At 43.6% G+C, this 57671-nt stretch carries 45 protein-coding genes and 2 pseudogenes (2 of these 47 only partly in view); 29 read left to right on the forward strand and 18 right to left on the reverse strand.

Features of this window, described 5'->3' with window-relative positions:
- The 7 genes from AC6H3C_RS11055 to AC6H3C_RS11085 all read right to left on the reverse strand — a co-directional run.
- Window positions 1–536, reverse strand: partial view of a RagB/SusD family nutrient uptake outer membrane protein gene (locus AC6H3C_RS11055; RefSeq protein WP_497520826.1) — the 5' portion only. 1147 nt of this gene lie to the left of the window's left edge; the window shows 536 of its 1683 coding nt (coding positions 1–536); it begins with the start codon at window positions 534–536; its stop codon lies off the left edge, out of view.
- An 18-nt stretch (window positions 537–554) separates the two neighbouring features.
- Window positions 555–3563: a SusC/RagA family TonB-linked outer membrane protein gene (locus tag AC6H3C_RS11060; RefSeq protein ID WP_497520827.1), complete on the reverse strand. Its 3009-nt coding sequence runs from the start codon at window positions 3561–3563 to the stop codon at window positions 555–557.
- Window positions 3564–3601: 38 nt separating this feature from the next.
- Complete coding sequence (locus AC6H3C_RS11065; RefSeq protein ID WP_497520828.1) at window positions 3602–5374, reverse strand: RagB/SusD family nutrient uptake outer membrane protein; 1773 nt, start codon at window positions 5372–5374, stop codon at window positions 3602–3604.
- Window positions 5375–5394: 20 nt separating this feature from the next.
- The gene (locus tag AC6H3C_RS11070; protein ID WP_497520829.1) at window positions 5395–8835 is read right to left on the reverse strand and encodes a TonB-dependent receptor; all 3441 of its coding nucleotides are present in this window, start codon (window positions 8833–8835) and stop codon (window positions 5395–5397) included.
- 140 nt (window positions 8836–8975) lie between these two features.
- Window positions 8976–10166, reverse strand: coding sequence for a FecR family protein (locus AC6H3C_RS11075; protein WP_497520830.1), 1191 nt, complete (start codon window positions 10164–10166; stop codon window positions 8976–8978).
- 182 nt (window positions 10167–10348) lie between these two features.
- Window positions 10349–10978 (reverse strand): RNA polymerase sigma factor, encoded by a 630-nt coding sequence (locus AC6H3C_RS11080; protein WP_497520831.1) that lies wholly within the window; start codon window positions 10976–10978, stop codon window positions 10349–10351.
- 258 nt (window positions 10979–11236) lie between these two features.
- A complete protein-coding gene (locus AC6H3C_RS11085) occupies window positions 11237–12106 on the reverse strand; it encodes an AraC family transcriptional regulator (RefSeq protein WP_497520832.1) in 870 nt (289 codons plus the stop codon).
- A gap of 135 nt (window positions 12107–12241) precedes the next feature.
- Between AC6H3C_RS11085 and AC6H3C_RS11090 the strand changes: the two genes are divergently transcribed.
- From AC6H3C_RS11090 to AC6H3C_RS11115, 6 genes are all read left to right on the forward strand, one after another.
- The gene (locus AC6H3C_RS11090; protein ID WP_497520833.1) at window positions 12242–12910 is read left to right on the forward strand and encodes a cobalamin B12-binding domain-containing protein; all 669 of its coding nucleotides are present in this window, start codon (window positions 12242–12244) and stop codon (window positions 12908–12910) included.
- A gap of 153 nt (window positions 12911–13063) precedes the next feature.
- Window positions 13064–14086 (forward strand): uroporphyrinogen decarboxylase family protein, encoded by a 1023-nt coding sequence (locus tag AC6H3C_RS11095; RefSeq protein WP_497520834.1) that lies wholly within the window; start codon window positions 13064–13066, stop codon window positions 14084–14086.
- Between the two features lie 140 nt (window positions 14087–14226).
- On the forward strand, window positions 14227–15603 hold the full coding sequence (locus AC6H3C_RS11100) for a methyltransferase MtaB domain-containing protein (protein WP_497520835.1): 1377 nt from the start codon (window positions 14227–14229) through the stop codon (window positions 15601–15603).
- Between the two features lie 93 nt (window positions 15604–15696).
- Window positions 15697–16635 carry a CobW family GTP-binding protein gene (locus AC6H3C_RS11105; protein ID WP_497520836.1) on the forward strand — a complete coding sequence of 313 codons (939 nt, stop codon included), beginning with the start codon at window positions 15697–15699 and terminating at the stop codon, window positions 16633–16635.
- Between the two features lie 40 nt (window positions 16636–16675).
- Window positions 16676–18160 carry an ASKHA domain-containing protein gene (locus tag AC6H3C_RS11110; protein ID WP_497520837.1) on the forward strand — a complete coding sequence of 495 codons (1485 nt, stop codon included), beginning with the start codon at window positions 16676–16678 and terminating at the stop codon, window positions 18158–18160.
- A 99-nt stretch (window positions 18161–18259) separates the two neighbouring features.
- Window positions 18260–18970 (forward strand): vitamin B12 dependent-methionine synthase activation domain-containing protein, encoded by a 711-nt coding sequence (locus AC6H3C_RS11115; RefSeq protein ID WP_497520838.1) that lies wholly within the window; start codon window positions 18260–18262, stop codon window positions 18968–18970.
- A gap of 318 nt (window positions 18971–19288) precedes the next feature.
- Here AC6H3C_RS11115 and AC6H3C_RS11120 read toward each other — a convergent pair whose 3' ends face one another.
- Window positions 19289–20203, reverse strand: coding sequence for an IS1595 family transposase (locus AC6H3C_RS11120; protein ID WP_497520839.1), 915 nt, complete (start codon window positions 20201–20203; stop codon window positions 19289–19291).
- A 624-nt stretch (window positions 20204–20827) separates the two neighbouring features.
- Between AC6H3C_RS11120 and AC6H3C_RS11125 the strand changes: the two genes are divergently transcribed.
- The 12 genes and pseudogenes from AC6H3C_RS11125 to AC6H3C_RS11180 all read left to right on the forward strand — a co-directional run bounded on the left by AC6H3C_RS11125 (window position 20828) and on the right by AC6H3C_RS11180 (window position 37332).
- Window positions 20828–21409 carry an RNA polymerase sigma-70 factor gene (locus tag AC6H3C_RS11125; RefSeq protein ID WP_497520840.1) on the forward strand — a complete coding sequence of 194 codons (582 nt, stop codon included), beginning with the start codon at window positions 20828–20830 and terminating at the stop codon, window positions 21407–21409.
- A gap of 93 nt (window positions 21410–21502) precedes the next feature.
- Window positions 21503–22543 (forward strand): FecR family protein, encoded by a 1041-nt coding sequence (locus tag AC6H3C_RS11130; protein WP_497520841.1) that lies wholly within the window; start codon window positions 21503–21505, stop codon window positions 22541–22543.
- A 109-nt stretch (window positions 22544–22652) separates the two neighbouring features.
- Window positions 22653–26075 carry a TonB-dependent receptor gene (locus AC6H3C_RS11135; protein ID WP_497520842.1) on the forward strand — a complete coding sequence of 1141 codons (3423 nt, stop codon included), beginning with the start codon at window positions 22653–22655 and terminating at the stop codon, window positions 26073–26075.
- Between the two features lie 12 nt (window positions 26076–26087).
- A complete protein-coding gene (locus AC6H3C_RS11140) occupies window positions 26088–28040 on the forward strand; it encodes a RagB/SusD family nutrient uptake outer membrane protein (RefSeq protein WP_497520843.1) in 1953 nt (650 codons plus the stop codon).
- Window positions 28041–28149: 109 nt separating this feature from the next.
- Window positions 28150–28920 (forward strand): DUF1735 domain-containing protein, encoded by a 771-nt coding sequence (locus tag AC6H3C_RS11145; RefSeq protein WP_497520844.1) that lies wholly within the window; start codon window positions 28150–28152, stop codon window positions 28918–28920.
- A 99-nt stretch (window positions 28921–29019) separates the two neighbouring features.
- Window positions 29020–30638: pseudogene (locus AC6H3C_RS11150) on the forward strand (DUF5018 family protein).
- 168 nt (window positions 30639–30806) lie between these two features.
- Complete coding sequence (locus AC6H3C_RS11155) at window positions 30807–32162, forward strand: endo-1,4-beta-xylanase (protein ID WP_497520845.1); 1356 nt, start codon at window positions 30807–30809, stop codon at window positions 32160–32162.
- A gap of 175 nt (window positions 32163–32337) precedes the next feature.
- Window positions 32338–33603, forward strand: coding sequence for a 3-keto-disaccharide hydrolase (locus AC6H3C_RS11160; RefSeq protein WP_497520846.1), 1266 nt, complete (start codon window positions 32338–32340; stop codon window positions 33601–33603).
- Window positions 33604–33608: 5 nt separating this feature from the next.
- Window positions 33609–34466, forward strand: a complete 858-nt coding sequence (locus tag AC6H3C_RS11165; RefSeq protein ID WP_497520847.1) for a sugar phosphate isomerase/epimerase family protein — start codon at window positions 33609–33611, stop codon at window positions 34464–34466.
- 325 nt (window positions 34467–34791) lie between these two features.
- Entirely contained in the window at window positions 34792–35907 is a 1116-nt protein-coding gene (locus AC6H3C_RS11170) for a DUF4855 domain-containing protein (RefSeq protein WP_497520848.1), read from the forward strand.
- A gap of 45 nt (window positions 35908–35952) precedes the next feature.
- Window positions 35953–36309 (forward strand): NPCBM/NEW2 domain-containing protein, encoded by a 357-nt coding sequence (locus tag AC6H3C_RS11175; protein ID WP_497520850.1) that lies wholly within the window; start codon window positions 35953–35955, stop codon window positions 36307–36309.
- A gap of 399 nt (window positions 36310–36708) precedes the next feature.
- Entirely contained in the window at window positions 36709–37332 is a 624-nt protein-coding gene (locus AC6H3C_RS11180; protein ID WP_497520852.1) for a hypothetical protein, read from the forward strand.
- A gap of 122 nt (window positions 37333–37454) precedes the next feature.
- Here the strand turns inward: AC6H3C_RS11180 and AC6H3C_RS11185 are convergent, their stop codons facing one another.
- From AC6H3C_RS11185 to AC6H3C_RS11210, 6 genes are all read right to left on the reverse strand, one after another.
- Complete coding sequence (locus tag AC6H3C_RS11185; RefSeq protein ID WP_497520854.1) at window positions 37455–38630, reverse strand: molybdopterin molybdotransferase MoeA; 1176 nt, start codon at window positions 38628–38630, stop codon at window positions 37455–37457.
- Window positions 38617–39168 (reverse strand): hypothetical protein, encoded by a 552-nt coding sequence (locus AC6H3C_RS11190; protein ID WP_497520856.1) that lies wholly within the window; start codon window positions 39166–39168, stop codon window positions 38617–38619. Before AC6H3C_RS11190 ends, AC6H3C_RS11185 begins: the two co-directional genes overlap by 14 nt.
- A 24-nt stretch (window positions 39169–39192) precedes the next feature.
- Window positions 39193–39756 carry a molybdenum cofactor guanylyltransferase gene (mobA, locus tag AC6H3C_RS11195; RefSeq protein WP_497520857.1) on the reverse strand — a complete coding sequence of 188 codons (564 nt, stop codon included), beginning with the start codon at window positions 39754–39756 and terminating at the stop codon, window positions 39193–39195.
- A 53-nt stretch (window positions 39757–39809) separates the two neighbouring features.
- Window positions 39810–40736 carry a molybdenum cofactor synthesis domain-containing protein gene (locus AC6H3C_RS11200; RefSeq protein WP_497520859.1) on the reverse strand — a complete coding sequence of 309 codons (927 nt, stop codon included), beginning with the start codon at window positions 40734–40736 and terminating at the stop codon, window positions 39810–39812.
- A gap of 81 nt (window positions 40737–40817) precedes the next feature.
- Window positions 40818–41273 (reverse strand): cyclic pyranopterin monophosphate synthase MoaC, encoded by a 456-nt coding sequence (gene moaC, locus AC6H3C_RS11205; RefSeq protein ID WP_497520861.1) that lies wholly within the window; start codon window positions 41271–41273, stop codon window positions 40818–40820.
- Between the two features lie 30 nt (window positions 41274–41303).
- Window positions 41304–42029 carry a sulfite exporter TauE/SafE family protein gene (locus AC6H3C_RS11210; RefSeq protein WP_497520863.1) on the reverse strand — a complete coding sequence of 242 codons (726 nt, stop codon included), beginning with the start codon at window positions 42027–42029 and terminating at the stop codon, window positions 41304–41306.
- A 532-nt stretch (window positions 42030–42561) separates the two neighbouring features.
- Between AC6H3C_RS11210 and AC6H3C_RS11215 the strand changes: the two genes are divergently transcribed.
- The 7 genes and pseudogenes from AC6H3C_RS11215 to AC6H3C_RS11245 form a co-directional block, all read left to right on the forward strand.
- Window positions 42562–43899, forward strand: a complete 1338-nt coding sequence (locus AC6H3C_RS11215) for an MFS transporter (RefSeq protein WP_497520865.1) — start codon at window positions 42562–42564, stop codon at window positions 43897–43899.
- Window positions 43896–47393 (forward strand): molybdopterin-dependent oxidoreductase, encoded by a 3498-nt coding sequence (locus AC6H3C_RS11220; protein ID WP_497520867.1) that lies wholly within the window; start codon window positions 43896–43898, stop codon window positions 47391–47393. The genes AC6H3C_RS11215 and AC6H3C_RS11220 overlap by 4 nt, the downstream gene beginning before the upstream one ends.
- Window positions 47394–47403: 10 nt before the next feature.
- Window positions 47404–48861 (forward strand): rubredoxin, encoded by a 1458-nt coding sequence (locus AC6H3C_RS11225; protein WP_497520869.1) that lies wholly within the window; start codon window positions 47404–47406, stop codon window positions 48859–48861.
- Between the two features lie 12 nt (window positions 48862–48873).
- Entirely contained in the window at window positions 48874–49845 is a 972-nt protein-coding gene (locus AC6H3C_RS11230) for a GTP 3',8-cyclase MoaA (protein WP_497520870.1), read from the forward strand.
- Window positions 49846–49847: 2 nt separating this feature from the next.
- The gene (locus AC6H3C_RS11235; RefSeq protein WP_497520872.1) at window positions 49848–50096 is read left to right on the forward strand and encodes a MoaD/ThiS family protein; all 249 of its coding nucleotides are present in this window, start codon (window positions 49848–49850) and stop codon (window positions 50094–50096) included.
- A 73-nt stretch (window positions 50097–50169) separates the two neighbouring features.
- On the forward strand, window positions 50170–50616 hold the full coding sequence (locus AC6H3C_RS11240; RefSeq protein ID WP_497520874.1) for a molybdenum cofactor biosynthesis protein MoaE: 447 nt from the start codon (window positions 50170–50172) through the stop codon (window positions 50614–50616).
- Window positions 50616–51080: pseudogene (locus tag AC6H3C_RS11245) on the forward strand (HesA/MoeB/ThiF family protein); the annotation flags it as partial. The gene AC6H3C_RS11240 and the pseudogene AC6H3C_RS11245, both read left to right, overlap by 1 nt.
- Before the next feature lie 25 nt (window positions 51081–51105).
- Here the strand turns inward: AC6H3C_RS11245 and AC6H3C_RS11250 are convergent.
- Window positions 51106–51690: a DUF4202 domain-containing protein gene (locus AC6H3C_RS11250; protein WP_497520875.1), complete on the reverse strand. Its 585-nt coding sequence runs from the start codon at window positions 51688–51690 to the stop codon at window positions 51106–51108.
- A 421-nt stretch (window positions 51691–52111) separates the two neighbouring features.
- Between AC6H3C_RS11250 and AC6H3C_RS11255 the strand changes: the two genes are divergently transcribed.
- The 3 genes from AC6H3C_RS11255 to nirD are packed head-to-tail and all read left to right on the forward strand — an operon-like array spanning window position 52112 to window position 54522.
- Window positions 52112–53680, forward strand: a complete 1569-nt coding sequence (locus AC6H3C_RS11255; RefSeq protein WP_497520876.1) for an FAD-dependent oxidoreductase — start codon at window positions 52112–52114, stop codon at window positions 53678–53680.
- Window positions 53659–54165: a hypothetical protein gene (locus tag AC6H3C_RS11260; RefSeq protein ID WP_497520878.1), complete on the forward strand. Its 507-nt coding sequence runs from the start codon at window positions 53659–53661 to the stop codon at window positions 54163–54165. Before AC6H3C_RS11255 ends, AC6H3C_RS11260 begins: the two co-directional genes overlap by 22 nt.
- Window positions 54166–54522 (forward strand): nitrite reductase small subunit NirD, encoded by a 357-nt coding sequence (gene nirD / locus AC6H3C_RS11265; RefSeq protein ID WP_497520880.1) that lies wholly within the window; start codon window positions 54166–54168, stop codon window positions 54520–54522. It begins immediately after the preceding gene.
- Window positions 54523–54573: 51 nt separating this feature from the next.
- On the opposite strand, the gene AC6H3C_RS11270 is transcribed toward nirD, so the two are convergent.
- Window positions 54574–55011: a hypothetical protein gene (locus AC6H3C_RS11270; RefSeq protein ID WP_497520881.1), complete on the reverse strand. Its 438-nt coding sequence runs from the start codon at window positions 55009–55011 to the stop codon at window positions 54574–54576.
- Between the two features lie 158 nt (window positions 55012–55169).
- Here AC6H3C_RS11270 and AC6H3C_RS11275 point away from each other — a divergent pair, with 158 nt between their 5' ends.
- Window positions 55170–55370, forward strand: a complete 201-nt coding sequence (locus tag AC6H3C_RS11275; RefSeq protein ID WP_423128203.1) for a YwbE family protein — start codon at window positions 55170–55172, stop codon at window positions 55368–55370.
- Window positions 55371–55378: 8 nt separating this feature from the next.
- Here AC6H3C_RS11275 and AC6H3C_RS11280 read toward each other — a convergent pair whose 3' ends face one another.
- Complete coding sequence (locus tag AC6H3C_RS11280) at window positions 55379–57400, reverse strand: thioredoxin domain-containing protein (RefSeq protein ID WP_497520883.1); 2022 nt, start codon at window positions 57398–57400, stop codon at window positions 55379–55381.
- 140 nt (window positions 57401–57540) lie between these two features.
- Window positions 57541–57671, reverse strand: partial view of a PhzF family phenazine biosynthesis protein gene (locus AC6H3C_RS11285; RefSeq protein WP_497520884.1) — the 3' portion only. Its footprint extends 652 nt past the window's final position; only the last 131 of its 783 coding nucleotides appear in the window; its start codon lies beyond the right edge, outside the window — the gene reads right to left on this strand; it ends in the stop codon at window positions 57541–57543.

The following is a 57671-nucleotide window of genomic DNA, read 5'->3' on the forward strand; positions in this document are numbered from 1 at the left end:
TTTACTTCTTCCGCATCCAGAATCTTAGTGACCAAAGGCACATTCTTATACCGTTTGACCAACTCAAAATAAAAGAATGCTCTCAAAAAACGCGCTTCATAAGTATAAAGACGGTATTCCTGCATCATCTGGTCATAGCCCTGGTTAAACTGCAAATAGGGGAATGTTTGGCTTGTGCCTTCTTGAATAAACCAGTTGGCTTCCCTTATGCCGGTGTACATGCGCCCCCATACGTCGTCCAATGTTACGATAGCGTTCCAGCTTCCGTCATTGAATTTCTGGATATCGGATATATCATATACATATTCGGCATCATCAGATGCGGCAGACCTCATTGAGCCATCAACACTATTGAAGTCGCTCGGAAGATAACTGTAAATGTTGCTCAAAACCGCTTTTGACCTGGACTGCCAGTTGAACACATTGTCAACGCTTAACATATCCTGCTCGCTGTAGTCAAGAAAATCGCAACCCCATAGCAGGGAAGTTATAGCTACAGTGACAAACATTATTTTTATAGAAGTTATTTTTTTCATAATCAAACGCTTAACAGTTTAAAATCCTACCTGAATACCCAAATTGTACGAAGACATGGTCGGGTAACCATTCCCTAATGCTTCCGGATCAACAATTTCTATATTGTCGATCGAAAACAAATTCATCCCCCTGACATATAGTTTTGCTTTTTCGAGCTTAACTTTTGAAAGAAACTGTTTGGGAAAGTTATAGTAGAGTTCGACCGACCGTAGTTTCAGGAACGACCCGTCTCTTAACCAGATCGAGTTAGCCTTGTAATTGTTGTCGTTTGACAACGTGGTAAGCCGTGGGAGGGTAGCGGTTGTTGCTGTTTCCGGCGTCCATGCTCCTGCCGAGAACGTAGAAATATTGGTGTTGTTCACCAGCGGCCAGAAAATGCTCGATGTGTACAGGTAAACGTTCCGCTTTGCCACGCCCTGGAAAGAGGCGTCAACCCCAAGACCTTTATATTCGATGCCAAGCGAGCCCGAATAATAGATTTGCGGAAGCCCTGTGTAGCCAATTGGCACTTCATCGTAAGCATTGATGATGTTGTCGCCGTTCTGGTCTTTGTATTTAACGTCGCCAGGCCTTACTATGGAAAAAGTCTGCTTTGGGCTGGCTGCAATTTCTGCAGCATCCGTAAAGAAACCTATCGCTTCCAGGCCAAATGACTGTCCAATGCTCCGCCCGGTCCTTTTCAGGTACTCTTCCGGACGGTAAATTTCGAGCATATCAACGATTTTGTTCTTTGCAACCGACAATTGCCCGTTTATGTAATAATTAAAATTACCAGAGTTCTTGTGGAAATTCAGGCCCAGTTCAAGCCCTTTGTTTTCAACAATCCCCACGCTGCTGTATGGGTTAGGAACGCCTATAACTGCCGACATAGTGCCACTTGTCCCTACAAGAATGCCCTTTCGTTTGTCGTAAAATACGTCGAAATTTATGTCAAGCGCATTAAACAAACTTGCGTCCAGCCCAACATTTGATTTATACGATGTTTCGAAAGTTAACGGGCTCGATGCCAGGCGACCTTCAGCATACCCGCCGACGGCATTGTTGCCGGTGCCAAAATAATAACCGGTACCACCTGCCCAGGGGCTCATGTGAATATTCTGTATCACGAGGTCGTTCCCGCTCGTTCCCCACGAAGCCCTAAGCTTCAGGTCGTCAAAAACCTTACTGCCGGTAAGCCATTTTTCTTCCGATAATTTCCAGGCCAGCGAAACGGCAGGAAAGAAACCAACCCGGCTGTCTTTCGGCAAAACATTGGTCCCATTTGCCGATAAGGTAAGGTCTGCAAAGTATTTCCCTGCTTTGCCATAGTGAATGTTGCCTGTGGCCAGCATGTGGCGGTACGTGTTGTTTTGCCCGTTCCTCACCAGTTCTTCCCGCTGAAACAACAGGAACGATTGCAATTCATTGTCACCCCATTCTTTTTCATATTTCAGGTTGGCTAAAATAGTTTGCCTTCTCCATTGCGCCTGTGTTGAAGTGCCAAATGCCAGCGAGGTATTCGACCCGTAAAGGGTTTCGGTGGTATCTGTAACTTCGTTTGTCACAGGGTCCAAAACCGGCGTTAGCTGCTCATAACGAAATTGTTTTGTTTTCGCATCCCAAAAGCCTAAAGAGGCATCATAGGAAACGCCCGCTTCAACCGACAAACCTTTTAATACCTTATCTAGTTTTTGCTCCAACATGAAATCGGTCATGATTTCACGCGTACCCGGAGTAGCATATCCCCTGGCCGAAATCAACGCTACAGGATTATTGTTGTAGTTGGTTGTTCCCCCGAATTCATTATGGTACGTACGCACCGGGTAAGCGGCCGAAGGGGTGTTGTTAATTACAGAAAATATATAATCCTCTGTTGACTGCGGCCTATTGCTCTGTTTGATATTCCCTGCCAGCCGGACGGTGAACAGGGTCGATTTGGTAATATCGATATCGATGTTGGAACGGAAATTGAATTTGCGGCCCAGCGCCTGGGTGCTGTACCCTTCATTTTCGTTAACAGGGCCAAACAGTCCTTCTTCGTTTTGAAAATTCAGCGTAGAGAAATATCTCACGGCGCCCGTTTCCTGCTGAAACGAAACATTGACCAAATCGGAGGTACCGAAATCGCGTAAAGACTCCTCCTGCCAATTCACGTTGGGGTACAGGTAAGGCGAACTGCCCGACCTGAACCGATCCAGTTCAGGCTGCGAGTATAATGCAGTCAACCCATCGTTTAAACGCGCCTGGTTAACCGATTTCGCATAGTTATACGAATCGAGAAATTCAGGTAACCTGAAAGCGAATGTGGCCCCGCGTTCATAACTTACATCAACCGAAAGGCTTTTCCCTGCGCCACGTTTTGTTGTAACCAGCAAAACACCGTTTGCACCGCGGATGCCATACCGGGCCAACGCAGCGGCATCCTTCAGGACGGCCACGCTTTCAATTTCACCAAGCGACAGGGAAGACAACGGGCGTTCGAACCCGTCAACAATTGTTAGGACACTGGTATTTACCACCGATCCTGTCGCAAATGTTTCGACACCCCTGATATAAAGTGTGGGTTCCGAGTCCCAGTTGGTGCCGCCGTTTTGCATGACAAACAACCCAGGTATTTTCCCGTAAAGGGCGCTGGCCGGGTTCCACACCGAACTTTTGGCAAGTTCGTTGGCATTGACTACCCCAATGGCCGATGTGAGTTCGCCTTTGCGCTGTTCCATCCCATAACCGGTCGGAACCAACTCGTCGTGTTTGTCCACCGTTAATACAATCAGGTCTGATTCAATCCTTTGTGTTTTATAACGCAGGTCCCTGGTATTTACTTCAACCGTCTGCCCTGCTTCTCCCGCAACAGTAAATTTTCCCTTATCATCGGTAAAAACTTTTACTCCCGGTTGTTCTTTGATCGTGATCAAAGCATCATAAACAGGCTTGCCTGATCCGTCGGTCACTGTTCCTGTAAGCATTTTTTGCTGGGCCATCCCGGAAAAGGTCAGAAAAGCAAAAAAGAACAGGCATATATTTCTTTTGAATAAGTTTCTTTTCATTTATTCCGATTTTAAATTATTAAAACTGGTTCGTTATATTACTCCCACCCGGGATTCTGGATGATCCCATATCCCTTGTTTACCTCACTTTGCGGAAAATAGCTCAGGTACCATTTGGGCGACCAATTGTCCATCCAGTACCGTGGGGGCAATTCCCATTCTGTATAGGTAAAAGTATAGGGAGCCGTTGCCGACCTGGTGATCTTCATCCCATGAAGGCGTTTCTTAAAATCGCCTTCCCTCTTCCAACGGATCAGGTCGAACCAGCGGACTTCTTCTGTAGCAAATTCCAGTGCCCTTTCGGTTAAAATGGCTTCGCGGAACTGCTCTTTGGTCAGTCCTGAAGAAAGGTTGCCCAGGCCCACCCTGCTACGCACGAGGTTAACGTACTTGTAAGCATCGGCATTAGGCCCGTTATTGAATTCGTTGATTGCTTCGGCATAAGAAAGATATATCTCAGGCAACCTCAGGTTCGGGAAATGCATCGGCTTGCCTACCAGAGTAGCTGCATCTTCATCCAGGTTGAATTTTCTGAGCCGGTAACCGGTCTTATCAATCCTTGAACCAGTGGGGGCTTCACGCCCTCCTGACCACATTTCCGCGGTCCGCCCTCTGTAAGTATCCCCATTTACAAGTACGGTTTCGTACAAGCGGGGATCCCGGTTAACGTAAGGGTTAGCCGGGTCATACCCCGAAAGCGGGTCGGTTATCGGCAGACCGGTTGACATCGGGAACATGCGGACATAGGTATCAGTAATGTTGGTATTACCCCATGCATCCAATATTGCATGAGTATTCCACCAATCACCAACACCCGGATATGCATATCTCCCGATCCTGATGGAAATAATTATTTCTTTGTTGTTCCGCAAAAAATAGGCATCCTGAAAATCCTGCCTGTAGCTGTTCCCCTCTTTATGGTACAATTTATAATCGTCGGTGGCTTCGCATTGGTCAATCAATGCTTTGGCTGCATCCCTGGCTTGTTTCCACCTGTTCGCGTCATACCCCCCGTGCCACGTCAGCTTCTGGTCTGAAGCTGCTCCTGCAAGATACGGTTCGCTGGCATTAAAAAGCGGGCTGGCGTTGAAGAGGAGCACGCGGGCTTTTAGCGCCAGTGCCCAGTACCGGGTAACGCGCCCGTCCCATGTATCCGGGTCGGAGAGTGTCCAGGGCAGTTCCGGCCCGAATTTGTCGCAATACGCTACAATCGAATCGCAGGTTTGTTGCGCGGTCAACCTCGATATCTGGCCTACTTCCTCGGTAACGTCATACGCGTGGGTTAACCAGATGACACCCCCGTAATGGCGGTACAAATGTGCGTAATTAAAAGCGATGAGGATGCGGGCCTCCGCTTTAAGCAATTTGGCGTAAGCAGGGTCAACGTTCGGGACATTGTCGATATTGGCGATGAAGTTCCAGCACCGCCTGATCCCGTCGTAAGCGCCATCATTCAACAGTGAATATTTAGTATTGGGCTCCCAGCTTGAAGCATTCATATTTCCGGTATAGTAATTCCCGATTGGCCCGGTCCAGGAGAAAGACTGGCATATATCTGTCAACTCATCAAGTTCCCCTCTGTTTATTAAATTCTGCCTTGTATTCGTCATGTATGTCACCAATCCATAGGGTAAACAGGCATAAGCGCCCCATAAATAGCGTTCGGCATACATGATGTCTGAAAAGATCGTATCCTTGGTTACATCAACCCCCGGCGCTTTGGCAAGAAAATCGTTCCCGAGCGGAAACTCCTGGCACCCATAGATTGATAACAGCCCTGCAGTTATAAGAATAATGATCGTACGTTTCATAGTTAAAGTTTTTGGTTTGATTAGAAGTTAACATTTAACCCCAAATTGATAATCTGGATAAGCGGGTAATTCTGGTCCCCACCCGGCGCTTCAGGATCAATGGTTTTTGGTATTTTAGAGAATGTCAAGAGGTCATACCCATTCGCGTAAACCCTCAACGACGATACACCCATACGCTTAAAAAGGGAAGGATTAAACGTGTAACCAATCTCCACATTTTTTAAACGAATGTAGGTGGCATCCTGTATCCAAACGTCCGAAACTTTGTCATAATTATTTACTCTACCCGTGAAAGTCATTCGCGGGAACCTGGCGGTATTGGCAGTCTCAGGCGTCCACGAATTATTTACCAGGTACATTGTCAGGTTGCGGTTGCCCGTACTTCCAAAAGGATACCTGTTTTGAGTCATAAGTTCTTTGGATACATTTGTTGCCCCTTGCCATAACATGCTCAGGTCAAATCCTTTGAAACGGATACCGCCATTTAGGGCAAACGTAATCTCAGGATAGGCTGGGTAACCGGTTGCCACCTGGTCATAGCTGTCAATTTTTTTATCATCGTTAATATCCTTATATCTCAGGTCTCCCGGTTTTGGCGAATAATTCGGGTTCGGAAAATCGCTCAGATGGTCAATGTCTTCCTGGGTCCAGAAACCGTCGCTCACGTAAGCCCAGGGCTGGCCGACCCGGTGCCCGGTACGCATCAAATAATCATACGGTTGCTGTATCTCGTCCATGAAAAGGATCTTGTTCCGGTGAAACGAAATATTGCCGCCAACATAGTAATTTGCCTCGCTTAATTTGTCTGTCCATTTCATCTCCAACTCATAGCCCTGGTTTTTCACCCGTCCGAGGTTAACGGCCGGTAATGTGATAAAAAAGATAGATGGGACGCTGTTTCGGGTAGAAAGGATATTGTTCCTGATTTCGTAAAAGTAATCGGCCGACAACGAAAGTTTTCTAAATAATGTCAGGTCAATCCCAACGTCGGTTTTTTCTGCTTTTTCCCAGGTAACGTCCGGGTTCCCCAGTTTTCCTTCCGAGGCCAGTATAACCGATTGAGGGACATTAGTGCCAAAATTATATCCTGAACCTGCTGCGCCGCCTGAGGTGGCATTATAAGCAGTCGGCATATAGAGGAACCGGTTGCTCCCTTGCCTATCGTTCCCAACAACACCGTATGAGCCTCTTAATTTCATATAAGAAATAAACGATGGCAATTTGCCTTTCAGGAAACTTTCTTCGGTTGGTATCCAGGCTATTGATACCGCGGGGAATAAACCGAAACGCTTGTTCGGCGCAAAGTTCTCGGAACCGTTGTACCCCATATTGAGGTCAACCATATATTTATGCTTAAAATCATAAGTGGCCCTGGCAGCCAATCCCACATACCCTAAAGGAATATCGGTGTATACGCCGGGATAAAACGACCTGCTGCAATTGTACAACAAAAGGCCGGTTACCGAATGGTTCCCGAATTCGCGGTTGTACGTTAACGCGCTCTCTGCATACCAGTTCCGGGCTTTCCATGATCCTTCCACATAATTCAGGATACCTTCTTCCCCTTCCGTCCGGTAAACTACGGTACTGTCGCCCACTGCCGCCGGGTCAACATCGCATTTAAACATGGGGTCGTAAATGATTTGCGATGCGGTCCTCGTTTTTGAAAGGTTATTGGTTGTATTATTGGAAGCTTTCAGCCTCCAGGAAAGTCCTTTAGTAATGAAATCAAGTTCCTGGGTCACCTGAATATCCAGGTTCATCACATTGGTTACATTTTTATACCAGGCATTATTATAAGGTAATGCGGCTGTACCTCTTGGGTAGATCGGACTCCCGTAATTATTAAACTTGTAATAAGTCCCGGTCACTACATTTCTTCCGTCGGGAAGTATTTTCCCGGCCCAGGGAACATTAGCCCCCCATACCCACCAGAATAATTCTTCCGGGTTATCGGTCCGTCCCCTAATCTCGTTTCTCCCTCCAATAGTCAAGGAAAACTTGGTCGTTTTGGTGGCATCCACATCAATGTTTGCGCGGTAATTATAGCGTTTGTACCTGTAAAAATCATCGATATCGAAAGAATTTATTAAACCTGACTGGTCAAAGTATCCCAGCGAAGCGAAATACTTGACGACCTTGCTGCCGCCTGAGATATTCACATTGCTTTGTTTTTGCGGCGCGGTTTTCTTCACCAGGATATCTGTCCAGTCGGTACTAAAGAAGACTTCGGGGTATTTCCCGGTCTTGAAAGCATCGACTACAAACGGAGAAAAAGCCACCGGGGCATTGGGATTGTCGCTCAACTGCACCTCATTATATTTCGTAACATATGTATAAGCATCTGCCGTCTCGGGCAGGTTCAAAGGCCTTTGTACCCCATACGACGTGCTGAAACTGATTTTAGGGGCGCCTTCCACACCACGTTTGGTAGTAACCAATATAACGCCGTTTGCGCCCCGGATACCATAAACGGCAGTCGCCGAGGCGTCTTTCAAAATCGAAACACTTTCTATTTCATTGGGGTCCATTTGTGTAAACGGTCGTTCCACCCCGTCCACCAGCATCAGGGGAGTTGAGTTTGCAGTGGTAAGGGATCCGATTCCACGGACAAAAATTTGCGGGTCATCCCTGCCAGGCATTCCGCCTGATTGAATTGTTGTCAACCCGGTGACACGTCCGGAGAGGGAATTGGAAACCGAAGCAGTGGGCGATTTGACAAGATTCTCACCTCCCACCGCGACAATAGCCCCGGTCAGGTTGGCTTTCTTTTGGGTGCCATACCCCACAGCAACTACTTCTTCAAGGCCAACGGTCATCTCTTCCAAGGTAATATTAAAAGAAGTTTTATTGCCAATGGAAATTTCAAGCGGTTTATACCCGACAAACGAAAAAACCAGTACTTTGGCATCAACAGGAACCTGTAACGTAAAACTTCCGTTGTCGTCAGTAATAGTTCCAATTGTTGTGCCTTTTAGGATTACCGTAGCTCCGGGAATAGCCCCTCCTTTAGCATCTTTAACCACCCCGGTTACTTTCTTATCTGCCACTGTTTGTTCTTCTATTGTTCCAGGTAGTTCTATCTCACCAGTTACAGGATCGCGCTTTCCAATACCAATCTGCCGGTCGAAAATCCGGTAGGTCAACTCGGAGGACTTAAAAATCTTATCTAAAATTTTATCGATCGTCTGATTTTCAGCATGAACATCAATTTTCTTATTCAAATCGACTACTTGGTCGTAATAAACGAAAATAAATTCACTCTGTTTTTCAACTTCATTGATCAAATCTCTTAGAGTGGCATTCTTCAAATCAAAAGACAATGTGGTATTCTGAGAATACACACTATTGGCCATCAACGATGCGGTAGAAATCAAGAATAACAGCAGACATAGTTTCATTGTCAGCAATAATTTCTTCCAGTTCCTGTTTAATGGAACTAAAAACTTGTTTTTTTTCATAAATTTGCTTTTGGGTTTTAATTTGCAATTATTAACAATAGCGTGCAGTTAAAACATTGGCAGGTTATATTAGGAGTATAGCCTGTCTTTTTTGTTTTTCATAGAAATGATTTTTTTTAATCTTGCATAGGCATACTTATTTAGTTAGTTTTAGATGATAATATTATTTTTCCTTCAATTATCTTATAATCGATCGGGGCTATAAAACTGATAACATCGAAAACTTCCCCGCATTCAGATTTTATGTCTAACTTGCCTGTTAAGGTCATATCTTTTACTTTTGGCTCATCAAACTCAATATCTATATCATAGTATCGAGATAATTTTCTCGCTATACTTTCCATTCTTTCGTTTGTACAGTACATCCAGCCATCTTTCCAAGAAACGTATTCAAGCACATTAATTTTTCCCAGAGAGGCTTTTTCTGTGGCGTTGTCCAAAGAGAATAGTTCGTTTTCCATCATTACTATCTTTTGTGATTTTACGATAGTCTGAACACTTCCTTTTACAAGTACAACAGATGAATTGATTTCGTCAGGATACGATTTGATGTTAAATTGAGTACCCAATACCTTCACGTTCAAGTGATCGGTCTTTACGATAAAAGGCCACTTGTCATTATGAACAACATCCAAATATGCCTCTCCACTAATGTAAATTTCTCGAAGCTTTTTATTAAATGTTACCGGGTAAATTACATGGCTACCGGAGTTCAAATATAACCTGGTACCATCAGAAAAAGTGAGGCTGGATCGCTTGCCCTTAGGTACGACTAATTGATTGAATGCCTCCTTGTCTTGCGTTTCAGAAGTTGATTTTTCACTGGCAAGAGTCTCTGAGCCAACCAGAATATCTCCATTCTGGTTATACTTAAATGCAGGGGCTTCGATATTAAAACGCTTTTCTGATTTGTCGGAAAGAATCAGTTTAACCTCATTACCTTGAGGCACCACCTTTGCCATAGTAGTATAATCTATTGAGGTATCACGGGACCTTATATTCTTAAACAAGATGCTAGTTCCAATGATTAATAAAATAGATGCTGCAATGGACCACTTATTAATAAACCTAATCTTTGGGGGTGGGTTCAAAATTCTTTCTTGGATGTTTAACCAGACATTTCTGAGATCATCATCGTTGATATCCGGTTTTTCTGCCTGAAACTTTGTTAGAATATACTTTGCCTGCTCAATATATTCTTTTTCTGAAGGGTGTTCTGCCATAAATTGTTGCCAATAGAGGTCGCTTTCAGTAGTAGGCATCGTTACCCAGTCAACAAAGGATTGATTATCTATAAAATCCTGAAATTTGTTCTGTAGATGTGGATTCATTACAAAAATTCATTGTTTGCCTATAAATAAGAAAACATGTTATTTTGTAACCAATATTTTTCATGTTTTTCCCCCTAAACACAAAAAAAACAAGCAATCAATTGTATTTCAAATATTTGAATTAACAAAATTTACAAATACAAATATGCGAATATTCCTTAATTTGTTTAATTCAAGAGAATTCAAACTTGTGGTTGAAAGAATGAATTCTTGTTCAAGAAGGATACCTTACAAATTATTGATAAAAGGATAAGAGTTTTATTGGCTATCGCCTTTCGCAATCGCTCCATTCCATGACAAATTAAATTTCGTGAAGCTTGATAACTTAAATTCATAACCAACGACAACTCATCATAACTTAGACCTGAAACATATTTCAAATAAATTGCCTCGCGCTGTCGTGCAGTTAACTCTTTCATGGCATTTTGAAGTAAAGCAAACTTTTCATCATCATCAGTTTCGTTTATATCCTCTGGGAAGGAATAATCAAAGGATAAATGATCAATATTTAATTGCCGTTTTTTCTCTGCTGATTTTGCCCGAAGCTTATTAAAAATATTTCTTTTTAAAGAACCTATCAGATAAGGCCTTATTTTATCGGTCAACTTTAGTTTTAATCTATAGTTATATAAATTAACAAAAAGATCCTGAATACAATCCTTCACCAAATCCTCATCCTCAGAAAAATAACATCCATATTTAAATAACTCGGGAAAATATAATTCATATATGGTTTTAAAGGACTCATTATTACCGGATATAAAATCTATCCACAATTCTCTGTCTGATAGTATTTCTTGTCTTTTTTCCATCGCTACAAATCTATAATTTTCATTTTTTAAATTTCAAGTATTATTGAAAAAAGAGAAAATCTCTCGCATGATATTATTTACGTATTCGAATAATCGATTCAATGTAAGAGCGAATTATCCTCAAACTGGAACGGTTGAATTTAATTCTTCACCTGAAAAGTATCTCCATATTTAATGCAAGACACCATGTCCATTGGATTTTTGGAGTGTTAACTAATTAATCTGTCAATAAAAAATAAAGCATAATTACATAAAAAACTATGATAATCCATTAAATCTTTTTCTGTACTCTTTGGGCGTTACTCCTGTGTTTTTCTTATATTGCTTATTAAAATGGCTGAGATTATTAAATCCGCTGTCGAGACATACTTCCAGAATACTCAGATCCGGATCCATCAGTAGCTTGCAAGCGAATTCAACTTTGATCTTGTTTAGGTATTCAAAAATAGTTATCCCCATGTTTTGTTTAAAAAAACGGCACAGCGACCCCTCAGCCATATTGACCATTCCTGCCAGCCTTGCCAAATCAATTTCCTCGCGGTAATTATTCATCAAATATTCGTGAATGGTGGAAATTCTTTTATTTCCTGGAGTAAACCTTGTTTTTAAATATTCCTTACTGGCAAGATAAATATGCGATTCACTCTTTCCGATAATGTCCATCATCTTAAAAAAATGCAGCATCCGATCAAAGCCTTTCAGATAGGGCATCTGAAGCATGAGCTCACTCACTTCGTTCAGTGTTTGACCCACAATCTGAATACCCTGTTCCGATAACGAAAGAGCCTTTGCAACATGATTAAATTCGGGAAGGGCAAGCAATTGTGAACACAGTGCCTTATCAGTAAACTGAAGAAAAACCATTTCAAGTGTACGGTTTGACCATATTCCTTGTCCCTTATCAGCAATCCACACATGGGGCAGGTTTTTCCCCAGAAATACCAAATCCCCTGGCTGAAATTCTTCGATTGAGTCAGCTACAATCCTCTTACCTGAGCCTTCAGTAATGAAACTGATTTCGTAGTTATTGTGATAATGCCATGTACTTTTCTCCAGGTTATCCTGAAAAATACCGATAAAGAAAGATTCACCTTCATTTAAAATGATTTGCTCAAAATGGGCCGACATAGTGGTAATTATTGCACAATAAAAACAAAAAATGTGAATATCGCATCAAAATTAGTAAAAATTGGTGTAGATTTCGTTTCTGCCTATACCTATTTTTGTATCATAAACCACTAAAATAAATTATACTAATACATTATGGAAGATTTACTTGAAAAATTACTGGAAGCTGTTGAATTAGGAAAAGTAGATTTGAAATCACCTTTTCCACCACAACTCAAAGGACAAGACGGCGCATTGGAACTTACCATCAAAGCTATCGAAACTGGAATCAGTCCGCAGCACATACTTGAAAACGCCTTAGTTCCGGCTATGGATCGCGTTGGAAAGAAATTCTCCGAAAATAAGATTTTCGTTCCGCAAATGCTTATGTCTGCCAAAGCGATGGGAGCTTCAATGATTCAGCTCAAACCATTTTTCACTTCCGGTGAAATTAAAACGAAAGGAACGTTTATTATCGGAACAGTAAAAGGTGATTTGCACGATATTGGGAAAAACCTGGTGGCTATGATGGTTGAAGGAGCCGGCTGGTCCGTAATCGATTTAGGGGTAGATGTTCCTTCTGCCCGATATATCGAAGCTGTAAATAATAATCCAGGCGCAGTTGTAGCCTTATCTGCTCTTTTGACTACAACAATGGTCAATATGGGTGAAATTGTTACTGACATCAAGGCCAATCTTCCTACCACAAAAGTCTTTATCGGAGGGGCTCCTGTTAATAATGACTTCTGCCAAAAGATCGGGGCTGATTTCTACTCTCCTGATCCACAGGGAGTGGTCGAACACCTAAGTAGACTGGCTTCTTAATTTCGATTTACCTTACTCAATTTGCATAGTTGATTCAACAGGGTCTTGAAGTCAAGACTTCAGGGCTCTGTTGTTAAAAATTTAAGAAAATAAATCCTTTTAAACAATTGTAATTAAGAATATCCAGGAAGTATGACAAACATAAACAATTGGATGAATCAGCAAATAAGCAATAAAAAGAGAATTGCCATTCCGATTATGACACACCCCGGAATTGAAATGATTGATAAAAAAGTGAAAGATGCGGTACAAAACGGTGAGGTACATGCTCTGGCCATTAAAAAACTAAATGAAGTTTTCCCGGTCGCAGCGAAAACGGTTATCATGGATCTAACCCTTGAAGCAGAAGCATTTGGATGCCAGATCGAATTTCAGGAAAATGATATGCCACACATCATGGGAAGATTAGTCTCCAATGCTGCAGAAATTGAAAACCTGAAAGTTCCTGAACTTACTGCCGGTCGTGTTCCTCAATACCTTAAAGCAAATAGAATAACCGTAGAGAGCACTAAAGATAAACCGGTCTTTGCTGGCGTTATTGGCCCATTCTCTCTTGCCGGACGATTATTTGACATGTCAGAAATCATGGTGGCATGCTACATGGAACCCGAGGCAATTACATGTTTACTTGATAAATGCACTGAGTTTATTCTTAAATACTGTAAAGAATTAAAGAATATCGGCTGTTCAGGGGTTGTTATTGCTGAACCTGCTGCCGGCCTGTTGTCAAACGAGGATTGCCAGTATTTTTCTTCCGAATATGTAAAAAAGATTGTCGATGCTGTTCAGGATGATACATTTTTAGTTATTCTACACAATTGCGGGAACCAGGGACATTGTACAGAGGCCATGTTAAACTCGGGAGCTAACGCCTACCATTTTGGCAATGCCATTGATATGGTTGAAACTCTGAAATTTTGTCCAAAAGATAAACTTATTATGGGAAACATTGACCCCGTGGGCATCATGAAGATGCGTTCAGCCAAGGAGGTCAAAGTATTTACTTCTGATTTATTAAACAGAACCTCGGGGTTCAACAATTTTGTTCTTTCTACAGGGTGCGACCTTCCACCACATGTACCATCAGAAAATATTTCAGCCTTTTTTGAAGCATTGGATGATTACAACAAAGTGAAAGAAGAAAAGCAAACAGTTCTAAGCATTGAGATGGCTTAGATTATATACTAATGTTCTAAATTAAACACAGTCAGCAGGTCAGTTTTATGCTATATATCAACCAGATACGATTGTACTATCTGGTACTTTGTCTTCCCTACAAGGCTATTGTCAAGAGTTAAACAATTAAAATCATAATAATGAAATATAAAAGTTTAGTAATAACCAATCCTGAAGACCTGATGTTCGGGATTGCCCCCAACCCGGTAAAAACGAGGAGAGGACTTGAAATCGGGGGCGGACAGGTCTATGCCGAACTGAATTTCACCCTCCCGATAATGAGTATCAATGACAGCACGCTACCCCAGGTTTACGAACATTACCGCGAAATTGCAGAGGGAGCCCTTTCGCGTGCACTCGACCTGAACTCAAAGGGTGTGGTTCTCGAACTGGAAACGCTCCTGGAGATGACCAAAACCCCACAGATTGGAATTGAGATCGTCAAAATCATGAATGAAATCTGTGAAAAATATTATCAAAAACACGGTCTTGCCTCTGAAATCCGACTGACACCAAATGACCTGCGTGAATTTGAGCGACCTGCCAAACAACGTACTTCGCAGTACCTGGAACCCATGATGGAACTTTTCGAAAAAGGCATGATTGCCGGTGGAGACTTACTGTCAATTGAAAGTACCGGTGGTAAAGAGGTGTCCGATGATGCACTGATGAACTGCGATATCAAAACTATTGTTTTTGCCCTAGCCGTATTGGGAGTTCGGGACATGCAATTCTTGTGGAAAAAAATAGTAGCGTTGGCCAATCAGCACGGAAAAATCGCTGCCGGCGACTCCGCCTGTGGATTTGCAAATACAGCGATGGTTTTGGCCGAAAAGAAATATATTCCGCGGGTATTTGCTGCTTTGGTACGTGTAATTTCGGTGGTCCGTTCAATTGTTGCCATGGAAGAAGGAGCGGTTGGCCCTGATAAGGATTGCGGATACGAAGGCCCGTTCCTGAAAGCCATTACCGGTATCCCGATTTCAATGGAAGGAAAAACAGCTGCCTGCGCCCATTTAAGCCCGATTGGGAACATAGCCTCAGTTTGTTGTGATTTATGGAGCAACGAATCGGTGCAAAACATTAAACTGTTATCCGGCATGGCGCCAACAGCTTACATGGAACAACTCGAGTACGATGCCAGGTTGATGAACCAGGCATTAATAGCCGGAACTGTTCCAAGTCATATTTTGCAACAATTGTTGGTTGCTTCTGATGTCTATACTGATCCTCAGGCATTGATCCTTTCTCCAGAAAACGTGATCCGCATTTCGAAAGAACTGGTTAAAGGCGATTCGTATGTGGCCAATGCCAGAAACGGGGCCATTGCAGCTCTTGATATTATCGAAGAAGCTTTGGCTTCAGGAAAGATGAAACTTTCGGAAATGGAAACATGTTACCTTCCAATCTTGCGAGACGAACTTTCCGGTATTCCCGATAGTGAAAGCGAATTTGTGGAGATGATGCTCCCATTATTGGATCAAAGCAAATTTATTATGGCCGAATACGGATTGTAGATTTCAAATAGCGTTTGTTTGTGGTTCCCTGCTTCTGGCTAAAGGCATTTCAAACTTAATTGTCAATGGTCAGAAGCATTTAATTAATCCTTCTTGAAAAAGATTCCTGTAAATATTATTTCCGGGTTCCTCGGTTCCGGTAAGACCACTGCCATTATACAACTTCTTGGTCAAAAGACCATTGATGAGCAATGGGCGATATTAATCAATGAATTTGGCAAAATTTCCATTGACGGTCAAACCATCCGGTCTTCTTCTCGCTACGGAACGGTTTACGACATTTCCGGAGGTTGTATTTGTTGTTCGGCAAGGGGATATTTTTATGAGAACCTCACCAAAATAGTTCAGACCGGAAATTATTCCCGGATCATCATCGAGCCCAGTGGACTCGGCGGTATCGACACCGTTTCTGAAATGGTCGGATTAATTCCGCAGCTCAGCCTGATGCCCGTTATTTGTATGGTTGATATCATGGCAATTGAAAACCTTCGGCTACAAATGAATATGATATACAAAAACCAGATTTTCAAGGCCGAACTAATTATTTTCAGTAAATGTGACCTGGTTAACATACCTGAACAAGAACGGTTAATTGAAAAATTTATATCATTATTTCCAGAGAAACAAGATAGTCTGGTCCACAGGACAAACCTGTTGGCCTCTTTATTGAATTTGGATTCTAATGAGAAGGTAAAAATAAATCAATACAGGATACTTTCTTCGACAAATCCGGGTTTATCAGATAGCAATTACCAGCAAACGGATTATAGCTTCAACGCCAATATTATTTTTGATTTAAACCTGCTTACCAGTTTCTTCATTCTAAATCCATTTATTATCCGTGGAAAAGGACACATCAGGACTGTAAACGGATGGATGCTGGTTAATTATACGCTATCCGGTAGTACATTTGAACCTTGTCAGGATAATCAACAAAGTGAGATTGTTATCATCGCTGAAAAATCAGGTTCTGATCAGTTCCAAAACCTCAAAACGGAAATTGAAAGGTCAATTATTTCTGTTCCTACGTGAAACTTTGTTCTGCTAATCACAAAACGAAAAACTTCTCTTCATGAAACAACATACTATCCGCTTGCATCCACTTGGCAAAGAATTGCTGGCAAACGATCAAACTCCCCTGATTGATGTCCTTCATGAATTCGGGGTAGAGTTTCCATGCGGAGGGAACGGGACATGCGGAAAATGCAAGGTCAGGCTTTTGGATGGGGAGATAAAAACAACCGATGCCCACCAGCGAAAAATCGACCAACTTGGCCTTTCTCCTGAATGGAGGCTGGCTTGTTTCAGCCAATGTGCCGGTGATATTACCCTCGAAATTGAACAATTCAATCACATTATACTAGCCGACGAAAGTGAGTTTGATTTTGTTCCGCAAATAGGATTCGGTGTGGCTGTTGACCTGGGAACTACCACAGTAGTAGCTCAATTGATCGATTTTTCAACAGCAAGAGTACTGGCTGTTGAAACCATGTTAAACCCACAGATTAAATTCGGGGCCGACCTGATTTCGAGAATTCAGGCTTGTCTGGACGGACATGCTTCTGAAATGACCCGGATCATCCGGTCAGCAATAGGGACAATGATTGAACTGATGTTGAAAAAGCACGAAGTCGACTTGCAAAAAGTGGTTCTTGTTGGCAACACTGCCATGCAACTTATTTTTTGCAATTGCGACGTCACTCCTATAGCGATGTACCCATTTCATAGCGATAATTTGGGGATGAAAACATTTAATCCGGAAGAATTGGATTGGAAGTTTCAAGTGGTGGAAAAAGTACAATTTTACCCATCCATTGGAAGTTTTGTCGGCAGTGATATTTTAGCCGGAATAGTTGCAACGGGCTTGCACTGCAAAGAAAGCTATACTGCCTTGATTGACCTGGGGACTAACGGAGAAATCGTAATAGGAAACAAAAACCGGGTTGTTTGTGCATCAACGGCAGCCGGTCCTGCCTTTGAAGGTGCTAATATTTCGAATGGCATGAGGGCTGTTACCGGGGCTATATCTTCTTTTAGCCTTGACGTTGAAAATATAGAAGCTCATGTTATCGGGAATACCTCTCCCAAAGGGATTTGTGGTAGTGCATTGATTGATGCGGTTGCCATTCTGCGCAGATTGGACAAGATTGGATTATTTGGTGAAATTAATTCAGGAGAAGATCATATTAAACTAGTTGGAAAAATAATCCTGACACAAAAAGATATCAATGAATTTCAGTTGGCTAAAGCCGCAATCGCCGCAGGGCTGACCATCCTTGCAAACAAATTATCAATCCCGCTTTCTGATATTCAGCAGGTATATATTGCCGGTGGATTCGGAAATTACATCAACCTGGAACATGTTTCTGAATTAGGAATGATTGAACTCCCGGAAGAAAGAATATACAAAATGGGAAATACAGCCCTGATTGGCGCCAAGATGTTCCTGTTTTCTGATGAAACAATCATCAACGAAATTCTGGAAAAAACCAGGCATGTTAACCTGGAAGGTGATCCAAACTTTCAGGATATTTATGTGGATAAAATGTTGTTATAAATCTGAGTACCTGATCCGATTTTGTGATTTCTCATTTGTCGTTTTGGTTTGTTGTGCAAATTCAATGTAATTTTAGAATAGAAAAAAGTTTAATAAGATATGAATCAAGAACATACCTTTAAATTCTCTGATCTTTTGATTAACCCCAAAGAAATTGCCTTTATGTTTGGGGTTAATGAGGATAGTTTTTCCGAACCATTAGAAAGCAGCATCGATTGGGCCATGAACTTTGCCGATAAATTGACAGATATAGGGGGCGCTTATTGTATAATTGATAACCTACAAATTAACCAACAAAACTTTACGATACTTGCAGGCGGGCATCAGTTTGATGTTGGCAAAGCCGTCTGCAAAGAATTAAAGGGAGCAGAAAGAGCTGCATTTTATGTTTGTACAGCAGGCAAAACGATTAGCGAAGAATCTTCCAGGTTACTTTACGGTGAAGATCCTATTTTAGGATACATTTTGGATACTATGGGAAGTATGATTACCGAGGTAGCCTGTGATTTACTTCAATCATATTTAAAAAAGGAGGTCGAATCAACAAATGAACAACTGACCAATCGATATAGTCCTGGATACTGCCAGTGGCCGGTAGCCGATCAGCATAAACTTTTCTCCTTCTTTCCTGAAAATACTTGTGGGGTATCGCTGTCTGATTCAGCCCTAATGTTTCCCTTAAAATCAGTCAGTGGCATTATTGGAATTGGGGGGAAGGTGAAATTCAGGAAATACGTCTGCACGCTCTGTTCAAGTAAAGAGTGTCTTTATCGTAGGATCAAAAAGGATATCAAAAACAATTTTAGATAACTTGAATATTAAATCTTCCAAATCTGGTCACCAGAACGATTCGAGATTCACATTATATTCATAATTTTTTTTCATCACGGAGATAGTCAGTACATATTTTTTTGCGACGAATATTCAGTTGTTTACACAACTGCCTTTTCCGAGAAGCAATAATAAAAAAAATTTCAGGTATTCGGGGGCAGGCTATTTATTTGCTTATCTTTAATTGAGTTATTTGAAAGTATCAAAAATGGAGACTGTGAATGGTCTTGTGTAAACCGATAAATAGCTTACATCTTTCTATAAAAAGAATTTAGGGTATTTACTTCTTGCCACTGGTTAAATTTTGTTTTCAAGAACATCTCTTGATAATATGGGTTCTCGTATCATTGCTTGTTCAATAATCCGGTGAAACAATAATCCTCTACTGTTGGACTTGCGTCTATTGTATCGAAATGAGAACTCATCCAAGTATTTTTGAAGCCGATCTTGGCTGGTATAGTTTTGATGAGTTCCTAACAACCACCTTTTAAGCAGTGCGGCTATTCTGTGTACATTTGGAAGCATTTCTTCATTATTTGATGCAATTACTTGTTTTTGCTTAATGTGTTCGTAGCCATTCTCGCCCAGTTGTGCATATCCAGTCCATCCATCGGTTATTACGGAGGTTCCCTTTTCAACATTCTCACTTATAAACTTAAGCAAATGCTTTCCTTCTGCATTGGGTATTAGCTCCAGCCGTACCCTTCCTGTCCCTTTTGGCAAAACTTCAACTGCTATCATAACTAATGATTTATTCTCGGCTCCCCGGCCTCGTTTACCTTCTGCAACTCCACCAACAAAAGTTTCATCAATTTCAACTTTTCCCGAAAGTTTATCCCTATTGGGAAAGACCATTAACATTCTAAGTTTATGAAGCCATATCCAGGCAGTTTTATAACTTCCAATCCCAAGGATTGCTTGTAAGCCAGATGCGCTAACTCCATTCTTCTGGGCAATCATCCACCATATTGCTCTAAACCATAGTGTAAGTGGCTTGTTTGATTGATCAAAGAACGTATTTGAAGTTATGGTGGTTATTGCAAAACAATTTTTGCACTTAAATCTCTTCCGGGATAATGCCCAATACTCATTATTACTGCATTTGCTGCATCGATAGCCTAATGGCCACTTAACATCTATCAGATATTGTACGCAATCGTCTTCACTTGCAAACGTCCTGTCAAATTCCATTTGATTTCTTGGATACTCCATGAACACAAAGATAAAACTTAGTGGCAGGAAGTGAATACCCTAGAAAAGAATAAAGAACTGGTTTAAAATCAGTCACCATCTCTGATTGTTTGGGTGAGTGAAACAATTTTTTTGTATCAAATCTGAAATTTTATATCTTTGGAATATTGAAATCGTTCTTCAATTCATTGCAGTGACAAAATCGAGACCAGCAAAAATAAATAGTCGATAACAGATTGAATTTAAGCTTAATAGCATTGTAATATATGCCCTTGTTCTGGGCACTGATCAAAGTATCAAAATGTATCATAAGCGCTTAAATTCATTGATTTAGGCGCTTTTCTTTTAATGTTATGTCAAGTTTAAACTGATGGTCTGAATCAGAACAAGAGATTCGCCCTATCGGGAAAATTAGACTTCTGCCTGTTTTCTGTTGACTTGTCATTGGTACTTTTTTAAGAGTTTTGGATTGTTTTTTTTGACTCGACCCCATATCTTGTAACAATTGATAACCCGCATCACTCCAACGCGCATCTGAAAGAGATTTTTAAAAGCAATTTCCTTTAATGAACCTCATTTCACATTGGGATATCGCAATAAATTATTTAATTTTACCACCCATCCTTTTATTTTCAGCGAACTTAAATGAGTGAGGGCAAAGACATCATTCGTTTAATCAAGATCAAGAACATTTCTTCTTTCGAAGAATTGTTTCGGTCGTATTATCCTCAAATGAAACGCTATACGCTTCATTTTATTCCGGATGAAGACGAAGCCAACGATATCGTGCAGGATGTATTTCTGCAACTTTGGTCGGAACGCAGTTCCCTGGACGATAACAAAAATGAAATTGCTTTTATGTTTACCTTGTTGCGGAACAAATGCCTTAATTTAATCAAGAAAAAAGTTATTCAGGGGAGGTATTTGAAACAACAAATGAGTTTTGAGGCCGAACGTTTGTATTACCTCAGTTTTGACCAATTCAACGAATTTGAATCGATGAAAGACCGGATCAGCCTCGAATTTGATTCCTTAATAAATGAGATGCCCAAAAAATGTGGCGTCGTTTTTCGCATGAGATGGCTCGACGGTAAAAGAATCAAAGAAATTGCCGACTGTTTGAGCATCTCAACCACCATGGTTGACAAGCACTTGTCTAAAGGAATGGAGATTGCCCGAAACAAATACAAACACGAATTGCTGATGCTCTTGTTGCTAATTGGATAGAACTTCCCTTTTCTTTCTTTTTGAAAAAAAACGTTTTTTGAGGTTGGTGTATTTAACTGTTAATTGTATTTCAGACATAAACAGATAAATTAAATGGAAAACAACCAGAGAATACCAACTCAATTAATTGAGCGATTTTTATCGGGGAAGATTTCCGATTCCGAAGAGAAAGAATTGTTCGACTGGATTAATACGAAGCCTAACCGCGATGTTCTTTTTCAAAAAGAACTGGAACGCCTGAGACCAATCATCGCGAGACGTAAAGACGAAGAAGTTTCATCTCAATGGAAGCAGCTTTTCTACAAAATAAAAGGTAAACCTGTTAGCAGTCCATATCGTTTTAAATGGATTGTTACTTCTGCCGCTGCTGCTATTTTGTTGATTGCCCTCATTCTTACTTCAGTATTCGACAATAACGACACCGAATATTTTCAGATCGAAAATATTACCGAACTGGTTACTACTTCAGGTGAAAAGAGAAGTGTGATATTGGCTGATGGGACCAATGTGGTTTTGAACTCGGGAAGTAAACTGATATTTCCGAATGATTTTAATGGTAAGGCACGCGAAGTTGAACTTTATGGGGAAGCTTTTTTTGCAGTAAGCCCCGATAAGGCAAAACCATTTATTGTAAAAACATCAGGTTTAAACGTTCGGGTATTGGGAACCTCATTTAACATCGAAGCTTTTCCAGGATCCGGTGAAATCAATACCACCTTGGTAAACGGAAAAGTGTTGCTTGAAAAAGTGGACAGAGATAAAACAATACCGCTTGCCGAGATGTCGCCTTTTGATCATGCCGTGTATAAAACAGAGAAACAAGAAATAAGCATTCAACGTGAAAAAAACATCGATCAGTACATTGCATGGAAAGAAGGGAAACTGGTATTTCTAAATGCTTCGATTGAAGAAGTTGCTAAAAAATTGGAATTATGGTACAATGTAACGGTTAGGATAGAAAGCGAGGAGTTGAAACAGGCCCATTTTACATGCACCTTTACAAACGAGCCCATCGACCAGGTATTAAACCTGTTAAAAATTTCCTATCCAATTCAATACTCCATTGAAAAACTACACAATAACAATGATTTAAACGAGCCCATTTATGACATAAGTCTAAAAATCAACAAGTAAAAAAGTTGTAAAATAAAAAAACCGGGGAAGTGCCCCACACTCTCCCGGCTGAATTAAATGCTCTGTAATGTCAAAAAATTTAAGTATGAACATTTAACTGAACAAATTTATGAAAAAAAAACGATTTCGTATTTGGGGAGGTTATCAACAAACTACCCTGACAAAACTATTAAGAACTATGAAGATAACGGCGATTATTCTTCTCTGTACGACGCTCAACTTGTTTGCGAAAGGCAGTTTTTCGCAAACTGAACGCATTTCTTTGGATTTAAATCGGTGTTCCTTAGAGAATGTGTTAAAAAATATTGAGGAATCAAGCAAGTTTTATTTTCTATTTAACAACGAATTGATCGATGTCAATCGTTCGGTTTCAATTAATGTAAAAGACCGAAGAATTGACGAGATATTGGATCGGATATTCGCAGGAACCAACATTGTTTACCGAATTATCGACAGGCAAATTGTCCTCACAACCCAATCGGATGAAATACAAAGAACAAACTCATCACTTGCCCCTGGCAAGAAGATGATCCGGGGAAAAGTCCTCGATTCGCAGGGAGTCCCGCTTCCCGGGGCAACCGTGCTTATTGTGGGAACAACCAACGGGGGCATTACCGATGCATCGGGTTATTACACTCTGGAAGCAAGTGAAGGGGATATTCTAAGGTTCTCATTTATTGGCTACAAAGAGCAGGACGTGCTGGTTGGCGCAAAAACGGCTATTGATATAATCCTTCAGGAAGACATTACAACCCTTAATGAAGCGATTGTGGTGGGGATGGGAAAACAGCGCAAAGCAAGTGTGATAGGTTCAATTTCTACTATTTCGATGAACGACATAAAAATACCTTCCCGTTCGTTGACCAATGCCCTGTCGGGACGCATGGCCGGCGCCGTGGTGGTACAGCGTAGCGGTGAACCGGGAAACGACAATGCCAGTTTCTGGATCCGCGGGATATCAACTTTTAGTCCGAACAGTACCCCGCTTATCTTGGTCGATGGGGTTGAACGAAGCATGACCGACATATCGGTTGAAGAAATAGAATCAATTTCTATTTTAAAAGATGCATCGGCAACGGCAGTGTACGGGGTTCGGGCAGCAAACGGGGTCGTAATTGTAACCACGCGTAAGGGGATTGCACAAAAACCAACGGTCGAATTAAAGATGGAATACGGTATGTCGGACCTGCCAATGATGCCGAAATATCTGGACGGGCCAAACTATGCCCTGCTCTACAACGAGGCATTAGGCCGAAACAACTACTCTGCTGACTATATCGATAAAACCCGTTCAGGAGCAGACCCTTATCTTTATCCGAATGTCAATTGGTTCGACGAAACATTCAAAAAATACGGAAGCAATGCACAAACGACCATCAACGTAAGAGGTGGGGGTGAAGTAGCCCGTTATTTTGTTTCGTTCGGCTACCTTGACGAAAAAGGGAACCTGAAAAACAGTCCGGATACTGATTACGATTCAAACATCAATCTGAAACGATATAATTTCCGGTCGAACGTGGACGTAACTTTAAATAAATCATTGATTCTGGATATTGAGGTTGGCGGACATCTGACCGACCTTCATACCCCCGGAATAGGTGGGCCAATTTATAGTAACACCTACTCTCCTGCCGAAACATTATTCTATTATGCCAATCTGGCAACTCCTCTTTCAAACCCGGTACACGTTCCTATCGGAAAAGATTTGAATGGAAACGAAATATATGGTTGGGGAGCGCCAACACAAATTGGTGAAATGAACCCGGCAGAACGCTTGATGGGATCAGGTTATAATACGACTTTCCAAAACCTGATAACAAGCCAGTTGACCATTACACAAGATTTGGATAAAATTCTCAAAGGACTCCAGCTTAAAGCTTCGTATTCATTTGATGCTTATAGCGAAACCGAAATACAACGTCGTAAATTTTCGTCAACGTACGGGGTACAAGGCCGTGATGCCACAACAGGGGAGGTTCTGTTTAAGGAAATTCAAACCGGTACAGAATTTCTTGGCTATTCAAAAAATTTAGTTTCCAACCGGGCCAAAGAGTTTAAAACTCAATTCATATACGATCACGTTTTTGGCACAAAAAACAGGGTGGGATCGATGTTGATGTATTACCAACGCGACTACATCAACGGGAACGCAGGAACATCTATTGCAGCCTTGCCTTATCGGAAACAAGGGCTTGCTTACAGGGCAACGTACGCGTACGATGACCGCTATATGGCCGAGTTTAATATCGGGTATAACGGTTCAGAAAATTTTCCCAAAGGCGACCGTTTTGGGTTCTTCCCCGCAGGGGCGATGGGCTGGTTGATTTCAAATGAACCATTCTGGGAGCCGTTAAGAGACAAAATTAACCTGGTAAAACTAAAAGGTTCGATGGGTTTGGTTGGTGCCGAAGTGCTTCCGAACGGAGAACGTTACGGCTACCTTTCAATTTATGGCAGCGGCCTCGGGGGGTATTTGTTCGGGCCAAACGGAACCAGCTATTCGGGGACCGGCGAAAACAGAATTGGTGTTTCAAACCTGACCTGGGAGAAAGGATTCAAAAAGAATATTGGTATTGAAATGAAAATGTTCGACAATGCTTTTTCAATTGAGGCTGACTATTTTCATGAACGCCGAACCGACATTTTGGTACAACGGCAATCAATTCCTGCTTTTGTGGGGATGATATCGTCGCCATTTGCCAATATGGGAGAAATGATTAACCGTGGTTTTGATGGGACCGTCGAACTCTCGAAACGCTTTCAGGACGGAGGAATTAAATTATATGGGAACATGACCTATTCGCGCGATAAAATCATTGAAAAGGATGAACCGGAAAAAGAAGAAGCATACCGGATGCAAACGGGTCAGAAATTTGGGCAACAGTTTGGACTGGTAGCTCTTGGATATTTCACCAGCGATGAAGACATTGCAAACAGTCCGGTGCAAAAATTTGGCGAGTACCGCCCGGGGGATGTAAAATACAAAGACATTAATGGCGATGGGCAAATTACCATCAACGATCAGGTGCCGATTGGCTACTCAAATATTCCTGAAATTGTTTATGGTTTTGGAGTTCAGATTGACTACAAAGGATTTGACCTGGGATTATTTTTCCGTGGACAGGCGCGTGTTTCTTATGCGCTGGGCGGATCATACATTCCGTTTAATCAAGGGGTAGGTAAAGGAAACCTGTTTGAAGAAGCGCTCGATCGCTGGACGATCGAAAACCCTGATCAGAATGCACAATACCCACGTTTATACAACGGGACATCATCCAATAACTGGCAGGCTTCAACCAAAAACATATACAACGGCAGCTTCCTTCGCCTGGCTGATGTTGAATTCGGTAAAACTCTAGGTAAGAGTGGGCTTGAGAAAATACACATAAAAGGATTACGCCTGTATATCCATATCAATAATGCAGCAGTATTCTCAAAATGGAAGATGTGGGATCCTGAAACAGGAGATAATGATGGAGGAAAATATCCTTTACAGCGCAAAATGAATTTTGGTATCAGGGCTAACTTTTAAATCGACACAAAAATGAAAAAGAAACTATTCTATATTGCTTTGTTCCTATTTACTTCTTTTGTAATCAGCAGTTGTGAATATCTGGACAAAGAACCCGATGACATGAAGACCGACGCGATGATCTGGTCATCGCGGGTTGAGACAGAAAAATACCTCTACAATGTGTATTCACAAATACCGGCGGCAAACTGGCATCAAGATGATCCCTGGCTGGGATGTTCCGATGAAATTGACCTGACCTGGAATGTTTATAATACGTATAACATAAACCTTGGAAACTGGAACCCGTCCACCAATTTCTATGTAAAATGGCCAAATTATTACAGGGCTATCCGCGCATCTTTCATATTCGAAGCGAATGTTGATAAATGCCCGCAATTAAGCGATGACCTGAAAATTCAATACAAAGCGGAAGCTAAATTTTTAAGAGGCTTTTACTACTGGTACATTATTCGCCAATACGGGCCAGCCATTTTAATTGACCATGCAACACAAGTTGACGAAGACTGGAATTCGTTTGCAAGGGCTCCGATGGACAAATGTGTTGACTACATCTGCCAAATGATGGATGAAGCCGAAAAGGACCTTCCTTTAAGCTGGGACGATAATAAAGTCTGGCTTGGGAAACCTACCAAGCTTGCCTGTCGGGCAATTAAGTCTGAAGCTTTGCTTTTTGCTGCCAGTCCTCAATGGAACGGGAATGCCGAATATTCAATATTTAAAAATGATGACGGTACCCAACTTGTAAATACCACTTACGATGAAAACAAATGGAAAAAAGCTGCTGCTGCAAGTAAATCGATTATTGACATTGCCGATCAGGCTGGCGTGAAATTGTACAAGAACCATGAAAATGGCGACGGGGCAAGTTTCAACCCATATAAATCGGTACGCGATGCACTCCTGAAAAACTGGAACTGCGAAGTGATCTTTGGGCGTGCTGCTTTTGATCAGAATGCATGGCAGGTACACACATCGCCTGGTCCAAATAACCTGGGAGGCGTTGGCCCGACACAACGTATTGTTGATGCTTTTTACATGAAAAATGGCCGGGCCATCGAAGACCCGCAATCGGGCTACGTTGAAGAAGGTTTTTCAACCACACCCGGCGAATTCTGGAACACGAAAGGTTTAAATATAACGACCGACCGGTTGAAAATGATTGCCGACATCCGTAGTGGCGACGCCTGGGGACATTGGGCAGGCGACTGGAATATGTATGCCAACCGCGAACCGCGCTTTTATGCCAGCATCCTGTATAATAAGCGGGTTATCCCTCAAATATCAGATGATGTAGCCAAACGGGACTATTATTCATCAGCAGGACAGAAAAACGGATACGGACGGGTAGAATTATACTACGGCGGCGTTTCCCGCTCATCGGGGGCGTACACCTTTTTCCCCCGTACCGGTTATTTGGCGCTCAAACATGTCGATCCGCAAAGCAACATGCGCGACCGCGTTTATGGCGACATACATTGCGAAATATTTATACGCTATTCGAAAATTCTTTTAAACTACATCGAAAGTTTGAACGAATACGACCCAAACCATGCCGATATTGCCATTTATTGGGACATGATCCGCGAACGGGCAGGCATCCCTGGAATCTTCACTGTTTATCCTGAGATTAAAGGCAACAAAGAAAAACAACGCGAATTTATCCTTCGTGAACGCCAGATTGAACTGTGTTTTGAAACCGACCGCTACTTCACTACCCGCAGAAGGTGGTTAGCCGAAACGCCCGACAGCGGCAACACCGACCGGAAGTTTGGCGAAGGTGGCCGTATGTGGGGAATGGATATCAATGCAGGTTCAACAACAACCAACAACTTTGCCTTCACCGGGTTTTACAAACGTACTGCCTTCGAAACCCGTGTTTTTGAAAAGAAGATGTACCTGTTCCCGATTCCCCAGTCGGAAATTGAAAAAGGAAAAGCGCTGGTGCAAAATCCATGGTGGTAATTCGAATACGAACACTAAAAATTTACACAAATGAAAAAAAACATATTCACGATATTTTGTTGCTTTAATTTCAATTCTGCTCTTTTCGTCTTGCGAAAAAGGCATCGACATGATTGAAACCGAAAGCATTGTTTACATACCAAATGCCGGGCTTTCAGCCCAGACGGTATTGCTTGGCGAGTCCATTTTTGAACTTGGCGTTTACAAAGCAGGAATCAACCAGAAAGAAGGCGATATCACCGTAACCTTACAAGTCGATACAGAAGCCTTTGCTGAGTTTCAGGAGACCAACCCTGGATACGAGATGCTGCCGGAATCGTATTATTCGATCGAATCGGCCATTGTTGTAATTGCTAAAGGGCAAGAACGGGAAACCTGTAAAATACACTTGAAAGGAATTAGTGAAACTTTTGTCAATAAAAAATACATTCTGCCGATCAGCATCAAAAGTATTTCTCCTTCTGTAACTATTCTGGAAGAAAACAAAACGGCCTTGCTGTATTTTTCGAAATACAGAAATGCCTACGAATGCCTTTATAAAGCGCTGGGGCAAGTGGCCCCTTCAGGCGACGAAGATAACAGCACGGAAATAGACGAAGTGCTGGAGGCTACAACGGTATCGGCCAATAGCATAAAAATTAAAGGAGTTGAAAACAATCAGTATTTAATTTTGACTGTTTTGGCCGACGAAGTAAAAATTAGTGGCGCTGCCGGTTCAGAAGCCTTCAATGTGAAAAACACAGAAGGAAAGACCAGTACGTATACCGGTGCTTTCGAGCCTGTTTACCAAAGGAACAAGGGTTTTTTCGTTTTGTATTACACTTACACGAAAAACGGACAGGAAATGAATGCTGAAGTAAAACTTAATTTCTGGCTTTAACCGAAGCCGGAAATTAACGACAAGAATTCAATCAGATTTTCTGACAAAATTTAAAAAAAAACAGTTATGAATAAATATGTATCAGTCATTATAAGCTTCATGCTACTGGCCGGATATTCCTGCAAAGAATCTTCCGAAATGGAAATACAACGGGCAGTTGCAAACTCCATTTATGCCACATTTGAAGATGGGTCCGGCTTTTTCAACCCGGAAGAATCTTCACCCTATAGCGAAACCATAAAATTTGTTTTTACGACACATTTCCCGGCTGAATCGAATAATTTAATCGATATTACGAGGATGAGGTTAAAAGCATATTCCCCGGTATCGGTTATTCTTCCTTCCGGTTCAGCAGATGTAATCGACCTGACCAAAGAAACCGAAATTACAATTGTTGCAGCCGATGGTACCATGAGCAAACACCTTATTGTTGGTGAAATTCGCAAAAGCCCGGTAGCCCAGATTCTCAGTTTTGAATTGCCTGGCGTAAATCTTTCCGGTTTTGTGCTGGAGGACAAAAAAATGGTGGGGCTCGTTTCTGGAGGTGTTGATATTTCCAACCAGAAACCAAAGCTAACGTTGTCTCCTCATACAACGATTTCTCCTGATACGGCTCTTGTTCAGGATTTTAGGAATCCGGTAACATACACTGTTACAGCCGAAAACGGCACTCAGGTAGTTTATACGGTTAAAGCGATTACTCCTGAAAAGGTTGCATCAGGAATTCGCTCAGGAAGCGCCCGTTTGCTTTGGAGTAAAAACCTGGCCGAAATGGGAATCAATAATACTGACCACATGAGCACTTCGATTGCTATATCACAAGGGAATCTGGTGGTCAATACGCGTAATGTGCCCAATAAATATTTCGATCGTTTTACTGGTGAGTATATTGGTGAAATGACAATGGGCGACATCGTTAATGCCAACCTCAAGAATTTCTTTAGCACCAACGACGATAAAGGAAATATTTTGATTTGTAACCTGACAACTGTTGTAGGACAAGATTTTGTCATTTACAAATGGAAAGGAGTTGATGATACAGCGCCGATTAAGTTAGCACAGTGGAAAACGGACATTACCGGAGGGCAGGTAGGACGGAAAATGTCGGTAAAAGGCGATCTGGACGGAGATGCTGTAGTTTATGTGGGAGCCAGCAATCGGACAATACTATTTTACGCTGGCAAGTTGTCGGAGGAGTTATCAAATCGGAAATTCCTGAAAAAATTGTTTATCCCGGTGCTAAAAAATGGGATTTGTATGCCGACATTGTTCCGATGGGAGCAATTACTTCAGATAAAGTTGTTATTTCCAGCTATCCGGCTGATTTTGTTTGCACTGATCTGACTACCGGCGAAATATTGGGACAAGTAAACACTTCCGGATCAGGGTATGTATACAACCACAGTATTGATATAACCGCATTTAATGGAGTACCATATCTGGCTGCAATCAATGTGGTAAATAATCTCAGTGGAAATGCCTTCTTATATGATATTACAAATCCTGCATTGCTGGCAACTTTGCCCGGCAGCTCCGAGTATTCAAAAGTATGTGTGCTAAAAACAGCAACAATTATTACAAACAGCAATGGCAACTCAACCGGCGATGTGTTGTTGCGCGTATCTGACGACGGATATAAAATGATCATGTATGCAATGCTTACTAATGGAAGCATCCTGGCGTACGAGTTCGATTGTATCGATATAGATAAGCTTTAGTTTCTGAACTCACAGAAGGGTGGGTTCAATTCAGTTTTCTTTGTCATGAGGCTGTCTGAATAGGTCAATTCAGTATAGCTTCATGACACAGAAACAGAGATTTGTTTTAGTGAGGAACAACAACCCTCATTCTAACCAGTATAAATCAACCTTATAACTTTTATTTTCATGTTTAATCCAATTAAAATAGCATCCCGGTTATTCATTGGTTTTTTTATCCTTATATCGTTGAAATCCTTTGCACAGGTAAATATTTACGACCAATTGTGGAGTAATCCGCAAGTAAATGAACGCATTGAAAAGAACATTGAAGCGTACCGTAAAGGAGATGCAGTAATTGAAATCGTTGACAAAAAGGGTAACCCTGTACCAAATGTAAAAGTGACCATACAACAATTATCGCATGAATTTTTGTTCGGATGCAACCTTTTTGCATTGGGGCAACTCAAAACACCCGAACTCAACCACAAATACGAAGCTTCATTTATAAATCTGTTTAATTCGGCAACCGTACCGTTTTATTGGGGAAACCTTGAACCGGAAGAAGGAAAAGTCAGGTTTAAAGAAGGGTCGTCAAATGTCTGGCGCCGTCCTCCTCCCGATCAGCTGGTGAGGTGGTGCAAAGAACACGATATCCAACCGAAAGGACACGCGTTGATGTATGCAAAAAACATGTTTATGCCCGATTGGACCGAACGGAACAATCCAGAAGTCTTTCTTCACCAGGGACATAAACATATGGCCGGAATTGCCAAGCGCTATGGCGATACCTTCCCAATATGGGACGTCGCCAACGAAGAAATTCCACGAATCCGTCATCTCGACCAGTGGCATAAAGTACCTGACGATTATTTGGAATGGTGCTTTCGCGAAGCAGAAAGCTTATTTCCGAAAAGCGTGAAAATGCTTTATAATGACGGAACAGAAGAAGTTCATAAGAACGTCGAAGAATACACTGCGCTGTTTAGCAGATTGCTAAAGCAAAATATTAAAGTCGATGGAATGGGGATACAATTCCACATTTACAACCGCCCGGCGATGCTCGAAGGAAAATTATACCCTCCCGGCGAGTTGTTTGCCGTTTATGAACAACTCAGTCCTATGAATTTACCGCTGTATATTACCGAAATAACTGTTCCCGGAAAAGGTGAAGACGGGGCGGCCCTTCAGGGGAAAATTGTTAGAAACCTGTACCGTTTATGGTTTAGCACTCCGAATATGGCCGGAATTACCTGGTGGAATTTGGGCGATGGAACTGCATTCGAAGAAGAAAACAAAGCCATGGGTGGCTTGCTCGACGAGGAAATGAACCCGAAACCGGCTTATCAGGCGTTGGATAAGCTAATTAACAATGAATGGAAAACCAATGAAGAAATTTACACTAATCCAGCCGGAAAAGTTAGTTTCCGGGGATTTCATGGGAAATACCGGGTCCGGGTTTTTGCAAATGGTACAAGCAAGGAATTTTTATTTGACTTGAAAAGTGGGAAGAAAATAAATCAGGCTATGTTTCGGTTCAAATAATTCTATCTTAAAAAGGCTTTTGGAATTTTCTGAATCTGAAATACAAAACCAATCATTTTTTACTGGGACGGCACCCTTCAAAATGCACTTAATCATCGCATAAAACCATTTTTCCAGTAACAAATTGTATTTTTAGGCTGATTAGAAATGCAACAAAATTCAAAAATTAAAATCCATGAAAAACCAAATTTCATTTTTATCGATGATTTTATTGGCAGCTTTGATTTTGGTTGGCTGCGCTGAAAAACAAAATGTATTAACCCTGCAGGAGGCTCAGGACGGTTGGCAACTCCTGTTCGACGGAGAAACTCTTGATGGCTGGAGAGATTACAACGGTACCGGAGTTACCGGATGGAGTGTCGAAGAAGCTTGCTTAGTAGCTGCCGGAACCGGCGCCGATCATACCGGCTACATCATCACCGAAAAACAGTTCGACAATTTTGAACTGGTCTGGGATTGGAAAATTGCACCCGAAGGAAACAGCGGGCTGATGTATCATGTCGTTGAAAACAAAAAATTTGAAACCCCATATCTCACTGGTCCCGAGTACCAATTGCTCGACGATGCAGGCTTTCCTCATAAAGTGGAAGACTGGCAGCTTACAGGCGCCGACTACGCTATGTACGTAGCCGATACTACCAAAAAGAAACTGAACCCCGTGGGCGAATGGAACACTTCCCGCATTGTTTTCGACAACGGGCATGTAGAACACTGGCTGAACGGCGAAAAAATTGTAGCGTTTGAAGCCTGGAATGAAGAGTGGTTCGCCCTGAAAAACAGTGGTAAATGGACCATGGCCCCGGAATACGGATTGTCGGAAATTGGACACATCAGCTTGCAGGACCACGGTAGTAAAGTCTGGTTCCGGAACATGAAAATAAAAGAACTTCCAAAGAAAGAAAAAGCTGCGGAGTCGCTTTTTAACGGTGTAGACCTGAGTGGCTGGATTGCCTACGGAACTGAAAAATGGTACGTGGAAGACAGCCTGTTGGTATGCGAAAGCGGTCCCGACAAAGGTTACGGTTATCTGGGTACAGAAAAGTATTACAAAGACTTCGACCTGTCGGTTGACTTCAACCAAATTTCAAACGGGAACAGCGGCATCTTCTTCCGTTCAACGGTTGATGGCACCAAAGTTTCGGGCTGGCAGGTTGAAGTGGCCCCTAAAGGTCATGATTCGGGTGGTATTTACGAATCGTACGGACGCGGCTGGCTGAACCAGATTCCCGACGAAAAAGAAGAAATACTGAAGCCCGGCGAATGGAATACCATGCGTATTCGAGTCGTTGGCCCCGAAGTGACAACCTGGCTCAACGGGGAAGAAATGACCCAGCTGAACGATTCACTGATCGGCAGCGCCAACGGGCGTATCGCCCTTCAGATTCACGATGGAGGCGGGATAAAAGTTCAATGGAAAAATCTGATTATTAAACCTTTATAAGAGATATGAAAAGATTGATTTACAGCATTGCCAGCCTGATTCTGGCAATGCTTTTTTCACTCAACCTTTCGGCCAAACCCAATAAGGCAGAAAGAGCGGGATGGAAGCTGGGGATACAAACCTATACCTTCCATAAATTCAGTTTTCAGGAAGCCATAGACAAGGCACAGGAACTGGGATTACGTTACGCGGAGGTCTATTACGGACAGCCCCTCGGAAAAGACTTTGAAGGAAAAATGGATTTCCGGATGGACCCGATGACACGTAAAAAAGTGCTTGCTTATGCAAAGTCAAAAGGGGTAAAAATTATTGCCAGCGGCGTGGTTGTCTGCAAAGATGAGGATGAATGGAACGACCTCTTTTCATTTGCTTCGGACATGGGCATTGAAATGATTACCTGCGAGCCCAAATACGAACACCTGAAATATGTAGACGCGCTGGCCAATCAATATAAGATTGACGTGGCCATCCACAACCACCCGAAACCTTCGTTGTACTGGGAACCCCAATTGTTTCTGGATGCGGTGGACGGGCTCAGCAACCGCGTTGGCGCCTGTGCTGATATAGGTCATTGGAAACGAATGGGGATCAACCCAGTTGACGCTCTAAAAATGTATGAAGGCCGTTTAAAGTCCCTTCACTTTAAAGACATCAAAGAAAAGGTGGAAGGGGAAAAGGAACAACACGATGTAATTTGGGGAACCGGGGTGTGTGATATTGAATCCGTTTTGAAAGAGTTGAAAAGACAAAAATTCAAAGGACTTTTCTCTATTGAATATGAATATAATTGGGAAAATTCAGTTCCGGAAATCAAACAATGCATCGATTATTTTCACAAAACGACCATACAAATTATTAATTAACTCAAAACAACTCTGTAAAGTTCATCAGAAGGACGGAACTGCCTGCTTTTGAGCTGGTGGGGAAGTATATCAACGAGAGTTACTGCCTGGTTCTCAGGGCAGGTGATCAGGCAATTGGAGGTTATATCTCTCCATATGTCGATCAATACGTTTATAAATAACATAAAGTGAAATTGACTGGCAAAATGGAGCGAAGCTGATCCTTTGCCCGAATGGTTCTCATTATTTCCTGTTTACTGCGGGCAGGTATTTCTCATGCAAAAAAATAAACAACCAAAATTATATATGTATCTCATAGTCATAAATATAAATAAAAATAAAAAACATGAAGGCTCGATTTTTTTTCTTACTGGTTTTAGTAGTCGTCGCGTTGAATAGCAACCTGGCGTGCAACGAAGGAACAAACATTCCTGATCCCAACAAATTTATACCTGCAACCAAACCAAACAATCAGTCAGTGAACCCAATATCCGATTTGGTGCTGATTTACGATGGAGGTTTGCACCGGAACCCTTGGACGATTGAGCGAATGCGCCCGTATGTCTATCGTGAAAAAGAAGGCAAAATTGAATTTTTGTTTGACGGGTTCTTATTTCTCGAGATTTTCGACAGCAAAAAGAATGTTGAATATTACCCGGGATATAAAAAAAATCCGGCTCCAAAGGCCGACTGGCTTTCCTTGCTGGATACCTATTTTGACGATCAGAAAAGTTTAAGCGCCTTGGAAACAATTTTGTCTGAACTTGCACAAGCAGGGGAAAAGCCGGTTCGAAAACGGAAAGTCGTTATTAGTGTGCCAACACCGATAAATAAATTTACCGGTTGGGGCAGCATCGACGGAAAAGCTCTTGATTTTAATAATCTTGATGATCAGGTTGGCGCAGAAAAATGGTTCATTGATGAAGCGATGAAACGCTGGAATGCAAAAAAATACAAGCATATTGAGCTGGTCGGCTTCTATTGGGTGGATGAAGATGCCGGTAATTATGAAAATGCCATTAAGCTCACCAAAAATTACGTACAGTCGATAGGAAAAAAATTTTATTGGATTCCTTATTGGAAATCAACCGGAAGTGATAAATGGAGAGAATTAGGATTCGACTATGCGTATATGCAGCCCAATTATTTTTTCAACACCACTATTCCGTATAGCCGACTAACTGACGCCTGTGCCTTTGGTGAAAAATATGGACTTGGTATGGAAATGGAATTTGACTACAGGGTTTCCCAGGCTGATTTTAAAATCCGTTTCGACAATTATGTGAAAGCGTTTACCGAGAACAATGTTTGGAAACTCCGTCCTGTGGCTTATTACGAGGGAGGCGGGGCCTGGGAGGGAATGGCAACCAGCACTAATCCTGAACTAATAGAAATGCATAAAACGCTCGGAGACATCATTGTGGAAAGACAGAAAGAAGCAGACAAACGCTTAAAAAAATGAATCGTAAATAACTAAAATTTAAAACGATGAATAGACATCTGAATAGTGTTAGTAGGATGTAATTGGAATGGATATGAGAAATTTTTTATTCTGCTTCTTTTCGCCTTTTGCTCGACAGAAATCGTTGCACAGAAGACAGTACGGCTTGACGACCTTAATCTTGAATATATGGACGCTTTTGGACCAAGCCAGTCCAAAAAATCATATAGCGGCAAACCATTGCGTGTAGCTGGTAAAACCTACGGACGAGGCATTGGCACTCATGCCGAAAGCCGGTTTCTTTTGAAGATTGACAGAAAGGCATCGCGGTTTACCGCTTTGGTTGGGCTTGATGATCATGCATCGGCGAACCTACAGGACAGATTTCCGGGAGGATTGATACCTCCGGAACGTACTATGTGAAATTTATGGCCATCAATGAAATAGGGTCTGCTTCGCTGGATTTTCGGATTGAAGCAGGAGATTAAATTTGCCTGACCCCTCCACTGGGGTGGAATAGCTGGAATTGCTGGGGTGGAGAAGTTGACGCTCAGAAAGTGAAGGATGCCGCTTTTTATATGAAAGAAAAGTTGGCTGGTCACGGCTGGACCTATATCAATGGTTAGAAGCCGATAAATCGGTATTCGATTAATAAAATAGGTTTTTCTCAGGCTCCGTCTTGTTCATATTATGGAAACAACAGGATATAGGCGTTTTTAAAAACAAGTATAAAACAGAGGTGCCTTATCACGGTGTTTCTTTTGTGAAAATAATTCCATGTAAGAAGTAAAAGAATCTCTTCTGAAAAAAAATATTTGACTAATGAAGCATCTTTTGTCAACCATTGCGTTCCTTGTTCTGTTTCTTTTTGCATCAACCAACAGTGTTACCATTTTTGTGAATGAGAAAAAAATGACCGGAAATTTTGAACGGGATGCCCAACTGGTTGACCTGGTTATAACTAATTTCATCCGTGGATATGATTATTCGCTGTCAGGAAAGAATTTGCTCAGGGAAACGGTTCGTTACGCTGTAACTCCCGACCGGCGAATAGATGTGCATGTAAGCATCGAAGCGCTGGAAGATCTCCGGATACAACGTTATTACGGATTGCAAAGCCAGAATTTTGCCATCTTCGACTCGGTAAAATATGTTGCCGGGCAACGGATAATCAACACTGAAGTTGTTGGTGCAAACAGTCGTTGCCGGTTAAACGACGGAGTAAATACAATTATCCTTTGCTCCCGTGATAATCAGCGCCAGTTAAAACTGGAGTTAAACACCCGCGAGGGACTGGGAACTTTTGATTATTTAGGCGCCGGCTTGCCCAAAGTATTCTCGGCCAGTTACCGTAAATCATATTTCAACCTGGTAAGCGGCAAGGAACTAAAGATGAAAAGGGGAGAGCAAGTTTACTGGAAAGGTTCGTATTTTTTTGATGAGTGATGCAAAAAGAAACTGTTTTAAAAGTCTAAAAATAAGGAAAAGAGTCACCTTTCCCTTGTTTTGGATTGTCACTCATTCAATCGGTTTTATTTTGAATAAAAGATCGGATTGTGCCGGTCTGATTAAAACAGATGCACAAATACCTCCTGACCTTTTTTTATGTCCGATACTCCCACGGGGACTTCCATGAATGCGTTGGCATCGGCCAGCGCGTTCAGGTGTGCTGATCCGTGGAATCTGATGTATTCAACCTGGTTGTCTTCCGAAAGCTTCACCGGCACGAAGCCAAATCTCACGGCCTTTTCGCGGTGAAAATCCCGGCTAAGTATTCCTTTAATGCGCGTTGGTTTGTATAAACCTCCCATAAATGCGCAGATGAATGGTTTTACAAAAAGTTCGAACTGGATGAATGATGATACCGGATTGCCTGAAAGTCCGAAACAATATTTTTTATCTTTTTTGCTGAAAGTCATCGGGTTGCCGGGTTGTATGCCTGTTCTTTCAACCAACAGCTCAAAACCTTGATTTTTTAATAGCGAAGAGACAAAATCATAATCGCCGACAGAGGCCCCGCCGGTGATGAGGACCAGGTCGTTTTCGGCCAGGCTTCTCTCAAAACAGCTTGAAATTTGTTCGAAATCATCGGAAATAATCCCGTAATAGTTGCATGGGATTCCCATGAGTTGAAGTTGAGCTATCAATAGAGCGGAATTGCTGTTGCGAATCTGCCCGGGAAGCGGCTTTTCCCCCGGTTCAACCAGCTCGGTGCCTGTTGCAATAATTCCGGTTACAGGCGCTTTGGAAACAGTGGTTTCGGTATAACCGGCGCTTGCCAGAATCCCGATATGCGCCGGAGAAATTGTCACTCCTTTTCGAATCAGGATATCCCCGCTTCGGTAATCCTCAGCCTGATAACAAATATTTTCCTTTGTTTTCGGATTGTTGCAGGTGATACGATTTTCTGCAAGTAAGCGGGCATTCTCAACCATAAAGACGCAGTTAGCTCCCGGTGGCACCGTGGCGCCGGTCATAATTTTTGAACACTGGTTTGGGCCAATCGTTTTGGAAGGCAGTTTACCGGCCTGGACCACTTCAATTAAGTCCATTTCATTCTCCAGGTCTTCTTTTCGGCAAGCATACCCGTCAACGGCCGATTTGTTGAACGGGGGCATATCCAAATCAGCAACGATATCTTCCTGCAATACCTTATTTAACGAACCTGGCAGGTTTATCCGCTCAGTTGTTCCGCCGGAAATGCTGTTTTCGATGCGCTGTTTTACTTCTTCAAAATGGGTCATTCTGATTTGATTTAGGGTCATAATAAATGTGATTGTTCTGAAAATGAATTTGGCTCACATCAAGGGCCGGAGTTCGATCACTAAAGTTTACGACCACCGGATGATAAGCGAACATCGGCTGTTTATTTTCGGGTACGTTATTTCCGCAGACCAGGATAAACAGGCCGGGTTTGATTCGTTTGTGCAGTGCTCCTGACTCGCATACAACCGGACAATCCATTATTTCGGACGACAATACATTCAACGCTTCGCGAAGATCGTTTTCTTTTGCCTGTATGTAGAATGCCTTTTTCGCGCCTGCCGTCAACATTCTCGAACTATCTTTGCCTGTGTGCAGTTTTTCTTCAATGATGTGGTAGTTTCCGGTTTTTGCAATCACCTTCTGTCCGTCTTCTACCGGATGAAAATGGGCCGAAATTTTTATCGCTGTGACATCTGCCGATATCGACAAATGCCTGATGATTTCACAAGCCAGCATGGTCTTGCCAACATTCCGGCCGGTACCCGCAATCAGCAATATGTTTGGATAATGTTTCACTATCGGATGTTTAGAGGTGCAACCTTAGTTTGTTGAGGCGATACCTGCCAGATCGTTCGGCGTATTCAAATTGTTCAGTAAATTGTTATCGTTTAAAACGATGTATTTTGTGTTGACCAGTTTTAACAGATTTTGCATTTTATAATTTCCCTGATTGATTTGCCGGATAAGTGTTGGATGAATTTCTTTTGAATAATAAGCGGTCAAAGGTTCAATATTTCCGTTTTTCTGAACAGGCACTACGGCATCGTGAAGAGAATTGTGACTGAGAATATTTTTGAACAAATCAGCGCTTAAAAAAGGGGCGTCGCAGGGAGCAATAAGGTTTATTCGGGTTTGAGAAAAACGGAGACAGGCTTCAAGTCCGGCCAGCGGCCCTATTCCCGGGAAATTGTCTGAAACAACCGGATATCCGAAATCCCGGTATACCGGATTGTTGGCGCTGATCAGAATGTGTTGGCAGATTTCCCTCATGACAGCAATGCTGTATTCGATCAGCTTTTTCCCGTTGAGCGAAATCAATGCTTTGTCGGTACCCATGCGGCTGCTTTGTCCTCCGGCCAGTATGATTCCGGTTATTCTGTTCATTTTCTTGATTTTAACAGTAGTGATTAAACAATATTCCCATTTTTGCTTCTCCTTCATGAATGATTGTCGATGGAATAAAGCATATAAAAACCGTGAAAGATTATTTTGTTGATCTCTTCCATGTATTCGTTTACCGCTTTCAAACTCCCCGGAATCGCAAACACAAGTGTTTTGGATTTGGTTCCGGCTATGGCCCTGCTGATTAGCGCGTTTGGTTTTTCTGCTCCGTATTTCATCCGGATCAGATCCATAATTCCGGGAATTTCTTTGTCGAGCAAAGGTCTGATGGTTTCAGGGGCAATATCTCTGGAGCCTATTCCGGTGCTGCCCGTTGTGACAATGATATCGTATTCGTTTTCAAAAGCGCTTTTTATCGTTTTCGAGACCAGCTCGGGTTCATCAGGCAGAATTGCTGTTTCAATTTTGCTTTTTCGATCGTTTGCGTCCATCAGTGACCTGATTTTCTGTACGGCCATTGGTCCGCCGGTGTCTTCGGATAGTCCGGAATAGCAGCGGTCGCTCAGGGTGATGACCAATATCTTGAATTCTTTGGGTTGAAAGCGTAATTCATCCCCTTGCCGGAGTTCTCCTCCTTTTATAATCCGGCAAGAGATCCCTTCGGGTGGTGAGGTATTGTTCTCTGTTTCCCTCACCAGGATACAATCAGTTTCGGGATTGATTGAACCGACTCGGGTGACCTCGAGTTGAATCGTCCCGCAAACAAATTGATCCAACAGACGGACGTTTGTCTGCTTCAATCCGTGCAGCCCAATTATTACGGTAAATTTTCCCCGGCCAATAAGCTCCCTGGCTCCTTCCGAAAATGTTCCCGCATTTCCCTGTTTCGGTGTTTTTGGCAGGTGGTACCGGTTTCCGGTACCGGAATCATTTAGAACTCCGTTGTTTTTCCATACAACGCTGCCAACCGGAGTTTTGAACAATTCCTTCTTTGTCGATAGATTGAGTGATGCTATTTTCATATGCTCTAACTTTTAATTGGCCGGATATCGATTTATGCGAAGTGATTTTAGGTGATTCGCGATTTGGTTTCCGGCAGCGGATTAAAGATCTTTTTTGGTCTTTTTATGAAGCCGGACCGACTCAATGATCATCTGTTTATCCACGGCCTTGCACATATCATACACGGTAAGCAAGGCCACCGATACGGCTGTAAGGGCTTCCATTTCTACCCCGGTCTGGCCGTTGCAACTCACACGTGCGGTTATTTTTACCCCATCACTTTCGATTTCGGGTTTTACTTCAATGTTTGACAAGATCAGGGAGTGGCACAGGGGGATCAGGTCATAGGTTTTTTTGGCTGCCTGTATCCCTGCAATTTGCGCTACGGTTAGTACATCTCCTTTTTTCGTGAGGTTTTCTTTAATCCGGCGGATGGTTTCGGTATTCAGCCTGATTTTACCGGAGGCAACAGCAGTGCGTTCCTGCACTGGTTTATGTCCGACATTTACCATGTTTGCTTTTCCATCGTTGTCGATATGGGTAAGTTTCTTATTCATCGGGAAAAACTTGTTTTATGAGTAACATTGTCAAATTACGAATAGTTTTATACTGGCCACCAGAAGTACTCCGGCAAGAATATATTTCAGGCTTGACAGGTTTAGCTTAAAACTGCCTGCGAGTGATCCGGCTATACCGCCAAATACAGCAACAGACACCCAGGTAAGCAGTTCTGTGCTGAAAACCGGTTCCGGGCTGCTTAGTCCCAACAAACCTGACGCTGAGTTCAGAAAAATAAATACCGACGAAACTGCTGCTGTTTCTTTCAGATCTGCCCATCTGAACAAAATCAGAAGGGGGCTGAGAATAATTCCGCCTCCAATGCCGATAAGTCCGGAAATAAAACCGAGTACGACCCCGGCAAACAAACCTGCAGGAAAAGGAACTTTTTTGTTTTGAACGGGCGATTCAGCCGGCATGAGCAGCATCCTTCCAGTGCCGGTTATCAGGCATATGCCAAGAAGATACTTGTAAATCGTCTGATCAATTGTTATCCCGGCGCCCCAGTAAGCCATGGGGATAGAAGTACTAATGAAAGGGAATAACAGTTCCCAACGTAAATGTCCTCCTTTATAGAAGGAAAGAAATGCGGTAAAAGAAACAAAAAGATTGAGCGTGAGGGCCGATGATCTCATCAGGGAAGCTTCCATCCCGAAAAGCGCCATCAGCGCGAGGTATCCGCTCGCCCCTCCATGCCCCACCGATGCATAAAGGAACGAAATGACCAATAACATCAACAAAAACAGGAGTTCCATAATCCAATAAAATAGATGTTTCCCGTGACAGGTTGCCGGCATATCAACCGGCATGTTGTTGAATTGCTTAACAACTTCAAAAATTCGTAACGAAGTTGAAAATTTACTATTTGACTGCTATCCATGTTGTGTTTAGAGCATTTTGTTAATATAAACTTAACTTTCAGATCTTTTTGTATGATTTTTCTTCCTGTCAAATATATCAGTATAAAACAGGTGGTCGCGATCATCCGATCATCAATCTGATTTTATGGCATTTGACTGTCGTCAGTGGGCCGGTTAAAATTTATTTGAATGTATCATTTGTGCACAAAAATCGTCTTTTATGTATACAAATGATGTATTTATTTATTAAAAAATGACAATTTAATATTTTAATAACAAATAAAAAAGATATTTGATAATTGTTAATTCATTTCTTTGCGTAAAGAATAAGACATAATTGTCTTTAATAATTGGTATCATGGTTATGGGAAAAGAAAATTCAGCAAAAGCCGGTAAAATCGAATTGTTTAGTCTAAAAACAATCCAGATGAGAACCTTCCACATTACCTGGTTCTCCTTTTTCTTATGTTTTCTCGGATGGTTTGGCGTAGCGCCTTTAATGGCGGTTATCCGGGAAGAGCTGCTTTTGTCGAAAGCACAGATTGGCAACATCATCATCTCATCGGTGATGATTACCATTTTTGCCCGCCTCATCATCGGTTGGCTGGCCGATAAAATCGGACCGCGGATTACCTATACCTGGCTGCTCATTGTCGGTGCTTTACCCGTGATGCTCATTGGTTTAAGCACCGATTACATGTCGCTGCTCATTTTCCGCCTGATGATCGGAATAATCGGGGCGTCGTTTGTCCTTACCCAGTTTCACACTTCGCTGATGTTTGCTTCAAACGTGGTGGGAACAGCCAATGCCACAACGGCCGGCTGGGGAAATTTGGGCGGTGGAGTGACGCAAATCGTTATGCCATTAATTTTTGCAGGATTCATAAGTATCGGGTTTATCGACAGTCAGGCGTGGAGGTATGCCATGATCATCCCCGGAATCCTGATGATTGTGATGGGAATCGTCTATTATAAATTTACAACCGATACCCCCGAAGGAAATATAAAGGATTTAAGAACAGGTGACCCTGAGTTTGCTTTCGGGAAAAAAACGGGAAAAGGTAGTTTGGTTGCTGCAATCAAAGATTATCGTGTTTGGGGCCTTTTCCTTATTTACGGCGCTTGTTTTGGTGTTGAATTGACGGTCAATAACATCGCCTCGCTTTATTACCGGGACTATTTTGATCTGGATGTTAAAACAGCGGGTTTAATTGCCGGGCTGTTTGGATTGATGAATCTGTTTGCCCGTTCTCTTGGCGGAATTTTGGGCGATAAATCGGGTATGAAGTGGGGGCTCAAAGGACGCGTATATTTTCTGTTTTTAACCTTGCTTCTTGAGGGTTTTGCAATTATACTCTTTAGCAAGATGACTGTTTTGCCCCTGGCAATCGGGTCGATGATTATTTTTAGCTTATTTGTTCAGTTGGCGGAGGGGGCAACGTTCTCGGTTGTGCCGTTTGTGAATACGAGAGCAGTAGGAACCATTTCAGGTATTGTCGGCGCCGGTGGTAATGCCGGGGCTGTTGCTGCCGGCTTTCTGTTTAAAATTGAAGGTCCCTCATACCAGCAGGCGCTCTTCGTTATGGGAATCGTTGTTACGGTCATTTCGCTTTTTGCTTTTTTGATCCGCTTTTCGGAAGAGGCTGAACAGGAGGCGGGAATGGAAATGCAACAACTTCTTTCACGAAATGACAAGCCGGTACCCCGACCGGTTTATGCGTTTAGCTTTTCTCAAAATACCATCCATAAATATGTCACGGAATGATTGGCAATGAATATAAATCAACTTGCTCGTACTGTGGCGTCGGATGCGGAATAATCGTGTCGAAAAAGCCCGACGGGAAGGTTACGGTGAGAGGAGACGACGACCATCCGGTGAACCGTGGAAAGTTGTGCTCCAAAGGACTTAACCTTCACTATGTGGTCAACAATAAAACCGACAGGCTGCTACATCCCCGGTTCAGAATGGCCAAAGGCTACCCGCTGATAAAAACCGATTGGTCAGTTGCCGTTAACCGGGTTGCTTCAGTATTTAAAACACTCATTGATAAGTTTGGCCCAGATTCGGTTGGCTTCTATATCTCGGGCCAATGTTTGACTGAAGAATATTATGTGGCCACCAAATTGGCAAAAGGTTATTGGGGAACCAACAACATCGATACCAACTCGCGCTTATGTATGAGTTCAGCGGTTGCCGGCTACAAAATGCAACTTGGTGAAGATGCTGTGCCAATTGCCTATGAAGATATTGAACTGGCCGACTGTTTTTATATCGCCGGGGCCAACCCGGCATGGTGCCACCCGATACTTTTCAGGCGGATCGAAGCACATAAAGCAGCCAATCCGAATATTAAAATCATTGTCGCCGACCCGCGTAAAACGCAAAGTTGCGAGTTGGCTGATTTGCATTTACAGCTCAATCCGGGAACCGATGTGTTTCTCAACAACGCGATTGGCCGTTGCCTGATTGAAGGGGCCTATACCAATCAGCAGTTTGTCCGGAATAACACCAACGGATACGAGGAATACAAACAGAAGGTCATGGAACTACAGCTCGATGAATCGGCGGCCATATGCGGATTGCAGAAGGAAGATATCCGGTTGGCAGCAAAATACATTGGCGAGGCCAAAGGCTATATTTCGATGTGGGCGATGGGGCTAAATCAAAGTGTCATCGGGGTGAACAAGAATTTGTCGCTGATAAACCTGTCGTTGATTACCGGGCAAATAGGAAAACCCGGTTCCGGACCTTTTTCACTTACCGGCCAGCCCAACGCCATGGGCGGACGCGAGGTTGGCGGCATGTGTAACCTGCTGCCCGCCCACCGGAACCTCGACAATGAACAGCATCGCCGCGAAGTTGCTGATTTTTGGGGAGTAGAACAGATCCCGGCCCAACCGGGCTACAGCGCTACCGAAATGATTGATGCCCTTGATCACGGCAAGTTGAAGGCTATTTGGATCATTTGTACCAATCCCCTGGTGAGTTTGCCCAACTCCAACAAGGTTGAAAAGGCGCTGAAAAAAGCAAAGTTCGTGGTGGTGCAGGACATCTCCGAAAATTCGGATACCATCCCCTTTGCCGATGTGGTTTTTCCGGCAACTGGCTGGTTGGAAAAAGACGGGACTATGACCAATTCGGAACGCCGCATTAACTATCTCCGCAAGGTGATTGACGCGCCCGGCCAGGCCTTGCCTGATTACGAAATTATCTGCAGGGTTGCCCGTAAAATGGGTTACTCCGGTTTCAACTTTAAAAGCGCCCGCGAGATTTTTGATGAATACAAGCTGCTTACGCGCGGCACCAATTTGTCATTTGACGAACTGTCGTACAATCACCTGATTGAAAAAGGAACCGTTCAATGGCCTTTTAAAAACAAGCAGGGAACAAGCCGCCTATTCGAAGATGGCAAGTTTTATACGCCGGGAGGTAAAGCCCGCATTTTTGCCGTTGAACCGAAAAATAATGTGGAACCGACATCTGAAGAATATCCGTTTATTTTAACCACAGGCCGGATTCGCGACCAGTGGCATACCATGACCCGTACCGGAAAAGTCAAAAAACTGAAGCAACACATGGCAAATCCCTGTTTGGAGATCAACCCGGATGATGCCTGCAAATATGAATTTAAAGACGATGATATCGCTGTGGTAAGAAGCGATTGCGGACAAGTGCGGGCGCCGGTGAAAGTTACTGCCGAAATGAAGCGGGGAGTGGTGTTTTTACCCATGCACTGGGGTAAAGTTTTATCGGGCAATCAGGTACGCGCCAACAACCTGACAACCGGTCTGGTTGATCCCCAATCAAAAGAACCTGACTTTAAATACACCACGGTTGCGATTTCGAAATACAGCAAAGCTGCCGAACGACTGGTTGTGGTTGGCGCCGGCGCAGCAGCTATACAATTTGTCCGCAGTTACCGCGAGAGAAATACCACAGACGAAATTGTCGTGATATCCAAAGAAATACATCCCTTTTACAACCGGGTATTGTTGCCCGATTATATCGCAGGCGTACTGAAATGGGAAGCTCTTCGAAAAACCGATAATGCTGAGTTGGAGAGCCTCAACATCCGCGTGGAATCCGGGATCAGTATCGAAAAGATCGATCCGGAAACAAAAACGGTTTACTGCTCAAACGGGAAAAGCATTCGTTACGGGAAGCTGATCCTTGCCACCGGATCCCGGGCTAACATACACCATCCGGAGTGGATGTTATACCCGGCCGTTTATACCATCCGCGACAAGTTTGATGCCGATCGTTTCAGAAACGGCATTCAACCGGGCAATCATGTTTTGGTGGTGGGTGGCGGATTGTTGGGACTGGAAATGGCAGCTTCACTGCTCGAACTGAATGTGCAGGTAAGCCTGGCAAACCGAAATCCGCGCCTGATGGACCGGCAACTGGACAACGAATCCGGCAGTTTGTTAAAAGAGATCCTGACCGAAAAAGGGGTAAATATTCTTTTTAATGACGAGGTAAGCCAGCTTGCTCCGGCTGCCGGACGAACATACCGGGTGACTTTTAAAAGCGGAAAACGATTGATTTTTGATGCGGTGGTTTTTGCCATCGGAACCCAGCCCAACATTGAATATGCCAAAGAGGTGGTCAGCGCCCGTCGCGGGATCATTGTTAACGAACATCTGCAAACAAGCTGCGAATCAATTTACGCGATTGGCGAAATTGCAGAGTTCCGGGGCAAGCTGTATGGCACGACAGCAGCAGCCGAAGAACAGGCAGGGGTATTGGCCAATCATCTCCTGGGCAACCCGATGAGCCAATACCTGGGTACTGTTTCCATGAATCATCTGAAATTTCCCGGCATCGATCTTTGTTCAATCGGCTTGACCAATATTCCCGATGATTCTGCGGGTTACGAAGAGGTGGTGTTTATTGACAAAGCGGCCCGCTATTACAAAAAATGTATTGTAAAAGACGACGTGCTGGTAGGCGCCATTTTAATGGGCGACAAAGCAGAGTTTGCCGAATTCAGGAAACTGATTACTCAAAAAACCGAGCTGGCAAACCTGCGAAATACGCTGTTGCGCACAGGCAAAGCGGTTGAACCGGTGATCGGGAAACTGCTCTGCTCGTGTAATCAGGTGGGTGAAGGCAACATTTTGAAATCCGTTCGTGCCGGAACGATGGCTATTGACGCTGTTTGTGAGCAAACAGGCGCCGGGTTGGGATGTGGAAGCTGCCGTCCCGAAATTCAAAAAATACTGAGCGAAGAAACAAAGCTGATTGCTGTAAACTGAAAACAAACAAATGAGCCGATCAAAACAGCTGTACCGAATATTGACTAAAGGCGGGGTTCTGTCTCCGGCTCTTCTGACAAAAATACTGAAAGTGGCAGAAGACGCGGGTAACGCGCATGTTTTTCTGGGTTCGCGCCAGGATATTTTGTTCTTTTTGCCTGAAACCGCACCGGAAACTCAGCTTCATGATGAAGGGCTTTCCATTCATAAACGCAGCTCGGGCATTCAAAATGTCGTGTCGTCCTACGTATGTGTTGATATTTTGCCTTCAACCAACTGGGTTCATTCCGGCACTTACCTGAACGTGCTCGATCAGTTTACCTGCCACCACACGCTGCGGATAAACATCGTGGACCCGCGGCAAAACCTGGTTCCCCTGTTTTACGGACAACTCAATTTTATTGCGTCCGAAACACCCAATTACTGGCATCTTTACGTGAATCTTCAAGCCGAAAAAGCTCCGCAATGCTGGGATGGGCTGATTTTTACCGACGACATTGCCCAATTTGCACAAACACTGGAAAGGCTGATTATCGGACAGAATATAAAGTCGCCGGAGAAACTGAAAGAAAAGATGGCCAGTTCGACATTACAAAAAAATACACTTGAAACAACAGCACAGCTTGTTTTACCCGAAGGTTTCTTTCCTTATTACGAAGGGTTGAACAAGATTGACGGGAAGGATCTGTATTGGGCTGGTTTCTATTGGCGTAACAATCAATATCCCGTTCAGTTTTTGAAGGAAATCTGCGAATTATGCCAACGGACCAACCTGGTGAAAATAAGTTTTACGCCATGGAAAACCTTTCTGATCAAAGACATTGAAGCCAAAGATAAAATTTATTGGGACGAACTGATTGGCCGTTACGGCATTAACATGCGCCACTCGTCCTTCGAGTTGAACTGGCATTTGCCCCTGCTCGATCAGCAAGCCCTGAAACTGAAAAGATACCTGGTTGCCGGCTTCGATAAATTCGACATCCGAACCTTCGGCCTGTCATTTGCCATTCAGAATAAAGACGGCGAGCGCTTTACAAGCGTCGTGATCCGTTCAAAAGGCTGGCTGCCTTTTCTTGGCCGGTTTGATTTTACCCGGACCTACTCTGTTGAATATGCCTGCGATTTTAACCCAAACAACACCCATTACATCGGCTACGCGACAAATCTCGACAAAAATGAGTTGCCGCAAACACTCCGTGAACTGTCGAAACGCTATTACGCCCGCTTGTTTGTGCAGCATAAATGGGGGCAAATTCCTAAGCAGGTTCAGCCTGAACACACTCAGCGGGTGGTTTGGCAATGCACTGAATGTCTGACGGTTTATGACGAACGTTACGGCGATATGCTGGCCGGCATCAAAGCAGGTATTCCTTTCAGCCTGTTGCCAGACAGTTATTGTTGCCAGGTTTGCGAAACGCCTAAATCGGCCTTTACCGGGCTGGCGTTAACGGAACCTGTTGGTATTTAAAAAAACGGAATAATGCAAAGAATTGAAGATCACCTTGGACGACGTTTTGAAAAATTGAGGATCAGCCTGCTGAATACCTGCAACTTTTCGTGCGTGTACTGTGTGAATGACCATACCAATACGCCACCTCAGGGTATTGTGCCCGCTTTTAAAGAAGAACAACTCGATACCGACGGCTTTATTTCGCTGATTGGAGCAGTCCACCGGCTGACTGATCTGAAGAGCATCCGTCTTACCGGCGGAGAGCCGCTTTTGTACATGAACCTTTCCCCGCTGATCGAAAAAATAAAATTACTGGGTATCGACGATATTCGTCTGACTACCAACGGCTATTACCTGAAACAAAGCGCCCGGCAATTAAAAGATGCAGGCCTTCAGTCGGTGAATGTATCCGTTGATGCCATTGATCTGCACCTGTTTAAGCGAATTGCGCGGCACAATCAGCCCCGTCGTGTATTCGAAGGCATCGAAGCGGCGTTGGATGCCGGATTAAAACTGAAACTGAACGCGGTCATCATGCGGGGACAAAATGAATCGCAGATTATTCCGCTGCTCGATTATGCTTCTGAAATGGGCGTGAAAATCCGTTATCTCGAACTGATGAAAATGGGACACCTGTTTCATAGCCAAAACGAAATGTTTTTTGCTGAACATGAAATTCTGGCCACTATTAGCCGACAGTATGAGGTAGAAAAGCTACCGCATACGCCGTCCGAAACAGCCCGCTACTGGACAGCCGGGGGGAAACGGGTTTTTGGCATTATTGCCAACGAATCGACCCCTTTTTGCCACGACTGCAACCGCCTGCGTATGGACAGCCGGGGATACTTTTTCGGTTGCCTGAGTAACGCCACCGGCGAGAAACTGGCGCCCTATTTACACGATCAGGAATTATTAACAAACAAACTCCGGCAATTACTGTGGCTCAAGCAGCCTGTAAAGTTCCGGGGTAGTGAATTATCGATGAGAAATATTGGAGGATAAATATGGAAACACAAATTCAAATTACCTGTTTTGCCGCGCTGCGGAAATTTTTTGACCCGCAGTTGAACATCCGGCTTCAACTGCCGGCAGCGTATCATTCGGTTATTTACGAACTGAAGAAGCTTAATCCGGAAGCTGCTGATCTGTTGGATCACTGCCGGATTGCCGTCAATGAGTGCTTCGTGCCGCTCACCGACCTGAAGACAACCGATGAACCGGTATACCTGATTCCGCCCTCAAGCGGCGGTTGAGAAGAAGTTGACAGTTTTCAGTTGCAGTACACAATCAATGACCAGTTTACGAATGCCTAATGATAATTAACAGATGAAGCATATTCAATATACGCCGATCTGCTTTTCCGACGTGTTCGACGATTTTCGAGACCCAAACAGCGGGGCAGTTGTGCTTTTTAGCGGCGAAGTCCGCGATAACAACAACGGCAAAGCGGTTATCCGTCTCGAGTATGAAGCTTACGAACCCATGGCCGAAAAAATGATTGGGCAGATTTTGGCCGAAGCGACAACAAAATGGAAGCTGAACAAAGCGGTTTGCATACATCGCCTGGGACCGGTTGACATTTCGGCTTGCGCTGTGGTGGTGATTACCGGATCGGCCCATCGGGCGGCAGCCTACGAGGCCAACCGCTATATCATTGACCGGGTGAAAAATGAGGTACCCATTTGGAAGCATGAATTTTATACAGACGGCACCAGCGAATGGGGCCGGAATTGTGATTGTCATATTCATTCCCATGCCCATACTCCTGCCTGATGAAAACACTGACTACAGAAGAATATACCCGCTTTTCGCGCCACCTGTCGCTTCAGGAAATTGGAGAAAGCGGCCAACAAAAACTGAAAAATGCAAAGGTGCTGGTGATTGGGGCCGGAGGACTGGGTAGCCCGTTACTCATTTACCTGACAGCTGCAGGAGTAGGCTCTTTAGGCATTGTCGATGACGATGTGGTGAGCCTCTCCAATTTGCAACGGCAGGTACTGTACACAACGGCTCAACTTGGACAGAAAAAAGTTGAGGTGGCTGCAAAACGGCTCCGGGATTTGTATCCTGAGGTGGAAATTCAGGCCTGCGATCAACGGCTAAATGCTGAAAATGCCGGTGAACTGATCGGAAAATATGACCTGGTGGCCGACTGCTCCGATAATTTTGCAACCCGCGAATTGCTGGGACGCGAAACGGAACGGTTAAACAAACCCCTGGTATATGCCTCGGTGATGAATTACGAAGGGCAGGTGACGGTATTTAACCCAAAGCTTGCTCCACCATTCGCCGGGTTGGCTCGGACAAGTTTAACTGTAACGCAACATGATGCCCATGCTCCGACATTTTGTTCCAGGTCTTCTGCACAATCTGAATCAGTTGTGCTTCCGGTTTTTCATGCATGAAATCATTCAGGTAATGTTCAAGAAAAACCAGGCAAACCACGTCTTCCAGCTTTTGCGATTCTTCGAGTCTGTAGATGTTCAGTTTGTTCAGGATGCCAAGTACTTTCGAAATAAAATCATCATCGTATCCGCTGGATTTCAGGATGGAGACAGCCTTCTCCGCCTGGTAGCCGGCCAGAAAATTTCGCCACTGGTAATAGCCGGTTTTCCCTTTGGGGTAACTGGTCCGCTTAATCTCCCAGCGATACAAATGCTGACAATATGCAGCAATAGTCAACGGCTCCGACGCATCGGGATAGACACGTGTCAGACAATTCAAAAGCCGGCTGATGTAGAGCCACTCGGCCGGAACAGGTTCGGAACCATTCAGTTCCATGTTGGGGTCTTGAAGATGGGCGGCATTCAAAGCTTCCGTTGCTGATTGAAAAGTTGAGCTGTACATGAGATACTGTTTTTTTGATTTAACACGATGGAACTATAAAAGTTGATTCCTGAAAAAGGATATGCTGGCACTAAAGAAATTGCAGGGCCAATAACCGCTCTGATTTTAGGGGAAATGAAATAAATAAATCCAATTCATGAAAAGAATCTTATCACAAAAAAATATGTTATTCGTTGGTGCGGAGCACCATAATATTTGTAGAAAAAAATAGAACGTGGTGTTCTGAGGTGCAGCGCACCGAAATAACGGCCAATATTTTCGGTGCGCTGCACCTCATGATTATACATCATTAAAAATTTCTACAAATATTCTGCGACGCTGTCGCTAACCCATATCAAAAGATTTCAACCCGCAAAAGAACTGGAATAATTTATCATAGATCCCCATCATAAAAAAATAGAAAATTTAAAATAGCCACAATATGAAAAAACGAATTTTATTAATCGGGAATGGGATGACCGGCTACAAGTTTTGTGAAAAATTTGCCGCATCACCCCTGGCAAACGACTACGAATTAGTTGTTTTTGGAGAAGAAAAATACCCGGCTTACGACCGGGTGCACCTCACCTCGTACTATACAGGCACAGTTCCTTCCGAATTGCTTATGGCTCCTGCCGGTTGGTACCGGGAGAACAACATAAGCCTGCTGACAAACGAAAAAATTACAGCGATCAACCGCGAAACCAAAACGGTGGTTTCTGAGAAAAACCTGATTTATTCGTACGATCTGCTGGTTCTGGCTACCGGATCCTCTGCGTTTGTCCCGCCAATTGCCGGCATCGATAAGCAGGGGGTGTTTGTATACCGCACATTTGATGACATTGATAACATCAAAAAGTACATTCCGCAAGCTAAAAATGCGGTGGTCATCGGAGGCGGGTTACTGGGGCTCGAAGCGGCCAAGGCGGTTTTGGATGACGGGCTTCCAACAAGTATTGTCGAGTTTGCTCCACGCCTGATGCCCCGTCAGCTCGATGCCCAGGGCGCAGAAATCCTGAAGGCAAAGCTGGAGAAGTTTAACCTGAAAGTTTTACTAAATAAGAGCACGGAAACTATTCTTGGAAACGGCAAACTGGAAGGGTTGCAATTTACAGATGGCTCACGGATCGACGCCGATCTGCTGGTAATCTCGGCCGGTATTCGCCCGCGCGACGAGTTGGCCCGGGCTACCGGGCTCGAGGTACATCCCCGGGGCGAAATTGTGGTGAACAGCAAGATGGAAACGACCGATTCCTTTATTTTTGCCATTGGCGAGTGCGTGGTTGTTCACAACATGGTTTGGGGGCTGGTGGCTCCCTGTTACGAAATGGCTGAAGTCCTGGTAAAAAATCTTCAGGGGACAGAGGCGGAATTTCCCGGCTTCGACCTATCGTCAAAACTAAAACTAATCGGTACCGATGTGGCCAGCTTTGGCGATGCCCTCATTCAGGATGAAAAGGTAAAAACCATTGTCTATGAAAATAAGGCCCGCGGAATTTATAAACGCCTGAATTTGTCGGAAGACGGAAAGTATCTGTTGGGAGGTATTCTTGTTGGCGAGGCCGAAGAGTATAACTTGCTCAGGCAAGTGGTAACCAACAGAATGGTTCTGCCGCCTAACCCCGAAGATTTTATTTTGGGCGTTCGCAACGGCGAGGGTGCAGCCGGAATCAGTGTGGCCGATTTGCCCGACAGCGCGAGTATCTGTTCGTGCGAAAACATCAGCAAAGGCGCCATTTTAAACGCCATTGAGAACGAAGGAGCCGAAGCTGTTCCACTGATCAAAAAATGTACAAAAGCAGGAACCGGCTGCGGCGGCTGCATGCCCATGCTCGACGATTTGCTTACCGTTTACATGAAAGCGCAGGGACGTGAGATCCGTCAAACCATTTGCGAACATTTCAGCTATTCTCGCCAGGAACTGTACGATTTAATCAAAGTAAATGAAATTAAAAGTTTTGGAGGATTATTGAAAACCGTTACAAAGGATTGCGTTCCCCGCATAAACTGAAGGGCGGCGTTTCGGGTTGTGTACGCGAATGCGCTGAGGCCCGCGGAAAAGATTTTGGCGTTATTGCCACCGAGAAGGGCTGGAACCTTTTTGTATGCGGAAACGGCGGCGCCAATCCGCGGCATGCCGATTTGCTGGCCTCCGATCTTGACGAGAAAACGGTAATCAGGTATATCGACCGGTTTCTGATGTTTTACATCAAAACCGCCGGTCCTCTTACCCGGACTTCAAAATGGCTGGCCGGGCTGGAGGGTGGACTGGCTTACCTGAAGGATGTCATTGTGAAAGACTCGCTCGGCATAGCTGAAAAGCTGGAAAAGGAGATGGAAGAACTGATTTCACATTATCAGTGCGAATGGACTGCCGTTGTCCGTAACCCGGAACTGCGAAAGAAATTCCGCCATTTTGTGAACTCAGATCAATCCGATGATACAATCAAATTTATGCCACTGCGGAATCAGAAAATCCCCGCCAAATCAGAATAAATGAAAAACGTAAAAGAACAAACCCAGGTAAAAGAATGGGTTCAGACAGCTGTTGTGGAAGAATTCCCCGAAAACGGGGGAGCAGCAGTTTTAGTGAAGGGCGAACAGATTGCGGTATTCCATTTTGCCAATGAAGGCCGATGGTTTGCTACTCAAAACCGATGCCCGCATAAAGGCGAAATGGCCATTTCAAGGGGGCTGACCGGAGATGCTGACGGACATCCCAAAGTGGCTTGTCCGTTTCATAAACGCAGCTTTTCGCTCGAAGATGGCAAATGCCTGACCGATGAAGGTTACCAACTGAAAACCTACCCGGTAAAAGTTGAGGATGGCTACGTTTATATCGGGATTGTGTAATCCGAAAAACTTTACCAACATGACAGGCCAATTAAAGGTCAAATTATTCGCTTATACAGGTTCAGCCGTTTCTGCTGTTTTTCCGGGTCCCAGGACGATGGCAACCACGGCCCCGGCGATGGCTGTGATGACGATCATGATCAGGATATCTGCAAATACGGCCGTCAGGTTCATCAGGTTAGAGGTACCGTACATGATCAGATCAAAACTGGCTCCCATCAACAGGCCCAGAATCGCTCCTGCTTTGGCCCCCGCAGCCAAGGTTCGGATGTTTGCCCAAACTCCGAAGATAACAGCCAGCAGAAAGCCCCATAATAGGTTTCCCAGCGCTAATGCCCACATTTCCATTTGGTCCATTTCCCTGGCAACACCAGTGGCCGAGCCGGCATTATCGGCCATAAAACCGGCAAAAAGAAAGCCATAAAACAGCCATCCAAGCAAGAAGAAAACAACTCCTCCTGCGATACCTCCGAATAGAATTTTTTTCATATCGCTAGTATTTAAAGATTTAGATTAAGCAATTTACGGAATTTCGTCATGCAATCAAAGTAGGGTTGAACTGTCGTTCCCTTCGGTTCTTTTAATGACGGACATCGCTTTCATTTTTACGGAATAGTTGTTACTTTGCCCGCCTAAAAACAGAACAGATGGACGGAAGAAAACGCTCGGATATTAAAATCGAAAGCCATGTGGAGATAGTGCAAAAACAGGATCAGCGCACCGGTGAACTGACCGAAGGTTACGTGGCTCAAATCCTGACAAAATCACCTACCCATCCGCATGGTATTAAAGTTCGTTTGGAAACCGGCGAGGTAGGACGTGTGAAAAATATTCTGGAAGACGATTAACCAACCGCTTATCCCGAAATCAACTGAAGAGCGTCCTCCGGTTTTTCAACAGGAAGTAAACACCGGTTATTTTGACATACGTAGATTAACGTCTTATCTTTTTTCAGCCGGCCTTTCAGCAGCGGCAGACTTTCCGTTTCTCCCGGGACAAACAGGCAGTGGGGCAAATAGTGGCGTTGCAGTTCCCGGCTGATGTGTCCGGCGTCCGGTCCGGCAAGGACCACTTCAAATTGGGAGCCGGCAAAGTTTAGCGCCAGGTTTAGCCAGTTGGCATGTCCCGACGGGTATTGAACCACATTTTCACCCACTTTTTCGAGCATGGTTTTGGCTACCCGGAGGTAGTTGTTCTTTTCGAGCAAATGCCCCAGCTTAAACAGGTTGGCGCCCATCACCGAGTTCGACGAAGGAACCACCTGATCATACACTTCAATGCTCCGGTTGATCAGGTCTGTTTTTCCGGCCGGACTGAAGTAGAAAATGTTTTTTTCGGCATCAAAGAACTGTTCAAAAGCGGTTTCGGTCAGTTCGTTGGCTTCGTGCAGGTAGGCTTCTATTCCGGTGACTTCGAACAGGGCAATCAATGCCTGGATAAAAAGGGCATAATCTTCCAGAAAACCATCAATCTTACTGATTCCGTTTTTGTATGAATGCCGCAAGGCGCCTTCTTTTGTTGCCAGCTTGCCGGAAATGAACCGGGCATTCTGCTCGGCCAGTTGCAGGTATCCGGGGTCGCCGAATGCCCGGTATGCATCTGTCAGGCCGGTGATCACCAGGGCGTTCCACGATGTCAGGATCTTGTCGTCCAATCCGGGGCGTATCCGTTTGCTGCGGATTTCCATGAGTTTTGTTTTCCAGCGCTGTACCTTTTCTTTTACTTGTGTGATGTTAATGCCATGTTTCCGGGCAATGACCGGGTCGGTTTCCTTTCGGAGCAAAATGTAGTTGCCGTCTTCCCAATAACCGGTTTGGTTTACCTGGTAATAATCGGCAAACAGGTCAAAGTCTTCACCAATCAGCTTTTCCAGCCCGGCTTTTTGCCAGACGTAAAACCGGCCCTCTTCGCCTTCGCTGTCGGCATCGAGTGACGAATAGAAGCCATTTTCGGGCGAAAGCATTTCACGTTTTAACCAGCCGATGGTTTCGGCAACTACCTCCTGGTACAACGGATCCTTAAATTTTTGAAAAGCATGGGAATACAGACTGATCAACTGCCCGTTGTCGTAAAGCATTTTTTCGAAATGAGGGACTTTCCACGACGAATCGGTCGAATAACGCGCAAATCCGCCGCCTGCCTGGTCGTAAATCCCGCCCAGCGCCATCTTTTCAAGCGTGATCTGAACGAAAGTTTCCGCGATGTGGTCGTTTTGCTGATGCGCCCAGCGGAGTAAAAACAACAGGTTAACAGGCATCATAAACTTGGGCGCTCCCCGGCTGCCGCCTTCCTCCATGTCAAATGCCGCTTGCCACGAACCGACGGCTTTGCCGATTTGTGTTAATCCGATTGGGAATGCCTCGTTGCTGATGGGGACGATGGAGTTTTGCTTAATGCCTTGTGTTAAACGTTCGGCATATTCTTCGGTTTTTTCCGGATTTTGCCGGTAGTACCCGGCAATTTGTTGTAAGACATTGACCCACGATTCTTTGGGGAAATAGGTTCCTCCCCAAATCGGTCTTCCATCGGGCAGTGCCACTGCGTTTAGGGGCCAGCCGCCGCGCTGTGTTATCAGTTGAACAGCCGTCATGTAAATTTGGTCAACATCCGGGCGTTCTTCCCGGTCAACTTTGACGCAAATATAGTGTTCGTTCATGATGGTTGCCACGCTTTCATCTTCAAATGACTCGTGTTCCATGACATGGCACCAGTGGCAGGCCGCGTAGCCAATGCTGATGAGCAGCAGTTTGTTCTCGGTTTTAGCCTGAAGGAGCGCTTCTTCGCCCCAGGGCATCCAGTTGACCGGATTGTGAGCGTGTTGCAGTAAGTAGGGCGATGTTTCGTGAATGAGCTTGTTGGTATGCCGGTATTTTTCCATGTTATTGTTTTCCTGTTGTCAGGTAAACAATTGCCGGGCAATCGGGTTCGATTTTGTTTCTTAGGAGAGAGGGAGGTCTTGAAAGTAACGGTTCTGCAAGGGTGAAATACCTTTGCAGAAGATTTGGATGAATGCCCCGGTTAAACAAATATTTCGCCGCGCAGGTAGGTTTTCGTTTTTCCGGCAATCAATACCCGGTCGTCTTGCAGGGTGCAGATCAGTTCGCCTCCGCGTTGCGACAGCTGGCGCGCTTTAAATGTTGTTTTGCCCG

It is taken from the genome of Gaoshiqia sp. US2, assembly GCF_059705485.1.

Excerpts from the sequence above, each read along its gene's own strand:
- AC6H3C_RS11060 (WP_497520827.1), bottom strand. The coding sequence starts at position 3,563 with ATGAAAAGAAACTTATTCAAAAGAAATATATGCCTGTTCTTTTTTGCT.
- AC6H3C_RS11065 (WP_497520828.1), bottom strand. The coding sequence starts at position 5,374 with ATGAAACGTACGATCATTATTCTTATAACTGCAGGGCTGTTATCAATC.
- AC6H3C_RS11070 (WP_497520829.1), bottom strand. The coding sequence starts at position 8,835 with ATGAAAAAAAACAAGTTTTTAGTTCCATTAAACAGGAACTGGAAGAAA.
- AC6H3C_RS11075 (WP_497520830.1), bottom strand. The coding sequence starts at position 10,166 with ATGAATCCACATCTACAGAACAAATTTCAGGATTTTATAGATAATCAA.
- AC6H3C_RS11080 (WP_497520831.1), bottom strand. The coding sequence starts at position 10,978 with ATGGAAAAAAGACAAGAAATACTATCAGACAGAGAATTGTGGATAGAT.
- AC6H3C_RS11085 (WP_497520832.1), bottom strand. The coding sequence starts at position 12,106 with ATGTCGGCCCATTTTGAGCAAATCATTTTAAATGAAGGTGAATCTTTC.
- AC6H3C_RS11090 (WP_497520833.1), top strand. The coding sequence starts at position 12,242 with ATGGAAGATTTACTTGAAAAATTACTGGAAGCTGTTGAATTAGGAAAA.
- AC6H3C_RS11095 (WP_497520834.1), top strand. The coding sequence starts at position 13,064 with ATGAATCAGCAAATAAGCAATAAAAAGAGAATTGCCATTCCGATTATG.
- AC6H3C_RS11100 (WP_497520835.1), top strand. The coding sequence starts at position 14,227 with ATGAAATATAAAAGTTTAGTAATAACCAATCCTGAAGACCTGATGTTC.
- AC6H3C_RS11110 (WP_497520837.1), top strand. The coding sequence starts at position 16,676 with ATGAAACAACATACTATCCGCTTGCATCCACTTGGCAAAGAATTGCTG.
- AC6H3C_RS11115 (WP_497520838.1), top strand. The coding sequence starts at position 18,260 with ATGAATCAAGAACATACCTTTAAATTCTCTGATCTTTTGATTAACCCC.
- AC6H3C_RS11120 (WP_497520839.1), bottom strand. The coding sequence starts at position 20,203 with ATGGAGTATCCAAGAAATCAAATGGAATTTGACAGGACGTTTGCAAGT.
- AC6H3C_RS11125 (WP_497520840.1), top strand. The coding sequence starts at position 20,828 with ATGAGTGAGGGCAAAGACATCATTCGTTTAATCAAGATCAAGAACATT.
- AC6H3C_RS11130 (WP_497520841.1), top strand. The coding sequence starts at position 21,503 with ATGGAAAACAACCAGAGAATACCAACTCAATTAATTGAGCGATTTTTA.
- AC6H3C_RS11135 (WP_497520842.1), top strand. The coding sequence starts at position 22,653 with ATGAAAAAAAAACGATTTCGTATTTGGGGAGGTTATCAACAAACTACC.
- AC6H3C_RS11140 (WP_497520843.1), top strand. The coding sequence starts at position 26,088 with ATGAAAAAGAAACTATTCTATATTGCTTTGTTCCTATTTACTTCTTTT.
- AC6H3C_RS11145 (WP_497520844.1), top strand. The coding sequence starts at position 28,150 with ATGATTGAAACCGAAAGCATTGTTTACATACCAAATGCCGGGCTTTCA.
- AC6H3C_RS11155 (WP_497520845.1), top strand. The coding sequence starts at position 30,807 with ATGTTTAATCCAATTAAAATAGCATCCCGGTTATTCATTGGTTTTTTT.
- AC6H3C_RS11160 (WP_497520846.1), top strand. The coding sequence starts at position 32,338 with ATGAAAAACCAAATTTCATTTTTATCGATGATTTTATTGGCAGCTTTG.
- AC6H3C_RS11165 (WP_497520847.1), top strand. The coding sequence starts at position 33,609 with ATGAAAAGATTGATTTACAGCATTGCCAGCCTGATTCTGGCAATGCTT.
- AC6H3C_RS11170 (WP_497520848.1), top strand. The coding sequence starts at position 34,792 with ATGAAGGCTCGATTTTTTTTCTTACTGGTTTTAGTAGTCGTCGCGTTG.
- AC6H3C_RS11180 (WP_497520852.1), top strand. The coding sequence starts at position 36,709 with ATGAAGCATCTTTTGTCAACCATTGCGTTCCTTGTTCTGTTTCTTTTT.
- AC6H3C_RS11185 (WP_497520854.1), bottom strand. The coding sequence starts at position 38,630 with ATGACCCATTTTGAAGAAGTAAAACAGCGCATCGAAAACAGCATTTCC.
- mobA (WP_497520857.1), bottom strand. The coding sequence starts at position 39,756 with ATGAACAGAATAACCGGAATCATACTGGCCGGAGGACAAAGCAGCCGC.
- AC6H3C_RS11200 (WP_497520859.1), bottom strand. The coding sequence starts at position 40,736 with ATGAAAATAGCATCACTCAATCTATCGACAAAGAAGGAATTGTTCAAA.
- moaC (WP_497520861.1), bottom strand. The coding sequence starts at position 41,273 with ATGAATAAGAAACTTACCCATATCGACAACGATGGAAAAGCAAACATG.
- AC6H3C_RS11210 (WP_497520863.1), bottom strand. The coding sequence starts at position 42,029 with ATGGAACTCCTGTTTTTGTTGATGTTATTGGTCATTTCGTTCCTTTAT.
- AC6H3C_RS11215 (WP_497520865.1), top strand. The coding sequence starts at position 42,562 with ATGAGAACCTTCCACATTACCTGGTTCTCCTTTTTCTTATGTTTTCTC.
- AC6H3C_RS11220 (WP_497520867.1), top strand. The coding sequence starts at position 43,896 with ATGATTGGCAATGAATATAAATCAACTTGCTCGTACTGTGGCGTCGGA.
- AC6H3C_RS11225 (WP_497520869.1), top strand. The coding sequence starts at position 47,404 with ATGAGCCGATCAAAACAGCTGTACCGAATATTGACTAAAGGCGGGGTT.
- AC6H3C_RS11230 (WP_497520870.1), top strand. The coding sequence starts at position 48,874 with ATGCAAAGAATTGAAGATCACCTTGGACGACGTTTTGAAAAATTGAGG.
- AC6H3C_RS11235 (WP_497520872.1), top strand. The coding sequence starts at position 49,848 with ATGGAAACACAAATTCAAATTACCTGTTTTGCCGCGCTGCGGAAATTT.
- AC6H3C_RS11240 (WP_497520874.1), top strand. The coding sequence starts at position 50,170 with ATGAAGCATATTCAATATACGCCGATCTGCTTTTCCGACGTGTTCGAC.
- AC6H3C_RS11250 (WP_497520875.1), bottom strand. The coding sequence starts at position 51,690 with ATGTACAGCTCAACTTTTCAATCAGCAACGGAAGCTTTGAATGCCGCC.
- AC6H3C_RS11255 (WP_497520876.1), top strand. The coding sequence starts at position 52,112 with ATGAAAAAACGAATTTTATTAATCGGGAATGGGATGACCGGCTACAAG.
- nirD (WP_497520880.1), top strand. The coding sequence starts at position 54,166 with ATGAAAAACGTAAAAGAACAAACCCAGGTAAAAGAATGGGTTCAGACA.
- AC6H3C_RS11270 (WP_497520881.1), bottom strand. The coding sequence starts at position 55,011 with ATGAAAAAAATTCTATTCGGAGGTATCGCAGGAGGAGTTGTTTTCTTC.
- AC6H3C_RS11275 (WP_423128203.1), top strand. The coding sequence starts at position 55,170 with ATGGACGGAAGAAAACGCTCGGATATTAAAATCGAAAGCCATGTGGAG.
- AC6H3C_RS11280 (WP_497520883.1), bottom strand. The coding sequence starts at position 57,400 with ATGGAAAAATACCGGCATACCAACAAGCTCATTCACGAAACATCGCCC.